The 57671-nt window shown below is 53.5% G+C and carries 51 protein-coding genes and 1 pseudogene (1 of these 52 running past the window's edge); 27 read left to right on the forward strand and 25 right to left on the reverse strand.

Annotation, left to right across the window (positions count from 1 at the left end; all coding sequences use genetic code 11):
• The 6 genes and pseudogenes from IE065_RS00005 to IE065_RS00030 all read left to right on the forward strand — a co-directional run.
• Positions 1 to 181 (forward strand): annotated as a pseudogene (locus tag IE065_RS00005) (3-dehydroquinate synthase); the annotation flags it as partial.
• 130 nt (positions 182 to 311) lie between these two features.
• Positions 312 to 920, forward strand: a complete 609-nt coding sequence (locus IE065_RS00010) for a hypothetical protein (protein WP_189510401.1) — start codon at positions 312 to 314, stop codon at positions 918 to 920.
• 77 nt (positions 921 to 997) lie between these two features.
• Entirely contained in the window at positions 998 to 1762 is a 765-nt protein-coding gene (gene lpxA / locus IE065_RS00015) for an acyl-ACP--UDP-N-acetylglucosamine O-acyltransferase (protein ID WP_189510404.1), read from the forward strand.
• A 67-nt stretch (positions 1763 to 1829) separates the two neighbouring features.
• A complete protein-coding gene (locus tag IE065_RS00020) occupies positions 1830 to 2738 on the forward strand; it encodes a PdxA family dehydrogenase (RefSeq protein ID WP_189510406.1) in 909 nt (302 codons plus the stop codon).
• A 110-nt stretch (positions 2739 to 2848) separates the two neighbouring features.
• Positions 2849 to 3937, forward strand: a complete 1089-nt coding sequence (gene mnmA, locus IE065_RS00025; protein WP_189510408.1) for a tRNA 2-thiouridine(34) synthase MnmA — start codon at positions 2849 to 2851, stop codon at positions 3935 to 3937.
• A gap of 99 nt (positions 3938 to 4036) precedes the next feature.
• Positions 4037 to 4678, forward strand: coding sequence for a hypothetical protein (locus tag IE065_RS00030; protein WP_189510411.1), 642 nt, complete (start codon positions 4037 to 4039; stop codon positions 4676 to 4678).
• Positions 4679 to 4683: 5 nt separating this feature from the next.
• On the opposite strand, the gene IE065_RS00035 is transcribed toward IE065_RS00030, so the two are convergent.
• From IE065_RS00035 to IE065_RS00045, 3 genes are all read right to left on the reverse strand, one after another.
• Positions 4684 to 5277 carry a GNAT family N-acetyltransferase gene (locus tag IE065_RS00035; RefSeq protein ID WP_189510414.1) on the reverse strand — a complete coding sequence of 198 codons (594 nt, stop codon included), beginning with the start codon at positions 5275 to 5277 and terminating at the stop codon, positions 4684 to 4686.
• On the reverse strand, positions 5277 to 6548 hold the full coding sequence (trpB, locus tag IE065_RS00040) for a tryptophan synthase subunit beta (protein WP_189511174.1): 1272 nt from the start codon (positions 6546 to 6548) through the stop codon (positions 5277 to 5279). The genes IE065_RS00035 and trpB overlap by 1 nt, the downstream gene beginning before the upstream one ends.
• 64 nt (positions 6549 to 6612) lie before the next feature.
• A complete protein-coding gene (locus IE065_RS00045; protein WP_189510416.1) occupies positions 6613 to 7902 on the reverse strand; it encodes a hypothetical protein in 1290 nt (429 codons plus the stop codon).
• 183 nt (positions 7903 to 8085) lie between these two features.
• Here IE065_RS00045 and IE065_RS00050 point away from each other — a divergent pair, with 183 nt between their 5' ends.
• The gene (locus IE065_RS00050; RefSeq protein ID WP_189510419.1) at positions 8086 to 10410 is read left to right on the forward strand and encodes a Tex family protein; all 2325 of its coding nucleotides are present in this window, start codon (positions 8086 to 8088) and stop codon (positions 10408 to 10410) included.
• Positions 10411 to 10508: 98 nt separating this feature from the next.
• On the opposite strand, the gene IE065_RS00055 is transcribed toward IE065_RS00050, so the two are convergent.
• The 4 genes from IE065_RS00055 to IE065_RS00070 all read right to left on the reverse strand — a co-directional run bounded on the left by IE065_RS00055 (position 10509) and on the right by IE065_RS00070 (position 14603).
• On the reverse strand, positions 10509 to 11945 hold the full coding sequence (locus IE065_RS00055) for a PP2C family protein-serine/threonine phosphatase (RefSeq protein ID WP_189510422.1): 1437 nt from the start codon (positions 11943 to 11945) through the stop codon (positions 10509 to 10511).
• A gap of 94 nt (positions 11946 to 12039) precedes the next feature.
• Positions 12040 to 13518: an Asp-tRNA(Asn)/Glu-tRNA(Gln) amidotransferase subunit GatB gene (gatB, locus tag IE065_RS00060; RefSeq protein WP_189510426.1), complete on the reverse strand. Its 1479-nt coding sequence runs from the start codon at positions 13516 to 13518 to the stop codon at positions 12040 to 12042.
• 73 nt (positions 13519 to 13591) lie between these two features.
• On the reverse strand, positions 13592 to 14035 hold the full coding sequence (locus tag IE065_RS00065; protein WP_189510429.1) for a 23S rRNA (pseudouridine(1915)-N(3))-methyltransferase RlmH: 444 nt from the start codon (positions 14033 to 14035) through the stop codon (positions 13592 to 13594).
• A 1-nt stretch (position 14036) separates the two neighbouring features.
• Positions 14037 to 14603, reverse strand: a complete 567-nt coding sequence (locus IE065_RS00070) for an iron-sulfur cluster assembly protein (protein ID WP_189510443.1) — start codon at positions 14601 to 14603, stop codon at positions 14037 to 14039.
• Positions 14604 to 14884: 281 nt separating this feature from the next.
• On the opposite strand from IE065_RS00070, the gene IE065_RS00075 reads away from it, so the two are divergent.
• Positions 14885 to 16183, forward strand: coding sequence for a hypothetical protein (locus tag IE065_RS00075; RefSeq protein ID WP_189510445.1), 1299 nt, complete (start codon positions 14885 to 14887; stop codon positions 16181 to 16183).
• A gap of 668 nt (positions 16184 to 16851) precedes the next feature.
• Here the strand turns inward: IE065_RS00075 and IE065_RS00080 are convergent.
• From IE065_RS00080 to IE065_RS00120, 9 genes are all read right to left on the reverse strand, one after another.
• Positions 16852 to 17061, reverse strand: coding sequence for a hypothetical protein (locus IE065_RS00080; RefSeq protein ID WP_189510448.1), 210 nt, complete (start codon positions 17059 to 17061; stop codon positions 16852 to 16854).
• 146 nt (positions 17062 to 17207) lie between these two features.
• On the reverse strand, positions 17208 to 20423 hold the full coding sequence (locus IE065_RS00085; RefSeq protein WP_189510458.1) for a cytochrome c biogenesis protein: 3216 nt from the start codon (positions 20421 to 20423) through the stop codon (positions 17208 to 17210).
• A complete protein-coding gene (locus tag IE065_RS00090) occupies positions 20423 to 21100 on the reverse strand; it encodes a hypothetical protein (protein ID WP_189510460.1) in 678 nt (225 codons plus the stop codon). Before IE065_RS00090 ends, IE065_RS00085 begins: the two co-directional genes overlap by 1 nt.
• A 127-nt stretch (positions 21101 to 21227) precedes the next feature.
• Positions 21228 to 21848 carry a DUF2846 domain-containing protein gene (locus IE065_RS00095; RefSeq protein WP_189510462.1) on the reverse strand — a complete coding sequence of 207 codons (621 nt, stop codon included), beginning with the start codon at positions 21846 to 21848 and terminating at the stop codon, positions 21228 to 21230.
• On the reverse strand, positions 21796 to 22479 hold the full coding sequence (locus tag IE065_RS00100; RefSeq protein ID WP_189510464.1) for an HAD family hydrolase: 684 nt from the start codon (positions 22477 to 22479) through the stop codon (positions 21796 to 21798). Before IE065_RS00100 ends, IE065_RS00095 begins: the two co-directional genes overlap by 53 nt.
• A gap of 2 nt (positions 22480 to 22481) precedes the next feature.
• The gene (locus IE065_RS00105; protein ID WP_189510467.1) at positions 22482 to 23285 is read right to left on the reverse strand and encodes a fumarylacetoacetate hydrolase family protein; all 804 of its coding nucleotides are present in this window, start codon (positions 23283 to 23285) and stop codon (positions 22482 to 22484) included.
• 50 nt (positions 23286 to 23335) lie between these two features.
• Positions 23336 to 23773, reverse strand: a complete 438-nt coding sequence (locus tag IE065_RS00110; RefSeq protein ID WP_189510469.1) for a TlpA family protein disulfide reductase — start codon at positions 23771 to 23773, stop codon at positions 23336 to 23338.
• A gap of 49 nt (positions 23774 to 23822) precedes the next feature.
• Positions 23823 to 24416, reverse strand: coding sequence for an HNH endonuclease (locus IE065_RS00115; protein WP_189510471.1), 594 nt, complete (start codon positions 24414 to 24416; stop codon positions 23823 to 23825).
• A gap of 108 nt (positions 24417 to 24524) precedes the next feature.
• A complete protein-coding gene (locus IE065_RS00120; protein ID WP_189510472.1) occupies positions 24525 to 24905 on the reverse strand; it encodes a hypothetical protein in 381 nt (126 codons plus the stop codon).
• Between the two features lie 140 nt (positions 24906 to 25045).
• On the opposite strand from IE065_RS00120, the gene IE065_RS00125 reads away from it, so the two are divergent.
• Positions 25046 to 25462, forward strand: a complete 417-nt coding sequence (locus IE065_RS00125; protein ID WP_189510474.1) for an ExbD/TolR family protein — start codon at positions 25046 to 25048, stop codon at positions 25460 to 25462.
• Positions 25463 to 25567: 105 nt separating this feature from the next.
• Here IE065_RS00125 and IE065_RS00130 read toward each other — a convergent pair whose 3' ends face one another.
• Both IE065_RS00130 and hisA read right to left on the reverse strand, forming a co-directional pair.
• The gene (locus IE065_RS00130; protein WP_189510476.1) at positions 25568 to 27484 is read right to left on the reverse strand and encodes an amidophosphoribosyltransferase; all 1917 of its coding nucleotides are present in this window, start codon (positions 27482 to 27484) and stop codon (positions 25568 to 25570) included.
• A 135-nt stretch (positions 27485 to 27619) separates the two neighbouring features.
• Positions 27620 to 28360: a 1-(5-phosphoribosyl)-5-[(5-phosphoribosylamino)methylideneamino]imidazole-4-carboxamide isomerase gene (hisA, locus tag IE065_RS00135; RefSeq protein ID WP_189510479.1), complete on the reverse strand. Its 741-nt coding sequence runs from the start codon at positions 28358 to 28360 to the stop codon at positions 27620 to 27622.
• A gap of 222 nt (positions 28361 to 28582) precedes the next feature.
• Here hisA and IE065_RS00140 point away from each other — a divergent pair, with 222 nt between their 5' ends.
• The 6 genes from IE065_RS00140 to IE065_RS00165 all read left to right on the forward strand — a co-directional run bounded on the left by IE065_RS00140 (position 28583) and on the right by IE065_RS00165 (position 33558).
• Positions 28583 to 29827 (forward strand): beta-ketoacyl-[acyl-carrier-protein] synthase family protein, encoded by a 1245-nt coding sequence (locus IE065_RS00140; protein WP_189510483.1) that lies wholly within the window; start codon positions 28583 to 28585, stop codon positions 29825 to 29827.
• Positions 29828 to 29855: 28 nt separating this feature from the next.
• Positions 29856 to 30116, forward strand: coding sequence for an acyl carrier protein (locus IE065_RS00145; protein WP_189510486.1), 261 nt, complete (start codon positions 29856 to 29858; stop codon positions 30114 to 30116).
• A 33-nt stretch (positions 30117 to 30149) separates the two neighbouring features.
• On the forward strand, positions 30150 to 31634 hold the full coding sequence (locus IE065_RS00150) for a phytoene desaturase family protein (protein ID WP_189510489.1): 1485 nt from the start codon (positions 30150 to 30152) through the stop codon (positions 31632 to 31634).
• Positions 31635 to 31794: 160 nt separating this feature from the next.
• Entirely contained in the window at positions 31795 to 32565 is a 771-nt protein-coding gene (locus IE065_RS00155) for a DUF2092 domain-containing protein (RefSeq protein ID WP_189510492.1), read from the forward strand.
• A gap of 49 nt (positions 32566 to 32614) precedes the next feature.
• Positions 32615 to 33274 carry a DUF6515 family protein gene (locus IE065_RS00160; protein ID WP_189510495.1) on the forward strand — a complete coding sequence of 220 codons (660 nt, stop codon included), beginning with the start codon at positions 32615 to 32617 and terminating at the stop codon, positions 33272 to 33274.
• Positions 33274 to 33558, forward strand: a complete 285-nt coding sequence (locus tag IE065_RS00165; RefSeq protein ID WP_189510497.1) for a hypothetical protein — start codon at positions 33274 to 33276, stop codon at positions 33556 to 33558. Before IE065_RS00160 ends, IE065_RS00165 begins: the two co-directional genes overlap by 1 nt.
• Here the strand turns inward: IE065_RS00165 and IE065_RS00170 are convergent, their stop codons facing one another.
• Together IE065_RS00170 and IE065_RS00175 are read right to left on the reverse strand one after the other, a co-directional pair.
• Positions 33559 to 33852 (reverse strand): hypothetical protein, encoded by a 294-nt coding sequence (locus tag IE065_RS00170; RefSeq protein ID WP_189510501.1) that lies wholly within the window; start codon positions 33850 to 33852, stop codon positions 33559 to 33561.
• Positions 33853 to 33858: 6 nt separating this feature from the next.
• Positions 33859 to 34389, reverse strand: a complete 531-nt coding sequence (locus IE065_RS00175) for a hypothetical protein (RefSeq protein ID WP_189510504.1) — start codon at positions 34387 to 34389, stop codon at positions 33859 to 33861.
• 115 nt (positions 34390 to 34504) lie between these two features.
• On the opposite strand from IE065_RS00175, the gene glgB reads away from it, so the two are divergent.
• Positions 34505 to 36718, forward strand: a complete 2214-nt coding sequence (gene glgB, locus IE065_RS00180; RefSeq protein WP_189510507.1) for a 1,4-alpha-glucan branching protein GlgB — start codon at positions 34505 to 34507, stop codon at positions 36716 to 36718.
• Positions 36719 to 36826: 108 nt separating this feature from the next.
• Positions 36827 to 37927: a zinc-binding metallopeptidase family protein gene (locus tag IE065_RS00185; RefSeq protein WP_189510510.1), complete on the forward strand. Its 1101-nt coding sequence runs from the start codon at positions 36827 to 36829 to the stop codon at positions 37925 to 37927.
• A 29-nt stretch (positions 37928 to 37956) separates the two neighbouring features.
• Here the strand turns inward: IE065_RS00185 and smc are convergent, their stop codons facing one another.
• Entirely contained in the window at positions 37957 to 41703 is a 3747-nt protein-coding gene (gene smc, locus IE065_RS00190; RefSeq protein ID WP_189510513.1) for a chromosome segregation protein SMC, read from the reverse strand.
• 391 nt (positions 41704 to 42094) lie between these two features.
• The gene (locus tag IE065_RS00195) at positions 42095 to 43408 is read right to left on the reverse strand and encodes a hypothetical protein (protein ID WP_189510516.1); all 1314 of its coding nucleotides are present in this window, start codon (positions 43406 to 43408) and stop codon (positions 42095 to 42097) included.
• A 235-nt stretch (positions 43409 to 43643) separates the two neighbouring features.
• On the opposite strand from IE065_RS00195, the gene dnaK reads away from it, so the two are divergent.
• The 3 genes from dnaK (at position 43644) to groL (ending at position 47705) form a co-directional block, all read left to right on the forward strand.
• A complete protein-coding gene (gene dnaK / locus IE065_RS00200) occupies positions 43644 to 45605 on the forward strand; it encodes a molecular chaperone DnaK (RefSeq protein WP_189510519.1) in 1962 nt (653 codons plus the stop codon).
• 74 nt (positions 45606 to 45679) lie between these two features.
• Positions 45680 to 45988 (forward strand): co-chaperone GroES, encoded by a 309-nt coding sequence (locus tag IE065_RS00205; protein WP_189510522.1) that lies wholly within the window; start codon positions 45680 to 45682, stop codon positions 45986 to 45988.
• Between the two features lie 55 nt (positions 45989 to 46043).
• Entirely contained in the window at positions 46044 to 47705 is a 1662-nt protein-coding gene (gene groL, locus IE065_RS00210; protein ID WP_189510525.1) for a chaperonin GroEL, read from the forward strand.
• 238 nt (positions 47706 to 47943) lie between these two features.
• Here groL and IE065_RS00215 read toward each other — a convergent pair whose 3' ends face one another.
• Both IE065_RS00215 and IE065_RS00220 read right to left on the reverse strand, forming a co-directional pair.
• Positions 47944 to 48633, reverse strand: coding sequence for a glycosyltransferase family 2 protein (locus tag IE065_RS00215; protein ID WP_189510528.1), 690 nt, complete (start codon positions 48631 to 48633; stop codon positions 47944 to 47946).
• A 44-nt stretch (positions 48634 to 48677) separates the two neighbouring features.
• Positions 48678 to 49412 (reverse strand): 16S rRNA (uracil(1498)-N(3))-methyltransferase, encoded by a 735-nt coding sequence (locus tag IE065_RS00220; RefSeq protein ID WP_189510531.1) that lies wholly within the window; start codon positions 49410 to 49412, stop codon positions 48678 to 48680.
• A gap of 143 nt (positions 49413 to 49555) precedes the next feature.
• Here IE065_RS00220 and IE065_RS00225 point away from each other — a divergent pair, with 143 nt between their 5' ends.
• The 7 genes from IE065_RS00225 (at position 49556) to msrB (ending at position 57122) form a co-directional block, all read left to right on the forward strand.
• Entirely contained in the window at positions 49556 to 50956 is a 1401-nt protein-coding gene (locus IE065_RS00225; protein WP_189510533.1) for a TolC family protein, read from the forward strand.
• Positions 50957 to 50971: 15 nt separating this feature from the next.
• Positions 50972 to 52102: an efflux RND transporter periplasmic adaptor subunit gene (locus tag IE065_RS00230; RefSeq protein WP_189510536.1), complete on the forward strand. Its 1131-nt coding sequence runs from the start codon at positions 50972 to 50974 to the stop codon at positions 52100 to 52102.
• A 9-nt stretch (positions 52103 to 52111) separates the two neighbouring features.
• Entirely contained in the window at positions 52112 to 53365 is a 1254-nt protein-coding gene (locus tag IE065_RS00235) for an ABC transporter permease (protein ID WP_200163144.1), read from the forward strand.
• A 7-nt stretch (positions 53366 to 53372) separates the two neighbouring features.
• Positions 53373 to 54083, forward strand: coding sequence for an ABC transporter ATP-binding protein (locus tag IE065_RS00240; RefSeq protein ID WP_189510539.1), 711 nt, complete (start codon positions 53373 to 53375; stop codon positions 54081 to 54083).
• Positions 54084 to 54235: 152 nt separating this feature from the next.
• Entirely contained in the window at positions 54236 to 55990 is a 1755-nt protein-coding gene (locus IE065_RS00245; protein WP_189510541.1) for a glutamine--tRNA ligase/YqeY domain fusion protein, read from the forward strand.
• Between the two features lie 229 nt (positions 55991 to 56219).
• Complete coding sequence (locus IE065_RS00250; RefSeq protein ID WP_189510544.1) at positions 56220 to 56423, forward strand: hypothetical protein; 204 nt, start codon at positions 56220 to 56222, stop codon at positions 56421 to 56423.
• Positions 56424 to 56522: 99 nt separating this feature from the next.
• The gene (gene msrB / locus IE065_RS00255; RefSeq protein ID WP_189510547.1) at positions 56523 to 57122 is read left to right on the forward strand and encodes a peptide-methionine (R)-S-oxide reductase MsrB; all 600 of its coding nucleotides are present in this window, start codon (positions 56523 to 56525) and stop codon (positions 57120 to 57122) included.
• Positions 57123 to 57288: 166 nt separating this feature from the next.
• Here msrB and IE065_RS00260 read toward each other — a convergent pair whose 3' ends face one another.
• Positions 57289 to 57671: the 3' end of a beta strand repeat-containing protein gene (locus tag IE065_RS00260; RefSeq protein ID WP_229792025.1), read on the reverse strand. It continues 1189 nt past the right edge of the window; the window shows 383 of its 1572 coding nt (coding positions 1190-1572); the start codon falls outside the window, past its right edge — the gene reads right to left on this strand; it ends in the stop codon at positions 57289 to 57291.

Below are 57671 nucleotides of genomic sequence, written 5' to 3' on the forward strand. Positions count from 1 at the left end.
CGCCCCCCCCCCCCCTCTTCCCCTCGACAAGCTATTAGCCGCGATGAAACGCGACAAAAAGGTCAAGGGCGGCAAACTGCGTTTCGTGGCAATGGAGAACATTGGCAAAGCCGTTACCGTCGACGACATTGACGAAGCACTCGTGCGTCATCTCTGGCTAGAAGCCGGTGCCGCCAAATAGCAGGAATAGGGTGCGCAAGACCCTCGTTTTTAACAACTTGCCAAAATTCATTTTAGCCCCTAATCGTAAGTTCTTAGTTCGGGCGGCGTTTATCGTCCGTACTTAGTAATCTGCATCCCGCAACCTCCAGATGGCCGGCATCGATGAAACCATAGTCCGCGAATACTTTGAGCTGAACGGCTTCCTCGTCCGGCAGATGAGGAAATATCAAGTGCAGAGCCGCGCCAAGCGTAGCGAGGAAGAGATCGACCTAATCGTCATCAATCCTGGCTATCGTGAGCAAACACGACGCCCCAATTTCATGCTATTTTCCAACGAGCTGCCGCTGATTCAGCGCGCCGTTGTTTTCGTTAAGGGTTGGCACAGCCAAAAATTCACCCCCGCCACCCTCCGGGGGAGCGCCGATATCTTCAAGTTCTTGGAGAAAGATGTCTACAAGCGGGCCGAGGAGCTTTTCGCCATCGAGAAAGACCAGATCGGCGAAATTGATAATTTCATTAAAATCTTGGTATTACCGGGCCTTCCCACTCACGAGCCGCACAAAAGCGAGTCAATCAAGCTACTCCAAGATGTCGGATTGGACGCCATCATTTCATTCCGGTCCATGCTACAGGACATCATGAGTAAGGTTGAGATCAACCACAACTACTCCAAGGACGACTTCCTCCAAACCCTGCGCATTCTGAAAAACTACGACATGGTCAAAAGCCCCCAAATGGATCTCTTCAATAAGAGCTAAGAAGATATGGCCTCGCACCTCACAAAGCACATATTGCTCGCTTGTCTAAGCGCTGAAAGGCTAGTAATAATATGTTAATGGATACGACGAACAATGGTCACTCTGGCATTGAAGACTATGTTCAGATGGGGGAAGGCGTAGTTATTTCTCCATTTGCAGTGGTCAAGTCTGGTAGCGTGCTCGGAGCCGAAGTGACGGTCGACCATTTCGCAGTTATTGGCGGCAACCCGCAGTATCTGAGATTTGATCCGCGAACCCAAAGCGGTGTAAGAGTCGGCACAAAGACGGTCATTCGGGAGGGTGTTACAATCAACCGCTCCATTCATACTGGGCATGATACCACTATCGGAGGCAATGGATTCCTAATGGCCAATTGCCATGTGGGTCACGACTGTGTAGTCGGCGACTACGTCGTGCTCGCTAATGGCGTGCTTCTCGGTGGACATGTGACAGTAGGCGACCATGTCTTTATCGGCGGCAACTCAGCCGTCCATCAGTTTTGCCGTATCGGTGAGAGCGCTATGATCGGCGGTGTTGCCCGTATCACTTACGACGTCCCTCCCTTTGTGATGGCTGCGAACGAAAACGAAGTCGCTGGCCTAAACCTGATCGGCCTGAAACGTCGTGGCTTCACCGAGGAAGAGATTTCCGACCTTAAGCGCTGTTACCGTGCAGTCTATCTGGGTAAACTAGCCGGTTCACCCGTCAAAAAGGCCGATGCCGCACTCGCCGAAAATCTTCCGACAACAGATCGCGGCAAACAGTTTCTCAATTTCTTCACCTATTCCGACAGCCGCGGTTTCATACGAAGTCGCGCTTCCACGCAGCGGATTAAAGTTTAAAGGTTAACGTCATTGCCTAAACTCACATCGAGTTATCGCTTTAACCTTCAAACTTGAAACTCTTTATATGCTTCCTCTCGCCATTACATGCGGAGATCCCTCGGGCGTCGGCCCGGAAATCATTGAATGCTGGCTGCAACGTAATCCAGATCGGTTGAATGACGTGTGCCTCATCGGCCCCAAGAATTGGCTGGAGACGCTGCAATGCCCGCACACTCATGCGGTTGGCGAACACCATTTCTCCGCAATTCCTGGACAACCGAGTGTAGAAGGCGCGCACGTGGCCTTGGAAGCGCTTGAAGAAGCGGCCTATGGCTGTCGCCAGCTACGCTACCGCGGCGTCGTCACCGCGCCCGTGAGCAAGCACTGGATGGAACAGGCGGGCTGGTCGTTCCCCGGGCAGACAGAGTTTTTCGCGGAACGATGGTTCGGCCAGCCGTCCATGGCCTTTGCGGGAGGTAAATTACGGGTGGTGCTTACAACTTGGCATGTGCCGCTGATCGACGTCCCAAATCACCTCACTGAGGAGTCAATCACTCGCGCCGTTAAGAACGCGCATTTCTTAGCCGAGCGATTGGGGGCAGCCTCCCCCGCACGCATTGGCGTCTGCGGGCTCAATCCGCATGCTGGTGAGGGGGGGCTACTGGGCTTTGAGGAACAAGGTATCATCGATCCGATCTTGGATAACCTGCGAGACCGCTACCCCAACCTATCGAGTTGTCAGCCCGGTGACACCCTCTTTTGGCGACAGATGCAGGGTGAGTTCGATGTCATCATCGCCATGTACCACGATCAAGGTCTCGCTCCGCTTAAAGCGGTCGATTTTGACCAAGCGGTGAACCTGACTCTCGGCCTAAGCTTCATACGAACCAGTCCCGACCACGGTACGGCATTCGGTATAGCAGGGCAAGGCAAGGCAGGCATCACCAGTTTCGCCAATGCAGTGGAACTAGCCGATAAAATGAGCTTCATTTAGCAAAATATCCTCTAGCGGATTCAATTCGCTGCCCTTAGCCTTTTCTTTGGCCAAGAAACGAGGCCTACGCTTGATTCTACCCCAAGAAAGCCTAACGTGCCGGTTCCTTGATGTCTCAAAGTTCCCGAATCCTAGTCGCCCTCTCTGGAGGTGTCGATAGCGCCGTCGCCGCGCTCCTGCTCAAACAGCAAGGATACGACGTGTCTGCGGCCTACATGCGCACATGGATGAATGAGGAAGGCAGCGATATCTTGGCCGATTGTCCGTGGGAAGAAGACATCCGACAAGCCAAGGCCGTGGCGGCCCATCTGGGAATTGACTTTGAAGTCGTTAATTTGATTCAGGATTACCGCGAACGCGTGGTACAATATTTGGTCGACGGCTACCGGCAGGGCATCACGCCGAACCCTGACATCATGTGCAATCGTGAAATGAAATTCGGCGTATTTCGGGATTATGCGCGTAGAAACGGTTTCTCTGCAGTCGCAACCGGTCATTATTGCCGCCGTGTTGAGAATCCTGACGGCTCATGCGACCTCCTTGCCGGGCTTGACCCCAACAAAGACCAATCCTACTTCCTTGCGTTAGTTCGGCAGGAACAACTACGCGATGCACTGTTTCCAATCGGCGAATTGCTCAAACCGCGTGTCCGCAAGATTGCCCTAGAAAACCAATTACCCAATGCGGCCCGCAAGGATAGCCAAGGCATCTGTTTCCTAGGCAAAGTGAACATCAATGACTTTCTCCGCTACTACATACCTGACCGTCCCGGAAAAATCGTCCGCGCAGGCACTGGCGAGATTCTTGGAGAACATCGAGGCCTCCATCATTTTACCCTTGGTCAACGCCAAGGCATCGGCGTTCCCAGTAATACAGATAACGAGCACTTCGTCGTGGTTAGCAAAGACTTCGACACGAATCACCTCGTGATTGCTTTTGATCATCATGACAGCCCCGGCTTATGGGGTCAAAGCTTTACTCTGGAACGTCTAAGCTGGGTAAACCAACCTGTGGACGAGCAGCGTACACTCCAAGCACGAGCCCGCTACCGTGACCCACCTGTCGAAATAAATTTCCAGCCTGTTGAGAATGGACGGGCAAAAATCAATTTCTGTGACCCTCAACGCGCATTGGCAGTGGGGCAAGTATGTGCTTTGTATGATGGCTCTACGCTTTTAGGCGGCGGGTTCTATTCTTAGACTTTACAAGCCATTTATTGTCGCTTTCACTATCTCAAAACTTTAATTTAAAGAAAAATCATCGCTCGCTGCGCGAATTGGCCTAACCCTCCCCCCCTCATGACACTTAAAGAACTTCAGCAATGGATGCTTAACCACGACGAGGAAGACTCATGGTGGGTTGCCATTGATGGCGAAGTTCAGGACAATCTGGCATCACTGCCAGATGTCAGCAAAGTGAAGGAACAAAACGCCGCGTCTCAAATATCTGTCCTACATATCAGTAACGCTGATGATGAAGACGCAGAGTGGATCATTTTCGAGCGTGACCCGGCAGAATTCAAACTTGCTAAGGATAAAAAGGGAGGAAGTCTTCGGGTTTCAGCTGCTCCTTTTAGCGTCCCCGAAGTCGTTGAGCACGAAGAAGAAATTGAGGAGGAAGAAATTGTCGTTCTTGAGCCTCCGACATCAGGAGGTATCGCAACGAGTGAGGAGTTTCTGGCCCTAAAAGAACAGGTCGACACACTGAATAAGGAAGTAGAGGGGCTCAAGGCCCTAGCCAATGAGCTGAAAATGCCAATCATGGAAGCCCATCAGGTCCTTGAAGAACGCGAAAAATTCCTCGAGATCAGCGAAAATTCCCTCTTCGACAAAGCCCAGAAGCAAGAAGTCTTGCAGACAGAGCTGGAGCAGCTTCGCGAAGAGCTGCATCAGCGCGAACGGGCGCTCAATCACCGCGAAAAGACGGCACAGCAGCGGTAGGGATTTTAGCCCAGCGAACGTGTCCAAAACACCATCGGGTGTGCCGTTTCGGCAGGTAGATCAATATCCTTCCAATCAAAGGTCGTCGCCAAATTCGGGCGTTTCACATAGCCGCGTTTGCTCCAAAAAACATTGTGTGGACGATAATCCTGCGGCCTCAAAGGGTGATCTGCCGGTCTTTCCACCGCACAAAATGCCGTCAGTTTGAAACGTCCTAACTGGTGTGCGAAGCTTTCACGTTCATCAAAGAAACGATGACCGATGCCCTGCCCTCGATATTTCGACAACAAGACTGATTCACCGAAATAAAATACTTCGCTAATGTCATAGCCTGCTTTGGCGAAAGGCGTTGTGAACTCCGTCAACTCAAAATTCATCGGCAATGCCGTCGAGGCTCCCACGACATTACTGCCGTCAAACACCAACACGAACACACATTCCGGACAATCCAGATAGCGCTGCAAATAGCTTCGCTCATAGTCCAACGTGCCCTCGTAGAGATAGGGAAAATCGCGGAACACCGAAATTCGCAGCTCAGCTAGCGAATCCCGATACTCCAAGGCCCGGGGCCCTACGACAGTCTTGATCTCCACTGCCACTATTCAACGCCAAGGAGCTTCATTGCTTGCTGAACATCCTTATCCCCACGTCCAGAAAGATTCACCACGAGGATCTGGTCCTTGTCCATTTGTGGTGCACGTTTGAGCGCATATGCAAGCGCATGAGTCGACTCCAGCGCCGGGATAATGCCCTCGATACGACTGAGCACCTGAAACGCCTTCATCACGTCGTCATCCGTGGCGTAAGCGTATTCAATACGCTTACGGTCATGATAAAAAGCGTGCTCCGGGCCAATCGCCGCGTAGTCCAAACCTGCGGACACCGAATGCGTCAGTTCTATCTGACCATCGGAGTTCTGTAAGATGAAGGTCTTCGAGCCTTGCAAGACGCCGACCTTACCTCCCTCAAACCGTGCAGCGTGCTGGCCCTGCTCAATGCCATGGCCTCCAGCTTCAACACCAACGAGGCGCACATCCACGTCTTCTAAAAACTCAAAAAACAACCCGATGCAATTCGAACCGCCACCAACACAGGCAATCATTTCATCCGGCAAGCGGCCTTCGGCTTCGAGTATCTGACGCTTAGCCTCCTCACCAATGACCTTGTGGAAGTCGCGCACCATCATGGGATATGGATGCGAGCCCAGCGCTGAACCAAGGATGTAATGCGTGTCACGGCAGTTCGTTACCCAGTCGCGCATGGCCTCATTAACAGCGTCCTTGAGCGTGCGTTGGCCAGCCTCAACCCCGCGAACCTCGGCTCCCATTAGACGCATCCGGAACACGTTCAAGGCCTGACGCTCCATGTCAACCGCCCCCATATAGACCACGCACTCAAAACCAAATTTTGCACAAACCGCCGCCGTGGCTACGCCGTGCTGGCCCGCGCCAGTCTCAGCTATGATACGCTTTTTGCCCATACGTTTGGCCAGAATCGCCTGACCAATGCAATTGTTGATCTTGTGCGCGCCAGTGTGCAGGCCATCCTCGCGCTTTAGGTAAATCTTGGCTCCCCCGCAATGCTCAGTGAGCCGCTCGGCGAAATACAACTCCGTCGGTCGGCCAGCATACTGCTTGAGCATGAAGGCGAGCTCCTCCCGAAACTTGGGGTCGGCCTGAGCCTTCTCGTAAGCCTTAGTCAGCTCAAAGAGCGGTGTCATCAGGGTTTCCGGCACATACATGCCGCCGTATTGCCCGAAGTGCCCCGCTGCATCGGGCAGCGAATAACGGTCAATTGGTGTCGCGGTCTGCTGGGGGGTCGTCAAAGCCATCTTTTCAGCGAAATCGCCTAAGGCCCGAATCGCAATCAGAAAACTCCGAACCACACTCACATCTGCTAATCTTCAGCCGTAATTTGGGGGAGATTACCGTTTCCTAGGGTGCCTCAATGAAAATATAGGCCGGTGACTCAGTTACGCGCAGTTCGGTGACGCCTGTTCGAGGCGTGGTCCACTTTACAGATTCTACAGTATCTTCACTCAACGGCATACGCTCAATCCGGGTAATTTTGCCACTTCCTGTTTGAAGCGTAACCGTAGCTTCACGGTCGGTGCCAGTGGGAGACCACGCTACCCAAATGTATTGTTTCAGATTTTTACTGGACTGAAATTCGTAAACATAAAGTTCGCCGGACTCTTCTTCGCGGATGCGTGTAAATCGGTAATCACCGAGCGTAGCGCGCAGGTGGGAGACGGCATAGAACGATGGCTTCGGCTTAAAATTACGAGTGAGGCCAGCTGCAGCATGGACGCTAGCTTTGTCCGAATCGTTGAAGAAGTAAATGTAGGCCCGCTGGATATCCATCGCCGAGAAAACCAGAAACGCGCGGACGAGGTATCGCGCTTGTTCGGTATCCGTTGAGCCGACCCAATCCTTGAAGGTGCCTGTCTTTTCTTGGGGGGCGGTGGTCGCGTCCCAGCCAAATTCAGTGACCCAGACCTCCTTACCGCTCGCGTTTTCGTTCCGCCAGTCAATGACCTCTTGAACCGTGCTCAGGAAGTCGATGTCGGGGTCTTCCGGGTAGGAACGACGCCAAGTGGGCCAACCCTCGACCTGGGCGTAAGTATGGACCTTCAGCACGTCGTAGAGGTCGCTCATGCCACGCAGAAGATCGATTTTTTTCGCGTATTTGTCACTATCGCCAACGCGGAGATTGCCTGTGAGGATTTTTAACTTCGGGTCGCCATGTCGCAAACCCGTGGCAAAGGCGCGGAAAAGCTGCTGGTAGTCTTCATCGGAATAATGCCCGGGCTCGTTTCCAATCTCAGCAGAGGTCACGAGATTACGACTGGATGGGCCGAAATAGCGTGCGAAGGCTTCAGCGTAGCGCTCTGCGTCCGCGGGCATGTTTTTCCACCCCTCAGCAGGTAGGTTGTTGAACATTAGGGCGGCGTCGATTTCGTAACCCTTTTTCACCCAACCACCATAGAGGTTTTCCCACTGCACGCGGTTCTTTGAGAATGGAAAATCAATGCTGGCCTGGGTGTCCTCTCCGAGGTCCCAATTGACCGAATGATAGTCGCGAACCAATCGCGTGACGGGTTCGTAAAGCTCAGGCTTGAACTGCACGGTGTGCACACACAGCCCCATGAAATCATTGAAGACAGGTTTATCCGCCGAGGCGCAAAGAGGCAAGGTCAGGAGGGCGATCAAAGTAAAACGCATGCGACTGTTTATTAGAAAAAGATGAACAAGGTCAATTTTGAACCGTACGGACGTCTTGTTCAAACAGTGTAAAGAAATTTCCGAATGACCAACGAAAGCCGACTCGACTAAGTGAAATTAGGGTAGGTTTTGCTTTGCCAAAATGGCACGCGATGGCTTTGGTTTTCGGCTTTTCGAATCCCCATGAACGAACTCCATATTCTTACCATTTCCAAGGAACTCAACGTCGGCGTAGCTCAGGTGATCGCGACCGCGACGCTGTTCAACGAAGGGGCGACAGTGCCCTTCATCGCACGCTATCGTAAGGAGGCCACCGGCCAGTTGGATGAAGTGCAGATAACCTCAATTCGCGATCGTCTCTCCGATCTAAAAATGCTCGATGACCGCCGCAGCTCGATCATTAAGTCTTTGGAGGAGCGTAAGTTACTCACCGATGAACTGCGAAAACTGGTCGAGGGCGCGGAGTCGGTCGCGCGGCTGGAGGACGTCTATCAGCCCTATCGCCCCAAACGCCGCACCCGCGCAATGATTGCACAGGAAAAAGGTCTCACCCCCCTGGCAGACTTCCTATTCGAAAACCAAAATGCCACGGTCGATGACGAGGCGGCAAAATTCGTCGTCGAGAGCGAAGAAGAGAACAAAGCCGTGCCTGATGCAGACGCCGCGCTCAAGGGCGCGCGGGACATCCTTGCTGAGCGTTTCAGCGACGACACCGAGATGCGCGTCGAGATGCGCAAAGCCTTCGAGAAAGACGCGATTTTGGAGAGCAAGGTGATGTTCGGCAAAGAAGCTGAGGGCATCAAATATCAAGACTACTACGACTTCAGCGAATCCGTGGCCACGATCCCATCACACCGCCTATTAGCAATTCGGCGCGGGTCCAACGACGGTTTTTTGTATTTCCGCATTCTCGTCGACGAAGACCGTGCGACCGACATGATGAAGCGCCGCTTCCTTACCGGTAACGGCCCTGCAGCCGAACAAATTTCCCTCGCAATCGAAGACTCATTCAAGCGCCTGCTGGGCCCGTCGATGGAGACGGATTCCCGCCTGACGACCAAGAAACGCGCCGATGAACAGGCGATCAAGGTCTTCATGGAGAATCTGCGCGAACTGTTGCTGGCCTCCCCTCTCGGACAAAAACGCGTCATGGCGATCGATCCGGGTTTCCGCACGGGCTGCAAAGTCGTCTGCCTCGATGCCCAGGGCGCACTGTTGCACAATACCGTCATCTACCCAGGTATGGGCGGCCACAAAAACGACGAGGCTGTCAATGTCGTGCTGGCTGTCTGCCATCAATTCCAGATCGAAGCCATCGCCATTGGCAACGGCACAGCAGGGCGCGAAACCGAGGCCTTTATCCGCCAGTGTGGCCTGCCAGCGTCGATCACAATCGTAATGGTCAACGAGAGCGGCGCGTCGATTTACTCGGCCTCCGAAGTTGCCCGCGAAGAATTCCCCGATCAGGATCTCACCGTGCGTGGCGCAGTCAGCATTGGGCGCCGCTTGATGGACCCCTTAGCCGAATTGGTGAAGCTAGACCCAAAGAGCATCGGTGTCGGGCAATATCAGCACGATGTGGATCAATTGAAGCTCAAGGATAGCTTGGACGACATCGTTGTCAGCTGCGTGAACGGCGTCGGCGTAGAGGTCAATACGGCGAGCAAGCAGTTGCTCAAATACGTCTCAGGCCTCAATACACGGTTAGCCGAAAACATCGTGGCCGCCCGCACTCAGAATGGTCCCTTCAAGTCCCGCAAGCAATTGCTGAAGGTGCCCGGCATGGGGCCCAAAAGCTTCGAGCAATGCGCTGGCTTTTTACGCATCCGCGGTGGCGAACACCCGCTGGACGGTTCGGCTGTGCACCCTGAACGCTATGCCTTGGTCGAGCAAATGGCCACCGATGCCCAATGCACCGTGGCTGACCTTCTCAGCAGCGACAGCCACCGCCAACGCATCAAACTAGAGAAATACGTGAGCGACGAAGTCGGCTTGCCAACTTTGAAGGATATTCAGGCTGAGTTATCCAAGCCTGGCCGCGACCCGCGCGAGCAGTTTGAATCGTTCAGCTTCGCCGAAGGCATTAACAAGGTCGAGGACCTCTCCCCCGGTCTACGCTTGCCCGGCATCGTGACCAACGTCGCGGCCTTCGGGGCCTTCGTCGATGTGGGCGTCCACCAGGACGGCCTCGTCCACATCAGCGAACTCTCGGATAACTTCGTTAATGACCCAGCGGAAGTCGTTAAGGTGCAGCAGCGCGTACAAGTGACGGTGCTCGAAGTAGACATCCCTCGCGGCCGCATTTCCCTTTCCATGAAGACCCAGCGCGAGGGCGCACAACCGCATCGCAGCGCGGGGCGTGGCAGTGACCGCGCGCCTGCGGGCACCGGCAATCAGCGACGCCCAACACACGGCAGCAATCAACGTGGTAACGACCGCAGTAACAACCGTGGCAATGATCGCGGCCGTTCACAGAACTTTGGCAACTCACTGGGCGACCTGTTCTAATCCATCGATTGGCCGCTTGCTGCGCTCAATCGTTGCAGCCACTGTCGTTACTGGGGCCTACGATTTTGTAGATTTTTGCAGAGAAACCGTCCGCCTTCTTACGCGTGCTTCACGGTGATCAACGTGAGATCGTCCATGAACACACTACCGCCAGTGAATCGCTCCACGGTGGAAACGATACCTTGGTTTAGAGCGCGCGCATCACGGTCGCGCAGGGAGAGGACCACTTCTTCCAGACGATTGCCCGAGAACTCCGCGCCATCGCGGTTGCTGGCCTCGGTGACGCCATCCGTGTAGAATACTGCTGTATCCCCTGACTTAAAGGGCACGGTGCGATCTTCTATAATGATGTCGAAAACTTCACTGGGCACCATACCAATGGCCATGCCCTCGGAACCAATCATTTCAGATTTCGCATCACCGCTATTGGGCTCAGCATGCACCAATAGCAATAGTTCATGGCCAGCACGAGCCATCGTCAGAGTCTGCTTATTGATATCCACCACGGCAAAAATAAGCGTGATAAACATATCCTGTCGCATCTCGGGCGTCATCTCTCGATTCATCTCGCGGAGAATTTCCGCCGGAGAATCCAATTGCTTGGCGAAATGGCGGAGATTGGTCTGGCAAATCGCCATTAGCAACGAGGCGGGAACGCCCTTGCCCGAAACGTCAGCGATGGCAAACGCCACACGGTGCTCGTCGATCTTGAAAACATCGTAAAGGTCGCCGCCAATCTTTTGCGCCGGGCGGTAAAAAGCGTCGATGTCCAGCCCTGGCAATTGCGGAAAAATGCTGGGCAGGATCATACCCTGAATACTGCTTGCCATGGAGATATCGAAATCCAGCTTTTGCTTTTCCATTTGGACCTGCATCAGGTCTGAATTGTGGATGGCCAAACCAGCCTGCTCAGCAAGGGATTCAATCAGCGAAAAATCGGTCTCGTTAAAAGCCAAGCCATCTGCCGGATTGGCAACGGCCAAGATGCCCAATACTTCGTTACGAAACGGGATTGGTGCGACGACCAATGAACGCACCTTGAGTGACGCGTCACCGTGCTGCACGACCCGTGGATCATGCGCGGCATCTTCGATCAGAATCGCTTTGCCGGACTTGGCGACGGAGCCAATAACGCCCTCCCCAATCTCGAAGACCTCCGAGCGTAAAATACCCTCAATGAATTTGGCACGGGTGGACAGTTTTTCCGCCGAACTTTCTGGTAATGGTCGTTGCGGCGGAAACAGCCCCTCAACCGCGACACCATGCAATTTATTGCCCTTGCGCTCAAAGACACATGCACTCAGTGCCCCCGTGCTCAGGATTGCGGCGTGGACAATGCGCTGAAAAAGTTCGTCGCGATTCACGCCATCACCGATCGCCTCGACCAGATTGTGCATAAACTCCACGACGATCTGTTTCTCCTGCTGCAAGAGCTGGATATCCTCCTCAAGCTTTGCCCGCTGGCGACGAATGGTCAGGCGGTAAAATAAAAAACCACCTAGGCCGCCCAACAACAAGCCGAGAAAAAAATACATAGTATTCTCAAGTTAGGATGATTTACGGGTCGAAGCAACCCCGGGCTGATGACAATTTAATGACGACTCTCTTTCGCCAATAAATGCCAATTGCTTATAGCTTTGCCACCGCTTCACGCATGAGTTGCTGAATCTGTTGCGGATTAGCCTTCCCTTGAGTTGCCTTCATCACAGGACCGATTAATGAATTGAGCGCCTTTTTGTTACCTTCCTTAAACTGAGTGATCGCTTTTTCGTGCTTCGGGTCAGCGACAACCTGTGCAACGATGGTGGCCAATTCGCCACTGTCATTGCTGGCCTTCAGCCCCTTTTCGTCGACAATTACGGCTGGCATCTTGCCGGACGTCGCCATTTCCACCCAGACATCTTTGCCAATTTGCTTGGTAATGACACCGCCTTCGATCAACAAGACCAGCTCGGCCACGTGCGCCGGGGTCACAAGGCATTCGCTCAGTGACTGGCGCCCCCCCCCCTCAGCAGCGGATAGATCGCGAATCAACTCGTTGACAACGAGATTTGCGACGGCCTTCGGCTCGCCCTTACCTTTGGTTAGCGCCAAAGCTTCTTCGAAAAATTCCGCCAGTTCGCGTTCGGGACACAGCACCGAAGTGATCGTGTAAGGCAAATCCATGTCGTTCATGTAACGCCGCTGACGGTCAAAAGGCATCTCCGGAATTTCGGAGCGGATTTTTTCGATCTGCTCGGCAGGAATGCTAACAGGCATCAAGTCCGGGTCCGGGAAATAGCGGTAGTCGTGGCTCTCTTCCTTCATCCGCATGGACTCCGTTTCGAGGGCGACAGGATCCCAGCGGCGCGTCTCTTGGACGATCTTCTCGTAGCCAGTGGTCAGGGCGCGGATTTGTCGCTTGATCTCGTAGGCGACAGCATTGCGGACGCCGGAAATGCTATTCATATTCTTCAGCTCAACCTTCGTGCCAAGCGTCTTACTACCCACTGGGCGGATGGAGATATTGGCGTCACACCGCATCTGGCCCTTCTCCATGTCGCAATCGGAAAGACCCGCAGTCACGATCATGTTGCGCAGCGCCGTCATGAAAGCGTAAACTTCGTCCTCCGAATACAGATTGGGCTCAGTAACGATTTCGCAGAGCGCAGCACCCGCACGATTGTAGTCCACTAGACTGTCAGTCGCGAAATGCGTTAGCTTGCCAACGTCCTCTTCCAAGTGAATGCGTGTCAACTCAACCGTGCGGTGGTCGCCCATGACGTTGCGTGAGGCACCGAGCATTTCAATTTCCACCTCGCCGCCTTCGCAAATAGGCTGATCGAATTGTGAAAGCTGATAATTTTTCGGGCTATCGGGATAGAAATAATTTTTGCGGTCCCACTTACACGTCTCGGCGATCTTGCAGCCAAGCATCAGGCCGAGTTGGACAGTCTTACGGACCGCCTCCTTGTTCATCACTGGCAATGTGCCCGGCATGCCCATCACGACGGGATTCGTGAGCGTATTGGGCTCATGCCCATAGGCGTAGGCCACGCGCGTAAACATCTTCGAGCGCGTTTTGAGTTGAACGTGGACTTCGAGGCCAATGACCGGTTCGTATTCCATGGGGTGGTAAATTCAGAATGATCGTTTGAAAAGGCAAAGACAAATTCCAGTGGAAATGATCATCAATAGGATCTCACTCGTGGTGGTATTTCGAGCCGGTGTTGATCGATGCGGCACGATAAAGCTGCTCAAGCAGAAGGTAGCGGGCCATTTCGTGGGTGAAAGTCATCGGGGAGAGCGAAACCAAGCGATCCGCGCGCTGCTTAACGCTTCGGCTAAGGCCAAAGGGGCCACCAATGACAAAGACCAGTTCCGCGCCCTGTCGCGCTTGGATTTGCTCCGCCAGATCAGTTGATCGCAGGCATTTTCCCTCTTCTGACAACACCCAAACACTAGCGCCCGAACGGGCAGCAAGTGCAGTCAGGAATCGTTCACCTTCGGCGGCAGGGTCAGCGTCCTTGAATTCGACCACCTCCAGCCGCCCCAATCGCTGTAAACGGCTCGAAAAGTCTTCGCACAAGGCGCGTAGGTGAGCGTTTTTTAGCTTACCGACGACCAGAAGCGTTAGGCGAAACATCCTACTTTAGCCCAAGCTTCACTTTACCTGCCTCGGAAATCATTTTTGGATTCCACGCTGGCTCCCAGACGATCTGGACATCAGCAAAGTCGACATCGGCTAGGCTTTCGATTTTCTCCTTGGCGTCTGCAGCAATCACTGGCCCCATCCCGCAACCTTGCGCAGTGAGCGTCATTTGCACAGACACCTTATGCTTTCCGTTGCCCACAGGAGCGGTTTGCAGATCATAAATAAGCCCTAAATCAACAATATTGACGGGGATTTCCGGGTCAAAACAGTTGCGCAAAACAGCCCAAATATGATCTTCGGAAAAAGGCCCATCGAGCTCCTCATCCGCACTATCATTACGACCTAGCTCGCCACTGAGCCATTGCTCGGCTTCGGTCCCAAGGGCGTTAAAGTTCTCACGCGCGATGCGAAACATGCCGTGGGGGGCAGTAACGGTCACTGAGCCGCCAAGGGCCTGGTTGATATTTACAGGGCTTCCCTTCGCCAACGTCACGGCGTCTCCGGCAGGAATCAAGGTGGCAGGGCAATCTCGAACCAAATATATAGTCTCGTTGATCATTGAACTAAGATCCCTTCCTAAAGACAAAATGTCAAACCTCAGACCGAGCGCATTTCACTAGGAGGTGATAGCGTCTAAAAGACTTGTCGCCATCGACACGATCCATATATTTGTACGTTTTAGAATTCAAACTGGTCACTCTCGTTATGCCCAAACAAAATTCCGCAATGCTTCTTCTCCCCAAGGTGTTGGTCTACTCTCTTTTAGTTTTCTCACTCAGCCTGCTACCCCTGCAGGCAGCCAAAGAAAAAAAGAGTGCTAATGAACCGCCCGCACCAACCATGCCATTAGAATTGGTGCCTCGATTCTTAGATCATAGTGAGATGCGCGAGTGGAAGCAGATAGAGCGCGATATACAGCTTGCCCATGCCGATATCGAAACGGGCCAATGGCTTGCTGATAAGCAATATAGCCCCTTCGTCGAGAAGTCCAAAACCGACGCAGATCGCAAAAAGGGCCAAGCGATGATAGACTCAGGCAAAGCCAAGCTTGCGGAATTGACTGTCCAGCAGAATGCCCTCCGTACCAAGGCCGCAGAATCCTATCAGCAGTATCAGTCTAAATTTGACGCTAAAAGCATCGGCATCGAAATAAAGCCCATGCCACTGCTCAAGGCAACTGAAGACCCGACGGAAGCCATGCTCTATTCCCTCTGGAATGAGCGTTACACCAAGATTCTCTTTGCAGGGGCCTACGTCTTGGAGAACGGCTACTATATGAAGGCAAATGGTCTCAGCGAACAGATGCTCAATGCGATTACGAAGTACGATGGCAACCGTTACACACTTGAGGAAGAAGTCTCGGATTTCACCATAGAGAATGAGAATGGGCAGCCAGTCATCGATTTCACTGACCGCGTAACGATGGTCAGCAAATTCAAGCCCGCGCTCCTAATCTCAGAAATCATCTATGACGATGAATCTGAATACGGGATTTATGCGCTGTATGCAATCGACTTAAAAACAGGCAAACTCATTGACCAGACCATCCATACGTTTCCAAACAACGAACTCAGCCAGAAACTATTGGCTATGTCGACTGCACCAGCTAACGTCACTGCACCCGCCGAAACAGCCGAAACAGCACCTGATACCGATCCTGCAGCGACCGCAAGTAAAGCTACTGAGGAAATAAATAAGCCTACCGACACGAAGCCAGCAAAAGAAGCACCCTCTTTGTCGATCACACTTGTCGATGATAGTAATTTCATGGGGCGCTTGGGAGCGGCTCGCGACAAATACACCTTTGGCGTCGCTTATATCGGCCAGATAGATGGTTTCGACCATCGCACCGCAGTTTTACTCAATAAAGCGCTTATGCGAAACGCAGGCCTGAAGGTTGACGACTACGAATTCCTCACATTGGCGCTCAATCCCTCCAGCGAAGAGATTGAGTTTGAAACGACTGCCAACGTAGTTTGGCGTGTCTCACCGACCTCACCTATTAAGTTTGGCCAGGGCCAATACAACGTGGAAGCAATATCCAACCAAAGCGGTGAAGAAGCTACCGTTGAAATCGGGACATTGTCAGTAGGTACAGCAAATGGTGGTAGTATTCCGCCACAGGCAGCCAACAAATAATTAGTCGAGTTACGCCAGTTTTAATCTGCAAAACTGCATTCCACCGTGTTGTTCCAGAGAAGACACAAATGATTGCAAGAGACTCGATCTGACGGCTGTGACACGCACTCTAGCATGCTATAAAGTATGATTTGGACTCGAGGATCCAGCCATACGCCGCCTATCTATTCTGAAAAGAGCCACGACCATTTTTAATGTTCTTTAGGATTCATTGAGCGATTACATTCAATCAACATATCCGTATTTCCTAATCGATTGCATTTAAGGCGTAGCAATTGAGATGGCTCGCAGCCCTCGTACCTAGTAAAAAGCCTCTGGAGACTCAGTTGGCCATTGAGACGTATAATACTGCTAATATGCGAATCTAGAAAACAGAGAGTCCCCGCCGATTGCTCGGACGGGGACTGGCTGCTACTACTACTACTACTACTACTACTACTACTACTACTACTGACTGAAATGTCGGGTTTAACCCCAACACTTATATCGTCAGTAATATATACGACATGTTCCTGAAAAGATTACCCTTTTGCAGGCTTTTTTTTTAATATTTTTAATTTTTACCCCAAAAAAGCTGTTTTAAACGGCCTTGCATTATGACCTAATTAACTTTTCGCACATGACTGGGGTGTTGGCTTCAAGCAAAAATCCCCTGCTATTTGAAAAGCTTATGGGTTCAATTGGCGTCCGTCTTGTATGCTATCACCATCCAGATATTGCATCTCATTGGCTTCTTGTTGATTTTGATAATTCAATATCGCCTGATCCTTTTGATAGGCTTCTTTTTGCTGTGGTGTTAGCGGTGTGCTTTCACATCCCCCCACAAGAAGGCTTAACCCAATTAGGCTAATGATAAATATAGAATGAATTGTTTTCATAGGTTAGTAATAATCTAATTACCAAGTTCTTCTGGTTGATATGGTTGCCGTTTCCCTTCCATTTTATGTATCTTCTACCTTTGGAATGCATTGGAACTTGATTCACGCCACGACACCAAAGGCAAAGACGGACAAAAATAAATAGCCTAGGACTCTTTTTTCCATAATCGCGCGCTAGACCAATATCTAGTAGGCGTCAGCCCAATGACAATAATGAACAGCTGGCTGAGCCAAAAGATCGTCAGCCAGGTGAAGGCCGCGCTAAAAAATCCATAGGAATGCAGACCAATGCCTAAGAGGTTCGTCCCAAACCAGCTCCACGCTGTCACGATGTTCCCAAATACGGCGAGCAGCATGAATCCACGTTCACGCACAATCCCCCCCCAACGGGCGTGTAGCATCAAGGCCCCCCAGAGGACAATGATCAAGGCACCGTTTTCCTTGGGGTCCCACCCCCAAAAACGGCCCCAGCTTTGGTCCGCCCAAATGCCGCCCAACATTGTACCTACAAAACTGAACAGCACACCGAAGCAAGTGATGCCATAAGCCATTCCATAGAGCGACTTAGCGGAGGATCTGTCCAAGCTAGGTGTTAAAAGCCCGCGGAGGATATAAATCAGCCCCAGTGCACCAGCCAAGAAAACAGCACCATAGCCCGCTGTGATAATCACCACATGCGTCGCCAACCAGAAATTCGAGTCCAGCACCGCCCGCATCATTTCGAGCGTATCACCCGTCAAAGCCAAGTTATGTGCAATGATTAGCGTCGCAAAACCAATTAATGAAGCCACAAAGCTCCCCACCCCGTTGCGGTAGAGCCGCTCCAGCACCACGCCCAGAATAATCGCCACCCAGCCGACGAAAATTGCCGAGGAGTAGAGGTTCGTAACTGGCGGTCGGCCTTGGATATACATTCGAGCAAACAGGCCAAAAGTATGCACGACCAACGCCAACAAAAGCAGCCAGTAAGCCGCCCGCTGTAGCGGTCCGGTAGACGTGAGCCAACTCACGCAGACCAGAAATAAAATCATCACATAAAGGATAGTCGTGGTGTAAAAGGGCTGCATTACGTTAAAGAATTCCTCGAATCCAACCCGGAAAGTGTTCACTTGAGCGGCCATCTGAGCCTTCAAATTATCAACCTCACTCGCGAAAAGCGTGTGATCGCCGCCTCGGTAGGCATCACCAATCGCACCGTAGCCAGCCGCCACTGGATTGAGAGAATTGGTCTTGATCGCTTCCAGCATGCCCTCGCCAATATTCATCCAATCGTTCGTATCCGCATTGGCAAGCGGTGGAATGAGGCCCAGATCGGCGGTATTCGCCAGTCGGAGGTAATAATCCGTCATCATGATGAAAGGCTCCAGCTCTGCAAATTCGAAGGATTCACCACGCTCACGGGCGGCAAATGCAGCTGTACCCGGGCCGACAATCTCTGGCCAAACCGCATAGTCTTGCCCTGGGTCCAGCGAATGACTCAGCGAGTTATAAAGAGTGAGGCCATTGGTCAACTTCAGTAGCGAACGATCAAAAGGCGAATGGCGGGATGATTCTTCTGGAATCTGGCGAGCCTGATCACCCAATAACTGGAAGTGAGGAGTTAACTCATTCCAAGAGAAATACTTACGATCCGCCTGTTCCCAGCCGAACAAGCCCAGCACCTCTGGGTTGTCGATTCGAAAGACCGGATAACCGTCGGCTTGATCGGGCTTGTATGCCAAGTCCAGCAGCCATTCGCTCGCGGAAAGCTTGGTTTTGTCCTCCAGACGCACGGATTGACGCCCACTAATGATTCTCAAGGCGTTGCGGGCCACTGAATCCAGCGGCAATATACGCCCGCCGTTCTGAACCGGTAATTCGGCAAAACGCTGCGTCGCAAAATCCGACTTACTTCGCTGAAAAAAGCCCATGAAAACCGTTATGAGGCCAATCGTCAAAATGATCGCTGGGAGAGCCCATCCCCCCCCCCCTGCGGGCACATTGACGGGCTTGGCCGAAGGGATTGCCGATTCAGCCACCCGTTTTCTCTTCCGCGCCAGAAATTTGGACAATCCTAAGACAAAATGCACCAGCATTCCAATCCCCACCAATGCGACGGCGAAATATGGCAGCAACCAACTAGGATTGCGAACCACTTGCAGGATCGAGGTCGTATCTTGATTATCAAAACTGGCTTGGAAAAACGTGTAACCGCCGTAGCGCAGCGGGTGGTTCATATAGATCAACGTGGGACGGTTTTCGCCCGTCTCAGAGTTGTCAATCAGGACGTCGCTGGAGTAGTTTTTCGGGATGTTCGTGCCTGGATACAAATCGTGTTTGAAATCCTTGAGCTGAAGCGTGAACGGGAAATAATACCGCGTAAAGCGTAGCCCGAGGTCGTAGCGTTTGCCCTCGTAATCGAAGCCCTGAGGCGGATACTCCGGCCCGAGTCCAGCGCTCAGCAGCCACGTCCCCAAGGACTCACCATTGGGGGCAATGACCTCCACCGCCGCCGCCGCCATATCGGCCTCATCATCCTTCGTCGTGAGCGGGTGCTCGGCCACCACACCACCCATACGTTGCGCAAAACCTTTCATATCCAAGCCTTCCGTCGTCAACAGTGGAGAGCCGTCCATCGCCAAGGCTACCACATTGGGATCACGTAAGCTATTGATGGAATTGTTGACTTGGCGGAACTGTGCTTCACTCATTTTCGGCGCATCGAGCTGATTTCTTTGCGCAGCAATGTTCTCATATTGGCTGAGCAAATTAGAACGTATCCCCATCCCTGAATTCGGCATGGCCGCATGAATTTTCAGCTTAAAATCATTGGGCAATGTCAAATCAGATTGCTCCAGAACCAGTGAAAATGGAATGGCCGTAACGACATCTTCGTCAGCCCCTGATTTGTCGATGAGGGTGATTTCATGACTGCGAAAATCAGTCGAGTAGTCAACGGGTGCCCCCCCCTCGTCCAGACGCATCTGGCTCTCCTCTTGGAGCATACTGGTCAGGAAGCCGCTTACGAGCAGCAGCAACACGCCTGCGTGTAAAATGACGATGCCGATTTTCTTCCAAGAGGCCTTAAAGAAGCGAAAATGCGAGCAGGTAAGATTGATCAGCAATAAGGTGCCCAAAGTGAAGCCACCTGGCAGCCAAACCTTAATGTGCGCGAGGTCCGGATCAAACATCTGCGACGAGAAGACTTTGACCAGCGAGAGAACCGGAGAAGGGACCGCCCAACTTTCGAAATAAAGCTTCTGCGTGTGGTGGATCCCCCATTGTACCTGATCGAGCGTACCGAAAAGCACCAGCACAACCGACATTGCTAAGAGCACTACGGTCAGTGCTAACGAACTGAAAAAGCGAAAAACGGGATTCATTATGGATTTGCTGGAGCGGAGAAATCGATCGTTTTTAGAAAGGCCAGAAAGGCCGTTTCCTGATTGTCAATGAGTGGCTTGGGGCCCTGCATTTTAAAGAACCAAGTCGCACCGTTCAGTGGCAAAATTGCGCCAAGGATCGCCTGCCCATTCGGGCTCGCAAGCGAAACGACATGTCCATGGCCACCCGCAAAATCGACGTGTTGCAGGAGAGAATCGAGCTGCTGGGCGTTGACCGGTGTCAAGCCGAGCTGCTGACGCCAGCGATTGACATTGGCCAAGTCGCCACCGACATCACCTGGAAAAACCGTTACCGACAGATCTGCTGTTTCCCCATTGGAGCCAGTGATTTCCCAAGAGCCCTTCCGCACAGACCCGAGTGGCTTAGCCTTCCAATCCGCCGGGGCCTGCCAATGTGGCGTCTGAAAACCGCTAACCTGAGCCGCTAATGCCGGTGTCGCATTCATGCCCGGAGTCCCCGAGGCAGAAGCACCAGCGAAGGGCGGCGTAACCGCGCCATCCGCAGATGCCATACCGGGCACTGCCCCCGGCATCGTTGGTCGTGGTGCCGACTGCTCCTTCGGCACGGTGTAGGTTTGGATTTCCGGCTTGGGCTTGCACGCTGCAAGCAACATGGACATGCCAAGGGCGAGGATGACTGGTGAAACGCGATGCATTTAAACCGCTCAAGGTTTGCCGGACCCGCCTAAAGGTCAAGGCGAACCGGACGATTACGCCGATGCCTCACCGCCCATCAGAATCTGTTATCTCACTGATTACAAATGTTTGTAGCCCCCCGCTCAATTAACGGGCGCGCGCCTTGTGCTCAAATTCAATTTGGCCACTCGCTTTGAGCTGCTCATATTGATCGAAGGTTGGCGAATTTGTGCGTCCCTCCAATTTTTCCTTCGCCTCTTCATCGGTCAGGAGCTTCCAGTCCATGCCATAAGCATCATCCATCGCCATCCCGTACGCCGGGTAATCCATACGCACTGTTCGGGTTTTCCAGGCCATTTCATAATAGTAAGTCTTCCCTGGAAGCGCATTGATGACCAATGGCTCATATTCAAAGGCCCCATCCAGCCATTCAATTCGAAGCGGGGATTCAATATCCATCTGATGCCGACCAGGCGAGATATTGACATACATATAACTGTCATGAGCAATTTGGCCAATTTCTTCTCCATCTAGATAAAGCGGCGTTCCCGAAAGCTGCCCTTGCATCATGTAAGGCCGCAAAATCACCAATTGCGCTTGCCCTGCTTCTGCAATCGGCATGTTCAGCCCTTTGACGGTTTTGGGGTTAGGACATCCGCTCAATAAAACTGCGAACAGCGCCACCCAAATATAATTCATATACTGACTCACACCGTCATTTCTCGACAGCTTCCGGTGTGCGAGGCAAGCCCAGAAATTCTTCAGCAAAATGATGCAGATCGCGGTAAACGCCATCCGCGGGCGGGTCGATAGCCTCCAACTCTTCAACCGAATGACTACCCGTGGCGACGACATAACTGCGGATGCCACCCACCTGTCCAGCCAAGATATCAAATGGTGAATCCCCCACCATGATCGTTGACTCGGCGTCCGCCTTCATTGTTTCCAGCGCATACTGGGTAAACTCTGGGTCCGGCTTACGCCAAGGGGTGTCGTAGGTGCCGATGACTTCATCCAGATACTTATCAAAGCCGAGATGGGCCATGATTTTTCGTGCGCCTATGCCATGCTTGTTGGTGAAAACAGCCGTTCTCACGCCTCGTGCCTGAAGCTGCTGCAGCAGCCATTTCGCACCGGGCAACGCGTGAAGATCCTCCAACATAATTTCATTAAAATGCTCGCGGAACAATGCTTCGCCGCGCTCGGCATTTTCCACGCCCATCAGGTGCCCCATCGTAATGCGAACCGAACCGCCGACGGTAGACCGCACTTTTTCGTAGCTAACCGGTGCAAGTCCCATCTTCTCTTGAGCGTAGCGATAGCACCGATAGATGCACATGAAGTGGTCGATCAAAGTGCCGTCGAGATCGAAGAGAACGGTTTTTATGTCTGCGCGCACCGTTAAACTTCCTCCGCGACAACAGGATTGGTCAGTTTGCCAATCTTTTCGATCTCAATGGTTACGGTGTCGCCGGGCTGCATCCAGATGTAGGGAGTGCGGCCCATGCCGACGCCCGCAGGCGTGCCAGTAATGATGACCGTGCCGGGTAGCAGTGTTGTGCTGCCGCTCAGAAATTCAATGATGGTCGGTATGTCGAAGATCATGTCACTTGTGTTAGAGCTTTGCAGAACTTCGCCATTGAGCGTCGTCGAAATCGCGAGCCCATTCGGGTCCGGAATTTCGTCCGGTGTCACAAGCACGGGCCCCAGCGGGCAAAACGTATCGAAAGTCTTGCCACGGCACCACTGGCCACCTCCACCATGTTTCTGCCAATCGCGGGCACTAACGTCGTTGGCACAAGTATAGCCGAGAACGTAGCGTAGCGCGTCGGCGCGGGATACGTTTTTGGCAGCCTTGCCAATGACCACCGCCAGTTCGCACTCATAGTCCACCATCGTGCTTTCCAAGCTACGAGGCAGGACGATCGGCGCACCGGGGTCAGTAACCGCGTTGATCCCCTTCATGAACAAAATCGGATGCTTTGGCAACTCCGCCCCGGTTTCTTCCGCGTGGGCGCGATAATTCAGGCCAACGCAAAATACGCCAGTCGCTTCGATTGGCGCTAGCAGTTCCCCACTAACCGCCTCACCGGAGACTTCGAAGTCGCCGAAGATATCGCCCTCCAGTTTGAGGATGGACCCGCCATCCTGTTGAGCGCCATAAACGACGCTACCTGAATCCGTGCGCACGCGAACAATTTTCATGCAACCAAGCTACGGTCGCATCATAGCCTTTCGCAATGCGAAAAGCCGTCTTACAATCTCACGCCACTGCCTTTTTCCTGAGTCAATAAAGCGGCCTCGACGGCTTCCTTCATTTCGGCAACGGATTCATTGCGCGTTAGCACAGCGATCAGCTCGCCATTACGAGCGTTGAGCAGAAGCACATTACCCGTCGCGGTGTTGGCGTCCACCGCAGAACGAATCTTCAGTGCATCAACATGAAGCGTCGTTTGCTTGATCGCATTATCGTCGGTGAAGTCTAGAGTTACAAACAGAACGGGCTGGTCGGCCAACTCAGTTTTCAACTCCGCCAACGGTTCCTTCAACGCCTTGCAGGCACCACACCAGGACGCGTCAATCTTGACGAGATACAGCTGAGGCTCGGCAGCAGAGCCAAGCTCTACTTTACCAGCGTAAACAAACGTTGCGCCAAAAAGCGCGATCAGGAAAACGGTCAGGATTTTTTTCATAGACCATTTCAGTCGTGCTTATACAATGAACCTGACAACGAAAACGCCGCTACTTCGCTATGAAGTGCATCCACTCTGGCTCAGGCTCTTGCTCGTCGACCAAGCTCACAAAAGGCCGCCATTTCGGGCGCGCAGGCTTCTTGAGCAGGCGCATACCTGCCTGATGCGGCATCTTATTGGCTTTCTGAGTATTGCAGCGGATACAAGAGGTCACGATATTTTCCCACGTTGTTCGGCCACCTTGGTCACGTGGAATGACGTGGTCGAGATTGAGGTCCCGCTCGTGGTAGTTGTGTCCACAATACTGACAAGTATGGTCGTCGCGATCAAAGACGTTGTGGCGATTAAACTTCACTTCCTTGCTCGGCACACGGTCGTATTCACGCAACAGCATCACGGATGGAATCCGCATGCGCATACGAATGGTATGAATCGTGTCATATTCCGTTTCGGGCGGATTCTCCAACGAGAATTCGATCCACTGAGCGGCGTCCATCATCTGGAAACCGCCATTGCTGGTGTCTAACGCTTGAGCGTGTTCCTGCATCAGCAATGAGAAAGCTCGCCGAACGCCAACGATGTTGACCGGCTGCCAGAGGCGGTTTAGCACCAACACTCGTTTTGATGGAAGGCTATCAGACATATGCTGATGCATGAGTTATTCACAGTATGTGAATAAGTCAAAGCGAAAGATTTCAAAAAACGTTGCACGACGAGATTTCACCTAGCCGTCACACGTGTAAGATCGGGATTATGCAACGAGCGTTATGCCGAGCAATCCGAAAATCAATATTGCCAGTAGCACCAGCGCGATTTGTGCAACCAACGCCAGCACGTAAACCTGCACGCCTTTGCCAAAGGGGACGCCATACACTCCGCCGATGATCACGCCGTTAATGATCAAGCTGATTAAAACGCCGATTACATTGCCCACGCCCGGTAAAATAGTGCCACCGCCGCCCAGTAGCCCAAGCACCAATGAACTGAGTATCAGCGCAATCAATGCCCGACCAATAGTATTCTTACTCTTGGAAATCCCCGCCCAGCTCGCACCAATGCGCAGGCAAAGCGTGATCGCCCACAGAGCGAACAAAAACAGAAGGACCGTAACGAGAATACCGAGGATGCCCATGGATCAACAGGAATAAGGAGACTCCATCCATCATCCAAGACTGAATTACATGCCAAAGAATTAAATATAAAATAACATTATTTACAGTGTCGTCCACCAACTGCTAAGCTCCGTTACCTCGTATAAATTCCACCATTACCATGAAAATCAAAAACGCAATCATCGCACTAAGCCTGCTCCTGGCCTCATTTACAGTTGGGCACGCCCAAGACTCAACCCCCGGCGAAACCGAACTCCTGCGGGCTGAAATCGCCCGCCAAGAGATGGTTCTCCAAATCTTGAAGGCAAAACTTGCCTCCTTGGAAACCTCCCCCTCCACCCCCACTATAGTCATTGATGCACAAGGAGAAATGACATTTGAAGATCGGCCTCTATCAAAAACACAGCTTGCCAAAAAGCTCAGCGAATTTCCCCAAGGCACGAAGGTAATTCTCGCCGTCGACAGCTCCACTGGATTCCGTGAAGTTCAATCAGTGGTACAACTGTGCAGCGAGGCAGGTATCACCGATGTAGTATTTTCCACCCACCAGAGTGCGCCACCGAAGCCTATTCAGTAAAAGCCCTCCCCCCTCTCCCAATCAAAAGCCATAGAATCAGCCCCCCCCTTACAGTGGGCCAATTTGCCCAATGGGCAAATCTCTCGATCCAACAGGACGTTGGGGCTAGTAGCTTCGGCCTTCGCGGTCTTCGTAGAAGTTGATGAATGCGCGATTAAGCACCGCATAACCACCGGGAGTCGGATAGTTGCCGGTAAAGTACCAGTCTCCCGTGTTCTCCGGACAGCTTTGGTGCAAATTTTCGATGCTCTGGAAGATCACCTTCACCTCGCCGTTCCAATCGCCATTCTTCGGGGTCACCAATTCTGCAACTTTGTTGGAAATACACTCTGTCTCAAAGTGCTCATAGAGCCGCTTCACGTGGTTAACCATCTCCGCGGCAGGTAATTCAGCCTGTGCTAGACAGTCGCGATAGACCTCACGGATTAAATCCGCGGCACCAGTTTCATTCAGTAGCTCAATCGTGGCCTGGAAAGCGATAAATTTGCCCAGCTCGGACATATCAATGCCGTAGCAGTCCGGATAACGAATCTGCGGAGCCGTCGAGGCGATGATGATCTGCTTCGGCTCAGTTCGCGCAAGAATACGCAGGATGGAGCGCTTCAGCGTGGTTCCGCGCACAATGGAGTCATCGATACAAACGAGATTATCCACGCCAGATTCAATCTGCCCGTAGGTAATGTCGTAAACGTGGGATGCCAGCGTGACGCGATTGCTCTCTTGGCTAATAAACGTGCGGATCTTAATGTCCTTGTGGGCAATTTTTTCCCCACGCGGCCAATTACCCATAATCAGCTCATCGATAAGCGCATCGCTCAGCGGGCCTTTGGCTTGGGCATCCAAAATCGCGTTTTTGACCTGCTGACGGCGCCTTACGCGGAGCTCGTCCATCAAGCCATAGTAGGCGGTTTCGGCGGTGTTCGGAATGAAGCTGAAAACGCTGTGCGCGAAATCGTCATCAATCGCATCGATGATCTGGTCAGACAATGCGCCGCCCAAGGCCTTACGCTCTTTGTAAATGACCGGGTCGTTGCCACGGGAAAAATAAATACGCTCAAACGAACACGAGGCTCGTTGCGGGGCTGGTTCACGGACCTGCCCAACAATCAGCTCGCCACTACCTTTGACCACAACCGCACTACCCGGCGCGATCTCCTTTACATCTCCCTCATGCTGGTCGAAAATCGTCATCAGCGCGACCCGCTCAGAAGCGAAAGCGACCACTTCGTCATTGGCGAAATAATAGGCCGGGCGGATGCCCAAGGCATCACGAGTCACAAAGCAATCTCCGTTCCCGATGAGACCTGCCAGCGTATAACCGCCATCCCAGTCCTCTGCTGCCTGTTTGAGGATGGACACTAGGTCCATGCGCTCAGAAATAATTGCGGCAATCTGATCACTCGGCGTGCCGCCGTCGCGCAACTCGTGGTAAAGGCGCTGATGCTCTTCGTCCAGATGATAGCCGATTTCTTCGAGAACGGTTTGCGTATCAGTGTTAAAGATTGGGTGCGCACCGCGGGCAATGAGCTTGGCGTTGAGGTCCTCAACATTGGTCATGTTGAAGTTACCCGCCAGCATTAGGTTACGCGTGGGCCAAGGGCTGCGACGGAAGTAAGGCTGGCAAACACTCTTGTCGTAGCCGCCTGAGGTACCGTAACGCAAATGCCCCATCAGTACTTCGCCGCCAAAGGGGAAGTGCTTTTTATAAGTCTCGGGAAACTCTGGGAAGATCTGCGTATTGAGCTTCTTCTGATAGTCCTTCATCACCTTCTTGACCACATTGGCAATCGGGTTGCGACCGTTATCACGCTCGCGCTCCATGAAGGACTCGCCCGGCGGCGTATTCAGCTTAACACATCCAATACCAGCACCATCCTGGCCGCGGTTGTGTTGCTTTTCCATCAGCAAAAATAGCTTCTGGAATCCGTAGAGAAGATCGTCGTATTTGTCACGGTAGTATCGCAACGGCTTTAACAGCCGAACAATCGCGATGCCGCACTCGTGCTTAATTTGGTCGCTCATGTGGGAAAGCCTGTGGAAGTAAAGGCGGCAACTAAGAGAAAGCCAGCCCCAATTCACTTCCGTTTAACAACGTAATGATATGGATATTGTCAACCCGCACTAGCGAGTTATCGGTTAATGCCGCTCGGCCAGCCATTACGCTTTGCCCACGCGGGAAGCAATGCTCAGGGCTTGTTTCAGATCGATGGCTTTTTCGTAAATTGCCTTACCAATGATGACGCCAGAAAAGTTCGGGAAACGCGGTGCGAGATCCGCGTAATGCACCACATCGTGGAGATCAGCAACGCCGCCCGAGGCAATCACGTCGCAATCAACTGCTGTCCACATTTCCTTCATCCCCTCAAAATTCGGGCCGCGCATCATGCCATCAGTCATGATGTCGGTGTAGATAATGGTCTGAATACCGGCGGCCGCGACCTGCTGTGCTAGATCAATCGCGGGCATATCAGTGGTATCCACCCAGCCATGAACCGCGACCTTGCCTGCGCGGGCGTCAATGCCAACTGCGACTTGCGGGCCAAATTCCTGCGCCATTGCTTTAACAAAATCCAAGCTCTCACAAGCACGAGTGCCCACAACAACGCGTGTCACTCCCGCCTTCAGCACGTTGCGAATATCGTCCATCTCTCGGATACCGCCACCAAACTCGACTTTCATACCCAGCTCAGCGATTTTGCGGGCAGCTTCGGTATTCGCCGGTTTTCCGGTAAACGCACCATCCAAGTCAACGACATGCACCCACTCTGCGCCAGCAGCTAGGAATTCCTTGGCCGGCTCGACGGGGTCCTCAAAGTATTCGGTTTCCATATCCGCCAACCCTTGGAGGAGGCGAACGCACCGGCCTTTCTTAATATCAATCGCAGGGAGAATTGTCATAAAAGAACTATGAGTCCATTTTCAGCAGGCTCAATCTTTTCTGTGCACAGATTTAAGGTAATTTACTGGGGCCCACCACCAAAGCCGATTAATACTATATTTGCAGCTAAATGCTCTTATAGAATAGGGCAGGAATATGCGCTGCTTGAGCGCTGGCACCATTTTTTTCTTTCCGCGGGCGCTTCAGGCGATAAGGCTTGAAGGCTTTTCCGGATAAAACCCATGGAACGCGACCCCGCAAAACGCATAGTCATCACAGGACTCGGTCTGACCTCACCGAACGGCAACACGCTGTCTGAGTATCGCGCAAACCTGCTCGCTGGCAAAGCGCGGGTGCAGCGCATCCCCATGCGCTACATGGGCGAAGTCAACGCAGGTGTCTGCGATTTCGACCCAATGAAATACCAGCGCCGCAAGGAGGTCCGTAATGGGACGCGCGCCGGCTCAATCGCCATTTATTGCTCCCGCGAGGCCGTGGCCGATGCAGGGCTGGACTGGGATAGCGTCGAAAAATCCCGCGTTGGTGTTTATATTGGCACCACCGAACACGGCAACGTGGAGACGGAAAACGAAGTCTATAACATATCGCAGTTCGACTACGACACCAAGTACTGGACGCACCATCACAACCCGCGCACCGTGGCCAACAACCCCGCGGGCGAGATAACCATGAACATGGGCGTTACCGGGCCGCATTACACGATCGGAGCCGCCTGTGCTGCGGGCAATGCCGGCCTCGTACAAGGCGCTCAGATGCTCATGCTGGGCGAATGCGACCTCGCGCTGGCGGGCGGCGTCAGCGAATCAATCCACACTTTTGGCATTTTTGCCGGCTTCAAAAGCCAAGGTGCCCTCGGCGAACACGAAGACCCTAACTTGGCCAGCAGACCATTTGACACCTCCCGCAACGGCATTGTCGTGAGCGAAGGCGGTGCAGTTTACGTACTGGAACGCTTGAGCGACGCTCAGGCCCGGGGAGCCACAATCATTGGCGAACTTGCCGGTTGGTGCATAAATTCCGACGCAACAGACGCTGTTTTGCCAAATCCCGAGCGTCAGGCTCAATGTATGCGCGAAGCAATTCGTCGCGCGGGAATGACCGCTCAAGACATTGATGTCGTGAGCACTCACGCTACCGCCACCCCACTGGGTGACATCCAGGAAGCCAAGGCAATTAAGGACGTTTTTGCCGACTGCCCAAATACGTATGTCAATAATACTAAGAGCTTTATAGGCCACGCCATGGGTGCCGCCGGAGCCTTGGAATTGGCGGGCAACATCCCTAGTTTTTCCGATAACCTCGTCCACCCGACGATTAATATTACCGAACTCGACCCGGAGTGTGCGATTCCCAACTTGGTAATCAACACACCAAAAACAGTCGAAAGGGTTGACAGCATCCTGAACAACTCTTTCGGTATGCTCGGAATTAATTCCGCCCTGATTGTTAAGCGGTTCATTGACTGAGCCGCTCTTCTTCTATTACTAGCATCCCATGACCAAAGACGACGTTAAGCAGATAGTGCTGGACATCATCGCTGAGATCGCTCCCGACGAGGACCTAAGCGATGTCAAGCCGGAGGTACGCCTCCGCGACCAGCTCGATCTGGATTCCATGGATTTTCTCGATATCGTGATGGAGCTGCGCAAGCAGCATGGCATTGAGGTGCCAGAAGACGATTATCCCCAGCTCGCTTCGCTGGATAGCTGCGGAGAATATCTCCTGCCCAAGTTTGAGGCCAAAGCCAGCGCTTAAACTGCCCTCGCCTGCTAACAGGCGATCTCCAAGATGACCGGTGAACTGAACGGCGCGCACTATGACTGCATAGTCATTGGAGCAGGCATGTCCGGTATGGCCGCCGCAATTCGGCTAGCCATGTTCGAACGACGCGTCTTGGTGGTCGAGCGCCACAACGCCGCAGGCGGCCTCAACAGCTTCTACAGCTTCGATGGCCGCAAATACGACGTCGGGCTCCATGCAATGACCAATTACGCCCCTCCTGGGGCCAAGGGTCTGCCGCTGATCAAGATACTTCGCCAGCTCCGGCTCAGCCGCGACGATCTCGATTTGGCCGAACAAATGGGCAGCCGGATCGCCATTCCCGGCTACTCACTGAGCTTCACCAACGATTTTGCCGTCCTTGAGAGCGAAATTGAACGGGCCTTCCCGAGCCAGATTGACGGTTTCCGCCGTCTGGTGGAGCACCTAAAGGCCTTTAACGAGACCGCACTCGATATCCAAGAGCAATCCGCCGTCGCTGTCCTGAGCGAGTATCTCAGCGACCCGATCCTCGTCAACATGCTCATGATCCCCGTCTGCTACTACGGCAGTGCACGGGAGAACGACCTCGATTTTTCACAATTCGTCATCCTCTTCAAAGCGTTGTTTTTGGAGGGTTTTGCTCGCCCCTACGAAGGCGTCCGTGTAATCATTCGTGCCCTGATGAACCGCTATCGCGAGCTCGGTGGCGAGCGGAAGATGAAATGCGGCGTCCGGGAAATTATCACGGAGAACGGTCACGCATCCCGCGTTATCCTCGACGACGGCTCCGAAGTCACCGCAGACAAGGTCATTTCCTCCATTGGCTACGCTGAGACCCTACGCCTATGCAGCGATCAACCGGGTGATGCCGGTCGTGACAACACCGGCGCACTATCCTTTGTCGAGACAATCACCGTGCTCAAGCAGCAGCCCAGCGATCTCGGATGGAAGGACACCATTGTCTTCTTTAACGACAGTGAGACCTTTGACTACCGCCGCCCCAAGAACTTGGTCGACGACCGTAGCGGCGTAATCTGCTTCCCCAACAACTACCGCTACAGCGATGGCCGACGCCTGGAGGAAGGCTTCCTCCGCATAACGGCATTGGCGAACTACGACCGCTGGGCCACACTTGAAGATACAGAATACCAATCCGCTAAACAAGAATGGTATGAGCGGTTGCAACGCCGCGCACTGGACTTCCTCCCCCCCCCCCGAGTCCGCCAAAAAGAGCATACCACCCCCCCCATGGTCGCCCACAAGGCACAAGCCCGGTTCGTCCTCACAGAGCAAACGGCGGCTCAGGACATGTTTACCCCACTCACCATCACCAAGTTCACCGGACACCTTGGCGGTGCCGTCTATGGTGCTCCAAACAAGGTAAAATCCGGCCGCACACACTTAGACAACCTCTATCTCTGTGGTACCGACCAAGGCTTCCTCGGCATCACTGGTGCCATGCTCAGCGGCATCAGCATGGCGAATTTGCACGTGCTCGGCGCAGGTAGTTAGGGTCAGTTGAGGGCTCCTAGACTGGGGTCGTAGCCAACGATGATAGCCTTGGGATGGCTCTGATAAATAGAGCACCGTGATATTTCTCGTTTGTGGCTTTCTTGATTGCGAATCACAACGCATTGGTTTTGTTTGGAGCAACACCTTACGTTACTATTTTATGAAGATCGCACACTCCACCATTACTGTCTTAGCATTGTCATTTGCGTTTGCCGCACCGGTGTTCGCGCAAGATGATACAGCGCCCGCGAAAAGCCCTTACGCAACGGAGCTGATCACGCGGGCCTCAACATTCCTCGGCAATCAAAAGCAATTCTGTGTGTCATCCGAGATCTGGGAAGACATCATCATTGACGGCAAGGAATTGGAATTTACACGCACTGCTGACGCCAAAGTCCGCCGCCCAGATCGCATTCAAATAGATCTGGCCATGTATAAGCCGACACGCAGCTTTTATTACAATGGCAAGACCGTGACCATGCTCGATCATCGGACGAATTTTTACGGATCCACAGAGGCCGAAGGAAACATCGACGATACGATTATCACGCTGGATAATAAATTCGACACTCAGTTCCCGCTCGAAGATCTGCTCTTCAGCAAGCCATTCGGCAATGCAGCGGAAAACGCGACCTCTTCGCAATATCTAGGGAAGGTTAATGTATTGGGCGTCGAGTGCGACCACGTCGCCTTCCAGTATCCAAATCTCGAATGGCAGGCTTGGATTGAAACCGGCCCGGTTCCCGTGCTGCGCAAGGTATTGGTGCTTCGTTTCGACGGCGACGGCGTCCCTCGGATGACGGCGCTCTTCAGTGACTGGGACTTCTCCACGCCACTACCTGACTTTGTTTTTGAGTTTTCGCCAGCCGCTGGTGCAATGGAAATCGACATCGTCCCCCCCCCCATGCCCCCCACCGAAACGTCGAAGTAACGGCGGGCATTTGGAATAAACCAATCACTTTAATCTTCTGGTATTCGCTATGAAAAACAAATCACTTCTCGCCAAACTCACGCTCATCGCAGCAGCGTTTTCCTTCCTCCCTTTCAATCAAGTTGTTGCACGCGGTAATCTGGGCATCACCCGTAGCGTTGGCGGCGGTGGTGGACTCGGCGGCGGCGGAGACCGCATGGGTGGGGGTGGGGGTATGCTCGGCGGCGGCAACAACAACATGAACGTCGATCGAAACTTTAATAACAACAACAGCAACGTTAACGTAAACCGGAATTACAACAGTTCGAATGTGAATGTAAATCGGAACGTCAATGTAAACAGCAATGTAAACGTCAACAGCCGCTACTATCACAACGGTTGGGACAATGACGGCTTTGGCGCGGGTGTTGCCGTAGGCGCGGTAGCTGGCTTGGCGATTGGCGCAATTGTCTCGAAGCCGCCCGTTAACTACGTACCGGTTTATGTGGGCACTGTGCCGTATTATTACAGTGCCGGCGTGTATTATCAGACAGCTCCCTCGGGCTATGTTGTCGTGGCACCGCCCGTTAACGCGATCGTACCCGAGCTTCCACCAGGTTCCACAGCAACCAACGTCAACGGCGTGACTTACTTCGTTTTCAATGGCACGTATTACCTACCGGTCATGGTCAACGGGACCACGCAATATAAAGTCGTGAACCCTCAATAATGGCCGTTCTAAAACGCGAAAAGAAGACCGATTACGCGGCGCTCTCGTCATCCTTTATGCGGATTCCGCAGATGAAGGTTGATGTGGCGCGCTGCCTGTTGGACATCGGCCTCACGCAAGTTTACCAATTGGAAGGACGCGCGCCGGATTCTTTGCTGGCCGAAATTAAGGCCCGCAAAGACAACGTTCGCGAAGACGTTATTGCTTACCTGCGCATGGCGGTCTACTTCGCTGAGAATCAGCCACCAGACGTGCGTAAGCTGTATCCAACTGAGTGGATGTAATCAGCGACGCTTACGGCGCTGCTTGAGGTAAAGCGGCAGCAGGGTCTCCTCAATATAGGCAAAGGCAGCAGCGAGCCCGTCACTCTCGTAGACATCGCCGATACCGGCTTCGACCCGCGTCGGCTCACCAGTGCAAGCGAGGAAATCATTCGCCGTCATATGGATGAATTCTTGGGCGCGTGCTTCAGGTTTAATGTCCTTCTGGCGCAATATCCATTCTCGTGCATAGAGAGCCAAAACGGCGTCTCCTACCCAAGCCCGTGTACGCAAATCCGCGAGTTCATCAACCGCCATAACAATTTATTTTGTAAAGGTGAGCGAGGGGAACACCTTGTTCTGCATTTTCAAGTCGGCACCAACCTTGTCCGTAACTGAGATCACATAAAGATAATCGCCGATTAGGTAAAATTGTGCTTCTCCATCATAGCCTGGCTCGCCTTTCATCGGAGGGGTGCTAAACATGAGTTTCTTGCCCTCGTTGCCTCCAGTGGTAATCGTTTCCCAAGAGTCAGCCTTGCCATAAACTTTGGAGAGAAATTTACCCTTGGCGTTGTCAAAAATAGTGTCTGATCCAGCAAAAAAAAGTGCGGTCCCGGGCAGATCAGAACAGTCGATCGATACGCTCCCATCGCTAGGGACTTTCACCGTGTAGAGCTTGCTCTTAACCGTTCCCACGATCGAATCCGTTGTGCTCGTGGTCAAAACGGGCTTACCCGGCATGGACAAAGAAACTTTGCCATCGTTGATACTGACGGTCTGCCAATCCAAGTCATCAGCAGAAGCCATGGAAACGATCAATGATAGGCCGATAACGCTGAGGAGTCGGTTCATAAGTAATCTCATACGTGAAGATTAGCGTGAGATCAATCGTAAACCCCCATTTGACATATGATTAGAACACGATGACGCTTTACATTATTCCAAACTGAACCAAGGATCAACATCAGTGATAATATCCCCGGCTGAACTTGAGTCTATCATCACCGCGCGTCACGCAGCCCCTCATGACATATTGGGCCTGCACTGCGTGGAGGTCATTGGAGGTGAAGTGCTCGTCGCTCGCTCCTTTCAGCCGAATGCCACGACATGTGACATCGTCGATGTGAAAACCGACGAGCGTTTCCGCCTGAAAAAACTTTGCCGCGAAGGCATGTTCGAAGGAGTAATTCCAGGGCGAACGGAAATTTTCAATTATCGTATCCGCACGGAAAATGCCAATGGCGAGGTCTTTCAGTTTTGGGACCCCTATTGTTTCCTCCCATCCCTGACCGAGGACGACACTTACCTTTTCAATCAAGGCAACCACCACCACGTTTACGAAAAACTCGGTGCCCATGTGAAGCATTATGAAGGCGTCATGGGCACAGCCTTCGCGGTCTGGGCTCCAAGCGCAAAACGCGTGTCCGTGGTCGGCGAGTTTAACGGTTGGGACGGACGGCGTTGCCCCATGCGTCGCCTCGGCAGCTCAGGCGTCTGGGAACTTTTCCTGCCAGGCATTGGCGTAGGAACCAAATACAAATACGAACTGATCGGGGCAGATAACTCCCTACGTCTAAAGAGCGATCCTTACGCGAGTTATTTCGAGTCCCCCCCCCATAATGCATCCATCGTCTGGGACACCAGCGACTACAAATGGTCAGATGGCGATTGGATTAAGCAACGCGCCAAGGCCAATTGGGAAACGCGCCCGATGTCAGTATATGAGCTCCATCTGGGCTCATGGAAACGCGTTCCCGAAGATGGCAACCGCCCGCTCAACTACCGCGAGATGGCCAGCGAGCTCACGCGCTATGTGCTGGAAATGGGCTTTACCCATGTCGAATTCATGCCACTCGCCGAGCACCCTTTTGACGGCTCCTGGGGCTATCAGGTTACCGGATTCTTTGCGCCGACGCATCGCTACGGCGCACCACAGGACTTCATGTACCTCGTCGATTACCTGCATCAGCACAATATCGGCGTGATTATTGACTGGGTACCCGCGCACTTTCCCAAGGATGCTTTTGCTCTAGCGGAATTCGACGGCACTTGCCTTTACGAACACGAAGATCCACGCCTCGGCGAGCACATGGATTGGGGCACGCTCATATTCAACTACAGCCGCCACGAAGTCCGCAATTTCCTGATCAGCAGCGCTCTGGCTTGGTGCGACAAATTTCATATCGACGGCCTGCGCGTAGACGCCGTCGCCTCAATGCTTTACCTCGATTATTCCCGCGAGGAGGGCGAATGGATCCCCAACGAATACGGCGGCCGGGAAAACATTGGCGCGATCGATTTTTTGCGGCAGGTCAACGACCTCGTGCATCAATATCATCCGGGAGCCATCATGCTAGCAGAAGAATCCACCTCTTTCGGCGGCGTCACCAAGCCAACCAAAGAATGGGGCCTCGGCTTCGACCTGAAGTGGAACATGGGCTGGATGCACGATACCCTCCAGTACCTCTCCCACGAACCAGTCCACCGAAAATTTCACCACAGCGAGCTGACCTTCGGTATGCTCTATCAGAACTCCGAGCGCTTCATCACCGTGTTTAGTCACGACGAAGTGGTCCACGGCAAAGGCTCCATGATCACCAAAATGGGTGCCGGTTATGAGATGAGTAAAAAGGCTGCCGACCTACGCTGCCTTTACACGTGGATGTGGCTCTGGCCGGGGAAGAAATGCCTCTTCATGGGCTGTGAGTTTGGCCAATCCTCAGAGTGGCGCTACGATGGCTCGCTCCAATGGGATCTGCTGCAATACATGGACCACCAAGGCGTCCAGCTGCTCGTGCGCGACCTCAACGGCATCTACCATCACTACGAGAGTCTGGCCCGCCATGACCACGACCCCAAAGGCTTTGAGTGGATCAATGCCGACGGCTACTGGGAAAACTCCATTTCGAGTTTCCTACGCTTAGGCGAAAAGCCGACAGATACGTTTGCAGTGGTCGCCAATTTCACGCCAGTGCATCGTGAAGAATTTCGCGTCGGCGTGCCTTTTTCGGGACATTGGAAGGAAGTCATTAACTCCAACGCCAACGTCTATGGAGGCGAAGGCTCAGGCAACGGTGGCGGCGCTAAAACCGACCCCGGTGAGTGGGATGGCCGCGAACAATCCATCCCCATTACTTTGCCCGGACACTCCGTAATGGTGTTTAAATACGAAGGAAAATAACCACCACTTTTGCGTTCAAATGTGAACGCCGACCAATGCCGACGACATGCGTAATGTCATTAAAAAACGGTTGGTCTTCGTGGAGCACTTCCTGTAATCATCTATTCCATGCCTAAGAAAAAAGCCAAATCCGTGAAGAAAGCCAACTCGTTCACACCTCCCGAATTCCTTGTCGATCTACTGACAGCACGCTCTCCCTCTGGTTACGAAACCGAAGCCCAGGCAGTGCTGGAAAAACATGTCGCGCCCGTCGCAGACTCCTTTGAAAAAGACGCACTCGGCAACCGCTACGCCACGATTAATGAAGGCGGCGATCCCGTGCTCATGCTCGCGGGCCACATGGACGAGCTAGGTCTCATGGTGAAGTATATCGACGACAACGGCTTTGTTTACTTCGACACCATCGGCGGCCACGACCCGATTATGATCTCTGGCCGGCGCGTCATCATCATGACGGCAAAAGGCGATGTTAAGGGCGTTACCGGCAAGCGTGCCATTCACTTGATGACGCCCGAGGATCGCAAAAAAGTCCCTGAGTTTCACGATTTGTGGATCGATATCGGTGCCAAGTCCCGCGACGAAGCACTGAAGCGCATCGCCATCGGCGATCCCGCCGTTTACGACATGGCCTTTGAGCTGCTTCACGGCACCGTCGGCACCGCACGCGCCTTTGACGACAAAGCAGGCTGCTACGTGATTAATGAGACCCTGCTACGCTTGGCCAAGTCCAAGAAGAAACTCGCCGCCAAGGTGGTCGCTGTTTCCACGACTCAGGAAGAAATCGGTACCCGTGGTGCCACGACCTCGACCTATCAGGTGAATCCGCACCTCGGCATCGCAGTCGACGTCGGCCATGCAACTGATCACCCAGACTGCGACCCGCGCAAGCATGGTCGCCAAGTCCAAGGCGGTGGCCCTATCATTGGCCGCGGCCCCAACATCAATCCTTTCATTTTCGAACGCCTGATCGAAGTCGCCGTCAAGAACAACATTCCGCATCAGGTGGAGTCCGAGCCGCGCCCCACGCCCACAGACGCCCGCGCCATCCAGATGGCACGCGGCGGTGTTGCAGCGTCGATCATTTCGATCCCCCTCCGCTACATGCACACGCCCAGCGAAGTCGTCGACCTAATGGACATTGAGCACACTGTGCAGCTTTTAGTCGCTTTTGCTGAATCCCTCAAGCCCGGCGAACACGGCATCTGGTAAAAGAGACCGCCTTTTTGGCGGTCCCCCCCCTACCCGCCGACTCCGGCGGGTTCCAACTGAACGGGCGTGTCGTCCTCGGTGACGAGATCGCCGCCCTTCTTGTTGAAGCGCATCGAGACAAGCTTCGTGACGCCGCGCTCTTGCATTGTGACGCCGTAGATTGCATTGGCGGTCGAGACAGTACGCTTGTTGTGCGTGACGATCAAGAACTGCGAGTAGCGCACGAATTCCTGCACCATCGCGGTGAAGCGGCCAATGTTCACATCGTCCAGCGGGGCGTCGAGTTCGTCGAGAACCGCGAAGGGGCTGGGCTTGACCATGTAGATCGCAAACAGCAGGCCGACGGCGGTCATCGTGCGCTGGCCACCAGAAAGCAGTGACAGCGTCTTGAGCTTGGTGCCGGGCGGACGCGCGGTGATCTCAATGCCGGAGTCCAGCACGTCCTCAGCTTCGATGAGTGCGAGGTCGGCCTTGCCGCCACCGAACAATTTTTCAAAGGTGAAGATGAAATTCTTGCGGATTTGCTCGAAGGTTTCTTGGAACTGCTTGAGCGACTTTTCGTTAATCTCGTCAATCGCCTTGAGCAACGCTTCCTTGGCCGCCCAAAGGTCGTCGCTCTGAGTCTTCAAGAAGTCGTAGCGCTCGCGCTCATCGGCGTATTCTTCAATCGCGACAAGGTTCACGGCACCCAGGCTGTTGATGCGACTGCGGAGGTATTTGACTTCCTTGTCGATCTCTGGCCAATCGGTCTCCTCCATCGCGGCGAAATCTTCTTCGGTCGGCTCGCCGCGGTCTTTCTTCACCTTGGGGCGCAGCTCACCGTCGTCGTCTTCGTTCAGCTCATCAAGCTTGATCTTGGTTTCAAATTCTTCGTCAGCGTGCCAGAGTTCCTGCCTCCAGTCGATGTCGGCAATTTCGCGTTCGTATTCGGAAAAAATCTTATCTGCCAGAAAGCTCGACTGCGAGCGTTCCTCGGCAAGCTTCACTTCGTACTGGTTGAGTTGAGTTTCCTGCTCACGCTGGGTCGAACGCGCCTCTCCTAGGTGGTTCTCGGCCTCGGCGATTTGCTTTTCCAGCGCGCTGGATTTCTCCCGCAGACTCGCCAGATTGACCGAAGTGGACTCCAGCGTTTTGTTGATCTCAGCCGCACGCTCCAGGTTAACAACAATGTCGTTCTTCAGTCCGGCCAGTTGCTCAGTGAGCGCATCGACTTCCTGACGGCGGCGCAGGATGCGCGTGTTCAGCTCGTTGCGCTGGCTTTCCGCGTCGCGGAGGCCTTGGTCGTAATGCTCGAGTCGCTGCTTTTTCTCGGCAAGGTCCAGACGAACTTCGGCGAGGCCATCCTTGTGGGCGTCGCGCTCGAGCTGCAGTCGCTTCAACGCTTCTTCAAACCCAATAATCGCAGCCTTGCCTTCTTCAATTGCCTGCTCGGCGCCGGCCATCTCGGCTCGCGCCTTGTTGAGCCGCTCTTCAGCGGACGCACGACTGCCTTCGAGCTCGCCGAGCTGGCGTTCCTGCCGGTCGACATTCTGCGAGGTTTCCTGCAAATTTTGCTGAACCGAGCGAGCATCCGTCTTGAGGCTGGCAAGCTCGCTGGCCAACTCCTGCTGGCGCGAACGCTTTTCCTCGACGGTCATTTCTGCCGTTTCCATATCGGCCTGAAGCTGGAGCGCCTTCTCGTTGAGCTGCGTCAGCTTCTCGTTGTCGATTTCGAGCTGGGCCTTGAGTTTGCGAATATTCTGATCCCGCTTCAGGAAACTATCGTCTTTGCCCTTCTTATTGTAGCCGCCGAAAACGAGGCCGCGGTGGTCGACTAGCTCATTGTTCGCAGTGGCAACGAAGAGAAAGTTAAAACCTGGGTTGGTCTTCCAGTATTCTAGAAATTCGTCGAGCGTATTGACGAAGAAACAGCCCTGAAAAAAATCGTGGACGAGTGTCGCGTAGTCCTTCTTTTTAGGACGGATAACTTTCTCTGCGGGAATGACCCAGTCGGGCAGATTTTCGTTTTCGTAAATATCTGTGCGGATGCCAACCTGGAGCACCGCACGCCCAATGCGCTCATCTTCCAACTGGCGGAGGATCGGCAGGGCGTCGTCGTAGTGATCAAGGTGGATCGACTCAGCGGAGCTGCCCAGCAGGGTTTCCAACGCACCGGTAAATTCCTCTTCGGCTTCGACCACCGCAGACAGCGGACGAAATTTGTCCTTGGGGGCCAGCTCACTCAGCTTGCCTTGAAGAATCGCCTTCGCACCTTCGGAAAAGCCTTCAAAACGCTGTTGCAGGGCTTCCAAGGTCGAGAGCTGGGCTTGGCCACGGGCGACTTCGCGGTCGCAGTCGGAGATTTCCTTTTGCAGGTCGCGGAACTCGGTGCGCAGGCGGACGGTCTCGGCTCGGGCCGCTTCCACGGCTTCCTCCGCCGCAGCAGATTCTTTTTCCGAACGGGTTTGAGCGCTGGTAATATCGGCGGCGCGCTGTTCCAGCACAGCCTGCTGATCTTTGAGTTCGTGCAACGTGTCGCCGAGGCCCGCGTGCTTGACCTGAAAGGTCTTCAGGTCGACTTCAAGCGAAGTCGTTTGCTGGCGCAGGCGGGTGATCGCACCTTCGCGGACAAGCAATTGCTGCTTGGCCTGACTCATCTCACGCTCGTTGTGGTTCACCTGAGAAAGAATGCGCTCAAACTCCTCATTACGACCCCGGAAAATTTCGTCAGACGAATCCACGAGTTCTTGAGCCTCAGCCTTACTCTCGGCAGCGGTCTTGGCCTTGGTCGCGAGGTCCTCGATCTGCTGCTCAAGCGTGGCAATCTCGATCTTGATATTCTCGATGCGCTCGGCGACATCCTTTTCGCGGATGGAGGCAAACTCGGCCTGCGACTCAGCATTTTCTTTTTCGCTGCGTAGCTCGAACACGGTTTGCTGCGCTTCCTGCAAGGTGGTGGTCAGTTCCTTGCGCTCAGCGCGGCGACGTTCCAAAGATGACTCTGCTTCCTTCAGTTTGGCCTCGGCCTGCTCAACGATGCCTCGCAGGCCCGTTGAACGCTCGATCAGTTCGCTCACTGCGTTGGCGCGCTTCGCGTAAAAGTGGCCATTGTATGCGAGGTCGAGGTGCGTCAGCCGATGCTTGAAGCGCTGGAAACGCAGTGCTTTAGCGGCCTGTCGCTTGAGGGAACCGATCTTACGGCTCACCTCATCAATCACGTCCGTGACACGGGCAAGGTTCTGGTCGACCAAGGCGAGCTTGTTGAGCGCTTCCTTGCGGTCGGCCTTGTATTTGGTGATGCCGGCGGCCTCTTCAAAAATCGTGCGGCGCTCCTGCGGGTTCGACGACAGAATCTGGTCAATCTGCCCCTGCATCATGAAGGAGTAAGACGCGCGGCCGACACCGGTATCCATAAACAGCGTATGAATATCCTTTAGGCGACAACGTTTGCCATTGAGGAAATAATCGCTCCCGCTCTCGCGGTCGACTCGACGGGTGATCTCGACTTCGTTGAAATTGGTGCCCAGCTCGGCCTCGCAGTCCGTGAAGGTCAGGGAGACTTCACAGGAATTCAGCGGCTTGCGCTTGTCGGTGCCTTGGAAAATGACGTCGTGCATCTTGCCGCCGCGAAGTGCCTTGGCGCTCTGCTCCCCGAGCACCCAGCGGATCGCGTCGACGATGTTGCTCTTGCCGCATCCATTGGGGCCCACAATACACGTCACCCCCGGATCCAACCGAACGACGGTGCGGTCAGCGAAGCTCTTGAATCCATTGATGACAATTTCTTTGAGAAACATGGGCGTAAAATAAGTCGGTCGGCGAAGGGCTTCGCGTAGGCGGAAGCAGTGGCTAAAGCCTGCCGAAATTAAACGCCCTGCCCCGTGCGGCAACGATATTTTATTAACAACGAACGGGGAATAAATCCCGATCAGGCGGGAATTGCTTTATTGGTCTCTACTTGGCCTCTGGATGTCTCACGCATCGCCTTTGGAGTTTTTAACTAAAACAGGTGCCCCGCGATGAAGGATAAGCCCTAGGCCGATAAGATACAATCCGTAGGCGATCTAAGATACCTAAAAGCCAAAGGGATCGGGAACCCCTATAACTCCCTTACCTCAGTAGCAGAGTCATATTGAAAATTCAAAGTGGTTAAACCATCGATCATTTTCGAGCCCGCAGGAAATTGGTCTACTCAGTGGCCGGAATATATGGATCCCCAACCTTGCGATGCCCAGAGCTGCTGAATGGGTTCTTTGGCGCGGCAATGCCACGTGAAAAGTCCTCGGCCCAGAGTAAGCGGAAGTAATCCCCGCCCTCGCACAACAGCGTCGCCTCATAGGCTAAAGACTGCCCCACGTCTTGATTCGGCAAGCGCTGGATGGACTCCGCCTGAGTGTAAAACCAATTAGTTAGGTCTGTGCTGCGCAGGAAATACACCTTCGCCTGCCAAGATTGGACGGCCAGATAGTAACGGCATTTCATTTTCATGACGCCGACCTCATTGACCAGTGTATAAACCGGCTTAAGATCGCCCATGGGGACCTCGAGATTTCCAGTGGTCAACCATGCAATGAGATTGTTGTATCCGTCTCCATTGGCGTCGCCCCGAAAATCGACATTGGGCACGGGCACGTCGGCATCGCTGATGTTGATGCCAAAATCGTTGTATTCGGGGTAACGCTTCTCAAACGCTGGCTTGATCGTGCGTTCCAGCGTGGGTCGGCTCACCCCGTCGTAAGATTGCACACCGACGATCTGGTCGCTGTCCGGCAGCAGCCCCTCGGGATGTGCCACGGCGTAGCGCAGCGTGTTCGGGTAACCGTCAAAGGGCCCCCAGCGCACGACAGTCCGGCCATTTTCTACTGAGAAAGCAGCCATTTCCAAATCGCGGTCTTCGCGCTCAACATCGGTTTGATATTCCTGACTTTTACTGATGCCCTCCCATGTCTCCCGATACTGCTCGGCTGTCCAGCCAGCAGGCAAAGTTTCCTCAATCGCTACCACCCAAAAGCCATCAGGTGGGTTCAACTCCACCGTCACGCTTGGCGGTTTGTATATGTAGTATTCCGACACCCAATCCCAGCCAACGCCACCGACCACCGAGTCGAGGCCATAAGAATAATAGTTGTAGATGTCATTGACGTCCTCGATGCCCTCAAAATGATCGCCGAAATAAAAATACAGGCCATCGAATTCCCACTGAATCTGCGCTGCCAAAGAAACGTAATCAATCGGGATTTGCTGGTTGCCGTGCCGCGCCCATTTCTCCCCGTTGCGCCAGGCGTCCGCATAGTTTTCCAGCTCGGTACTGGAGATAACGTGGTCCTGGCTGATGTCCGCCGGATGGTAGGTCGCGTAATCGCGCTTGTACTGATTAAACTCGGCAAGCGTGCCGCCGGTTTTCTGACGAAACTGGATCCAGTTCAGCTGCGGAAAATTCGCCCACAACCCATTGGCGATGAGACCCAGCAACAACCCGTAAACTATTCGCTTTCGAGACACGTATATAAATTACGCTGTATCAGAATTTGAACACAAGCCCTTTATCGGAGCGGTGGCGACTTTCTCAAATGTGTCACACCCCGGCGTCACACCAAGTGTGACAGGTGAGACATTTTGCGCCACCTGAACGGGGCCGACGTGGCACGACCGATAGATGAATTAATTATATTCAATTGTCAATCAACGACTTGCAGATTATTCGTATTAGTGGCGTGGCAAATGCAATAGAGTGGGCATGAGTAAAGTTTTAGGCATCGACTTAGGTACGACAAATTCCTGCATGGCCGTCATGGAAGGCGGGGAGCCTGTCGTCATCCCAAACAGCGAAGGCGCGCGCACAACGCCGTCCGTCGTCGCTTTCGCAAAAAATGGCGAACGTCTCGTCGGCCAGGCCGCGAAGCGCCAAGCTATCACCAATCCACATAACACGATTTTCTCCGCAAAGCGCCTTATTGGCCGCAAGTTCTCCGAGATTCAGGAAGAAGCCAAGCATCTTCCTTATAAGGTAGTCTCGGGCAAGAACGGCGACGCGCAGATCGAAATCACCATCGGCGGCGAAACCAAGCAATACGCTCCGGAAGAAATCTCCGCTATGATCCTCGGCAAGCTCAAGGCTGACGCTGAGGCATATTTGGGCGAGACAATCACGCAAGCCGTGGTCACCGTTCCCGCATATTTTAATAACCCTGAGCGTCAGGCTACCAAGGATGCTGGCAAGATCGCCGGTCTCGAAGTGCTCCGCGTGATCAACGAACCGACCGCAGCCGCCCTCGCCTATGGTCTGGACAAAAAGGCCGACGAAACCATCGCCGTGTATGACCTCGGCGGCGGCACGTTCGACATCTCCATTTTGGAAATCGCTGACAGTGTCTTCGAAGTGAAGGCCACCAACGGCGACACTCACCTCGGCGGTGACAACTGGGACAGCGCCCTGATCAACTGGCTCGCTGCTGAATTCAAGTCGCAGAACGACAGCAAGATTGACCTGCTCGCCGACCCAATGGCCAAACAACGCCTGAAGGAAGAAGCGGAAAAGGCCAAGATCGCCCTGTCCTCTTCCCAGTCGACCGACATTAACCTGCCGTTCATCACTGCAGACGACACCGGCCCAAAGCACCTCAACGTCACCCTGAGCCGTTCCAAGCTCGAGCAGCTGACTGATGATCTGGCCCAGCGCACGATCATTCCGTTTAAGAAGTGCCTCGAAGACGCCGACCTCTCCATGAGCGACGTCAACGACCTCGTGCTCGTTGGTGGAATGACCCGCATGCCCAAGATCATTGAGATCGCCAAGGGCCTCGCAGGCAAAGAGCCACACAAGGGTGTTAATCCGGACGAAGTGGTCGCCATCGGCGCATCCATTCAGGGCGGCGTATTGCAAGGTGACGTCAAGGACGTGCTCTTGCTCGACGTGACCCCCCTCACCTTGGCTATCGAAACCCAGGGCGCGGTTGCCACGCCGATGATCGAGCGCAACACCACGATCCCAACCAAGAAGTCGCAGACTTTCTCCACCGCCGCTGACAACCAAGACGCCGTGGACATCAAGGTTCTCCAAGGCGAGCGCCCGCTGTCCAAGGACAACAAGCTGCTCGGCAACTTCCGCCTCGATGGTATCCCCCCCTCCCCCCGTGGCATGCCGCAGATCGAAGTCACCTTTGACATCGACAGCAACGGCATCCTGCACGTGAGCGCCAAGGATAAGGCCACCAACAAGGAGCAGAAGATTTCCATCACCGGCGGCACTGGCCTGTCCGAAGAAGAAGTCGAACGCGCCAAGGCCGATGCGGAATCACACGCCGAAGAAGATAAGAAGCGTAAGGCTTCCATCGAAGCCCGCAACAAGCTTGACGGCATCGTATTCCAGAGCGAAAAGCAACTTACAGAATTGGGCGATAAAGTTCCTGCGGACAAGAAGGCCCCGGTCGAAGCAGCCATTGCCGAAGGCAAGAAGGTGCTCGAAGACCAGGACGCTTCCCCGGATGCACTCAACGCCGCCCACGACAAGCTGCAAGAAGCCCTCATGGCCATTGGTCAGGAGATGTATGGCAATATGTCCCCCGAGGAACAAGCAGCAGCAGCAGCGCAAGCAGCAGGTGAAACCGCAGCTCCAGAATCCGGCGCTGGCAATCCTACTGCAGCAGGTGATGACGATGTAGTCGACGCCGACTTCGAAGTCGTCGACGACAAAAAATAATCAAATAGATTTCGATTCGGAAGACGATTTTCTTCCCAAACAATCACGACAATAAACCCATAAAAAAATACTATATGGCAACCGCAACCAAAGTGAAGATCAAGCCACTCGGCGACCGCGTCCTTATTCAGGCCGTCGAATTGGATTCAGAACAAGTCAAGGGTGGCATCATCATCCCTGATTCCGCCAAGGAAAAACCACAGGAGGCAAAAGTCATTGCTCTCGGCACTGGTGCCAAGGACGAAAACGGCAAGGTCCAGCCCTTCAATGTGAAGGTCGGCGATCTCGTCATCGTCTCCAAATACGGCGGCACCGAAGTCAAGTTCGACGATCAGACCTATACTCTGGTCCGCGAAGACGACATCCTCGGCGTCGTTCAATAAGCTCTGCACTGCAAAGCATATTACTTAAAACAGAAAACGTAAAACTTACACCATTATGGCTAAGCAACTCAAATTCGACGAAGCCGCACGCAAGGCAATCCTTGCCGGCGTTCAAAAACTAGCTGACGCTGTCGCTGTAACGCTCGGACCTAAAGGCCGCAACGTTCTCATCGACAAAAAGTTCGGCTCCCCAACTGTCACTAAAGACGGCGTAACTGTTGCCAAGGAAATCGAACTCAAGGACCCCTATGAAAACATGGGTGCCCAAATGGTTCGTGAAGTGGCTTCCAAGACCAGCGACAACGCTGGTGACGGCACCACTACCGCAACGGTTCTTGCTCACGCCATCTACAAGGAAGGCCTCCGTAACGTCGCCGCTGGCGCAAACCCAATCTTCCTGAAGCGTGGTATTGATAAGGCTGTTGAAGCCGCTATCGCTAAGCTCGCTAAGGACAGCAAGAAGGTTTCCGACCGCGAAGAAGTTAAGCAAGTCGCTACCGTTTCCGCTAACTGGGACACCGAGATCGGCGAAATCATTGCAGACGCAATGGACAAGGTTGGCAAAGACGGCACCATCACCGTTGAAGAAGCCAAGGGCATCGAAACCACCCTCGACGTTGTCGAAGGTATGCAGTTCGACAAAGGCTACCTCTCCCCTTACTTCGTCACCAATGCCGAAGCTATGGAGACCGTCCTTGAAGACGCTTACATCCTGATCAACGAAAAGAAGATCAGCAGCCTCAATGACTTCCTGCCGATCCTTCAGAAGGTTGCCAAGACCGGCAAGCCCTTCATGATCATTGCAGAAGACGTCGAAGGCGAAGCCCTCGCAGCACTTGTTGTTAACAAGCTCCGCGGCACACTCAACGTCTGCGCTGTTAAGGCTCCTGGCTTCGGTGATCGCCGCAAGGCTATGCTCGAAGACATCGCAGTCCTCACCGGTGGCCGTTGCATCACCGACGACCTCGGCATCAAGCTCGACAGCCTCGAATTGGCTGACCTCGGCCAAGCCAAGCGCATCACCGTGGACAAGGAAAACACCACCATCGTCGAAGGCGCTGGCAAGGGTTCCGACATCCAGGGTCGCGTAAAGCAGATCCGTCGCCAAATCGAAGAAACTTCCTCCGACTACGATCGCGAAAAGCTCCAAGAGCGTCTCGCTAAGTTGGCTGGTGGCGTTGCCGTCATCAATGTTGGTGCAGCAACCGAGCCAGAAATGAAGGAAAAGAAGGCACGTGTCGAAGACGCATTGCACGCTACCCGCGCTGCAGTCGAAGAAGGCATCTCCGCTGGTGGTTCCAAGGCTCTCCTCAATACTGCTAAGGAAATTGAGAAGGCTGCTGAAGCCCTTACTGGCGACGAGCAAATCGGCGCATGGATCGTCCGCCGCGCAATCGAAGCTCCTCTCCGCAAGCTCTGCTCCAATGCAGGTGTCGAAGGTAGCCTCGTTGTGCAGGAAGTCCTCAAGTCCAATAAGACCACTGGTTACAACGTAGCTACTGGCGTTTATGAAGACTTGATCAAGGCTGGTGTTGTTGACCCAACCAAGGTAACCCGCTCTGCTCTGCAGAACGCTGCTTCGGTTTCCGGTCTGCTCCTCACCACCGAGTGCATGATCACCGACGAGCCTGAAGAAAAGAGCTCCGGCGGCGGTGCCCCTGACATGGGCGGCATGGGCGGCATGGGCGGTATGGGCGGCATGGGCGGCATGATGTAAGCCCTTGGCTTACTCGCCCTCCAATCCAACCAACGCAAAACGCAACTTTCAACGCCCTCGGCTTCACGCCGGGGGCGTTTTTTGTGCTACTTCCAAGGGGGTCTCCTTAGGTGACGAGACCGCAAGAAAGTCATTATTACAGGTATTTACTCAAGCCGAATACCAACCACGAAGAACAACGAAAACTCGCTGACTGCGCCTTCCCTGCTGTCGCTCAAAGTGTCAGGCTCGTGCAGCCTTAACGGAAGATATTGTATTTGAGGATGGCGTAAATTGCGCGAAAACCGTCTCTCCAGCCAATTTTTTTGCCCTCGTCGTAGGTGCGACCATAATAGGAGATACCGACCTCAAAAATACGGCACTGGAGCCGGGCAACCTTCGCCGTAATCTCCGGCTCAAAGCCAAACCGATTTTCCTCAATGGTGATCTGATCAATGATGTCCTTGCGGAACACCTTGTAACAGGTTTCCATGTCCGACAGGTTAATATTCGTGAAGGCGTTGGATAAAAAGGTCAGGAATTCGTTCCCCAACATATGCCAGAAATACACCACGCGGTGGGACTCGCCTCCGGCAAAACGGGAGCCGTAAACCACGTCTGCCTTGCCATCAAGAATCGGCTTGAGCAGCTTGCCGTATTCCTGCGGGTCGTATTCCAAGTCCGCGTCCTGAATAATCACGATATCGCCCGTGGCGGACTGGAACCCCGTGCGCAAGGCCGCACCCTTGCCCTGATTGACGTCATGAAAGACGATTTTGCTGACCAATGGCGCGATCTTTTCATTCAAAATCTCACGAGTGCCGTCCGTCGAACAATCATCAACGATGATAATTTCCTTGTCCTTTACTGGTGAGGCCAACACGGCGGCGATGACTTCCTCGATCGTGGCGGACTCGTTAAAGCAGGGGATAACGATGGATAGCTTCATTGGTAACAGCTTTAGCCAGAGGCGTTAAGAGAAGCGAGTCAAAATCACATTCGCCCCCACCCAGCCAACAATACTGATACACCGCACTGGCAGGCCGACTCGGTCCTCAAAACACGTTCTCCCAAGCTGGCGAGCTGGAACCCTGCCGCCCGGAGCTGATCCCGTTCCTTGGCCGACCAGCCCCGCTCCGCGCCAATGGCCAGCGTCGTCGGCGTGTCAGTGTTGGTATTAAGAGCCGAGAGCTGGTCAACGCCCTCATAGACATCCAACGCAAAGCATTCTTCAATGCCACCGGCTAGTGACTTTCGATCTTCCAGCGCCGCAGCCAAATCTTTAAAGTGCTGGACTGGAGGAAGCTGCGTTGCAAATCCCTGCTCCGCCCCTTGCCAAAGCCGTTCCCGCCATTCGTCTGTGGACCAGAGCTTGCTCTTGGCATAGGATGGCTCCCCCTTCTCGGCCTGAAAGAAATCCAGCCCCATCACCCCCAGGCAAGCGGCGTCAAAAAGCACCCGACGGGCAGTCTGAGGGCGCGGAACACCCACCAACAAACGGATTGGGTGCGTTATCGGCGGATTCTTTTCCCAGGCAACATCCAACCTTACCCCCCCCCCCGGCAGGCTCTCAACAATTTTCCCCAAACCACGAACACCATCGACCACCCCCACGTAAATCGGGTCGCCCACGCCTAGGCGCAGCACTTCCCGGATGTGCTTGGCGCGGGGATCATTGGCCGCAATCACTTCGGCCTCCGCAGCCGTATTAAAGAGGATCAGGTTCAAGGCAGGCAGCGTCCTTCGAGATTTTCCATGGCGCAAACTTTTTTGGCACTAGGAATTAAACAAAGGAGCAAATACCGAACTTACGAGTCATAGGAAAAGGGTTGCCATCGGCTCGGTCATGCCGATTCTTACTCGATTTTCGCATGTTCGGAGAATTTTTTAATCACCAGCTCAAACGCGTAATCGCGCTCACCTGTCTGCTAGGCGGGTCGCTCCTTCACGCTGACGCCCCCCTTCACCTCCCGGAAACACTCTTTCCCGAGTTGGAAGGCATCCTCCAGCAGATGGAGAATGAATCTCCGGAAATGCTCATCCAGCGAGCCAAGGTTCAAGCAGCCGAGGCTGACGAGCATTCTCGCCTCTCTAAAAAATACCCGCAAATCTATCTGAATCTTCAGATGATGAACCGGAGCGAATTCCGCAGCAGCAGCCCAACTTACCAAAACACGACCCAGCCCTTTGGCGTTGGCCGCCTCGAACAGGAACTCTACCATTGGGGTGCCCTCGACGCTTGGCGCGACATTGGTAAGTTCCGCAAATCCATCGAGGATAATAATTACAACGAAACCTACCGGCTTCTTACTCTGCGCGTCCGCTCTCTATATCTACGCTTGTTGTTTGCCCGCGAGCAGGTCAGCTACTACCGCGCCGAAGCCAACCGCCTGCAAAAGGCGCTAGGCACTAGCGAACAGCGCGCAGATTCAGGCCGCATCACCGTTGATCAACTTGAAAACGAACGCCTCGGGGCTGAAGAAGCCGACATCGCGTTATCCCGCGCCTTGGACGAAACTGACATGCTAGAAGAAGACCTCCGCCTAGCAACTGGCTGGACTGGGCCTATCAATGGTGTCGAGAGTGGGCTAATCACCCAATTATCTGCGCTGGAAATCGCAGAGTCTGCCATGGCTGACGATATCATCGCCAGTTCTGCGCCTCCTTCGGTCGACTACCTCAACAAACAGGCAGAACTAGGCATCGAAGAAGCCGACTACACACGCATCCGCTCAAAGAATTTACCGCTAATTGACTTCGTTATCGAAGCCTATCAGGACCAGATCGCGACTGAAGGACAGGACAACGTCGACCGCACCGTCGTCGCCGCATACATTCGCGTCAATTGGCATATCTTCGACGGCTTTGAGACGCAGTGGCAGAAAATCCAATCCAAGGCCAAACAACGTGCCCTCGAAAAGCAAGCTGAGCATATCGCCGCCAAGGACAAACTGGAAGTCGAGCGCCTACAACGTAATCGAACACTCCTTGAACGCGATATTCGCCTCTGGAGTCGCCGGGTTGCCCTTAGCGAAAACCAGCTACAACGAGTCGTGTCTGAGCGTGAAAAGAACACCGCAACCGACAACGATGTGATGAACACCCGCAACCAGCTGCTAGCCGACCAACTGACTCTGGTTAGCTACCGCCTCGACCTTTTCGGCAACTCCACAGAGTTGCTCTCCCTTTTCGGGCGCGATCCTTACGGAGCGCCGAAACAATCGCTCGATCAATCAGTCGAAGACGTATACGACGAAAACTTCTTCTGGTAAGTCCCTGACGACATCGTGAAAAATTGGTGGAAATTCCTTCTGGCGGTGATTGTCATCGCCGCCCTCGCCTACATTCCGTTCATCGGTCGTAGTACTGATGTCTACGTTATGCCGGTTAAACGCGCTACAGCGCTGGACGCTATTTCTGGCAACGTCAGCGTGGAAGCATCGCTTGATATTGACCTGAAGAACCGCGAACCTGGCCTGATCATTGAGTCCGTTTACGACCCCATGCTCGGCGGCGTGCCCGTCCGCGCAGGTCAAGTCGTCTTCAAGCAAGAAACGCGAGACATCGATTTCGTGATTGAAAATAAGAAGCTTGAGCTCGAAACCGTCCGGCAAAACATCGACAACGGCTCCCCTTTGGAACCCGACTTGGAAACTGCCAAGCAAGAGCTGGAAGACAATGCCGCCCTCACCAAGAAAGGGTTATTCCCTGAAGCAGAGCTGAACAAGCTCAAGCGCTCCGTGACCAAACTCGAACGCCAAATGCGCCAGCAATACATTGAGTGGGAGGCCGCTGAAAAGACCCTGCGACAGGAAATCAAGCAGCTCGAAGAACGACGCAAGGACATGGAGATCCGCTCGCCCATCGATGGCCTACTGATTGATGCGCAAGTATTCCCCGGCGATTACGTCGAAGAACCGACCACACTTGGCCGCATCCTGAGCAACGACAAACTCGTCCGCATCAGCATTAGTGAAGAAGACTACCCTGGCATCCGGCCCAGCAACAAAGTCTCCTTGAAACTACTTGGCGTGGGCCAAAAGCTATTTACCGGCGAAGTCACTCAGCTCCTCCCAACATCCAATTCCGAAACCAAACGACGCGACATTTTCGTGAAGCTCGATAATGCTGAAGATGGCGATTTGGTCGATGGTATGACCGGTGAATCTTCCGTTACCAAGGCAAGTCGCGACAACACACTGATCATCCCCCGCCGTGGACTACTGGGAGACATCGTCTTCGTCGTCAATGGCGATGTTGTGGAGGAACGCATCGTGGAAACCGGCTTTATTGGACTCCTGCAAGCTGAGATCGTTGGCGGCCTTCAAGAGGGCGAAATGATCGTTGTCGAAGATCCCAAGCAACTACGCAACGGAGAGAAAGTGAACGCGACCGAGCAAATACTCGACTTCGATTAAATAACTGTCGTGAGTCCTAACTTCGCCATCGCGTTCCGCTTCATCATTTCTCGCAAACGCTCTATGCTCATGAGCCTTGCGGGGATCGTCTTTGGCGTCGGCTTTTTTATCGTCACCCAAGCGCAGACCAGCGGCTTTGAAAAATTCTACATCGACACCATCATTGGTGCCGACAGCCCGATCCGCATTGAGGACCGTTTTCAGCTTCCTGGCGTAGCCATCAAAGGCGCGGGTGGCGAAGGCGAAGAAACCGATTTCTACACGAAAACGGACTCCAACCGCAAATACACCCGCGGGATCGAATACCCGAACAAGCTCCGGGCCGCTGTCGAAGATTTTTCCGATGTGACGGCGGTTTCCGAAGTGCTCCAGGGCGACGCGCGGGCGATCAGCTCCTTCAGCGAAGAGCTGGCCAACGTGCTGGGCATCCGGATCAAGGATCACCTGCAGGTGACTGATATCCAAAATCAAATCAAGTGGGGCAGCATCGATAACTTTCGCTTCAATCCAAGCTCAGTCCTTCTTTCCATCGGTTTGGCGGAGCGCTTACAGTTGCAGATTGGCGACTACATGCTCTTCGAATACGCGGGCGAAACCCGCCGCTATAAAGTGGTCGGCATTTTCGAAACTGGCATCTCACAGATCGACAAATCGCGCGTCTTTATGCAGCTCGGTGAAGCGCGCGCGCTCTTTAAGAAGCCTTTTGGTCAGGCATTCTTCCAGATTGGCGTGCGTAATGTCGAGCAAGCTGGACTGCTCGCCGAGCGCTTGGAAGAAGCCCTCAACCACAACGTCGTGCCATGGCAAGAACGCGAGCGATCCTGGCTCCAGGTATTCTCTGTGCTGCGCATTTCCTCAGCGATCACAGTCTCGACAATCATCCTAATTTCCGGGCTCGGCATGTTCAACACCTTGGCAATGCTGGTTATGGAAAAAACGCGAGAAATCGCGATCCTGCGCTCAATCGGCTACACGCGCCAAGACATCTCCCGCATTTTCCTGTGGCAGGGCGTCCTTGTGCTGATCGCAGGCACCGTCTGTGGCTGGGCCTTTGGCGCTGGGGTGACTTTGGCTATTTCCAAACTACCGATCAAGATTCGTGGGATTTTCACGGCAGATTCCTTCGTCGTCAATTGGGACATTAATCATTACATCTGGGCCGCCGTCGTCGCAGGCATCACAGTGATGATTGCCAGCTACATCCCCGCCCGCCGCGCCGCCGCTCTCGAGCCCGGCACGATTATCCGCGGCACATCAATTTAAGCATCTGATGTCCACTGAAACACCAGTTCCCACTCCAGCCTCGCAACCTGTTTTGCGGGCGGAAAATCTGCATCGCTCCCTTGGCGAGGGGGAGTCGCGGGTGCATGTACTGCGGGGAATCAATCTTCAGTTGAAACCCGCCATGACCTACTCCGTGGCTGGTCCATCAGGCTGCGGTAAGAGCACCATGCTCTACTTGCTGGGTCTACTCGACCGTCAGGACAAGGGACAAATTTGGATTCGCGGCGAACTGATGTCCGACGCTTCCGACGCCGAACGCACCGCCGCCCGCAGCAGGCACATTGGCTTCGTTTTCCAATTTCACTTCCTGCTGCCAGAATTCAGTGCAGCCGAGAATGTGATGTTGCCGATGAAAAAGCTCGGTGCCCGCTCACCCGAGGAAATGCGCTCACGCGCCGAATACCTGCTCGGGCTGGTCGGCCTTGGCGCAAAAGCAGACCGTCTAGCAACTCATCTCTCCGGCGGGGAACAACAGCGCGTCGCAATTGCACGCTCCCTCGCCAACGACCCTGCTCTTCTTCTTGCCGATGAGCCAACTGGCAACCTAGACGTTGCCAATTCCAATATGGTCTTTGACCTTTTGCAGCGTCTAACCCGCGAAACCGGCCAAGCAATCCTCATGGTCACTCACAATCCCGAGCTCGCCGAGCGCACCGACGCTCGCCTGCGCATGCAAGACGGCCAATTCGTCGTTTAAGGCAGAATTAATCGCCCCCTTAGAGGGATCAAACGTTAGCTTCCGTCCCAGCTGCCCCCCCCGCGAAGCCAGAGAAAATTAATTCCGCTAATTTCTCACCTTCACCATTGCGGCTTGCGCCTTTTTGGCCTGTTTTCTAAACCCTATTTTTTATGTCCGAAACTGACGTCCACCCATCCCATTTCATCCGCGACATCGTACTAGCCGACCAAGAGTCAGGCTTACACAGCGGACGCGTGCAGACGCGTTTCCCTCCAGAGCCCAACGGCTACCTGCACATTGGCCACAGCAAAAGCATCTGCTTGAACTTTGGGCTGGCCGAAGAATTTGGCGGCCAATGCAATCTGCGCTTTGACGACACAAATCCGGAAAAAGAGGAGACGGAATACGTCGAAGCAATCAAGGCTGATGTGCGCTGGCTCGGCTTCCAGTGGGCGAAAGAGTGCTATGCCTCGGACTACTTCCAGCAGCTCTATGATTGGGCGGAAAAGCTGATCAGCGATGGCAAAGCCTTCGTCTGCGATCTCAACGCCGAAGAAACCCGCGCCTATCGTGGCACGCTAACCGAACCCGGCCGCCCCAGCCCATTTCGGGAACGTTCCGTCAAGGAAAACCTAGACCTGTTCCGTCACATGCGGGCGGGGGAATTTCCCGATGGTACCCGGACACTACGCGCCAAAATCGACATGGCCAGCCCCAACCTCAACCTGCGTGATCCAGTGCTCTACCGCATCAAACGGGCGCATCACCACCGCACAGGCGACGCTTGGCCCATCTACCCTAGCTATGACTTCACCCATGGGCAAAGTGATTCCCTAGAGAAGGTTACGCATTCGATATGTACACTGGAATTTGAGACACACCGACCGCTTTATGAGTGGTTCATTGCACAGTTGGACATATTCCCGTCTCATCAATATGAGTTTGCCCGGTTGAACCTCAACTACACTGTCATGAGCAAGCGCAAGCTGCTCCAGTTGGTCAAGCAGGGTGTGGTTTCCAGTTGGGACGATCCACGGATGCCTACCATTTCTGGTGCACGCCGCCGAGGAACCCCCCCCCTGGCGTTCCGCCGTTTCTGCGAAACGATTGGCGTAACGAAGTTTAATGGCATGACCGATATCGCGCTTTTCGAGCATACGATCCGCAATACACTCAACCCCATTGCTCCACGACGCATGGCCGTCCTTGATCCTCTCAAGGTCACGCTGACCAATTACCCAGAGGGTAAAGTAGAGCATATTACAGCGATCAACAACCCCGAGGACGCCGCTGCGGGCGAACGGCAGATTCCCTTTGGACACACCCTTTACATCGACCGAGAGGACTTCCTGGAAGACGCACCGAAGAAGTTCTTCCGCCTCAAGCCAGGCGGTGAAGTTCGTCTGCGCAACGCATACGTAATGAAGTGCGATGAGGTCGTGAAAGATGCTGCTGGCAATGTGATCGAGCTAAAGTGCACGGTCGACTTCGCTACTCTGGGTGCCAACCCCGAAGGCCGTAAGGTGAAAGGCGTGATCCATTGGGTGAGCGCAGCGCACGCCGTGCAGGCCGAAGTTCGTCTCTACGATCGTTTATTCACCGTCGAGAAGCCTGATGGCGACAAGGAGCACGACTTCATGGAGTTCATCAACCCTGATTCACTTCGCACGGTAACTGCATGCCTTGAGCCGGAGCTTGCTTTGGATGCTCAGAAGGTGCGTGATCAGATTTCAGCCAATGCTCAATTACCACTGCGTGAGGAAGGCTCCGGCGTTGATTCCGCCATGCGGCCAATGTATTCGAGTGATCTCCGAGTGCAATTCGAGCGAGTCGGCTATTTCTGTTTGGATGAAGATAGCACCGCTGAAAAACTGGTTTTTAATCGTACGGTTGCGCTTAAAGATTCCTGGGCAAAGCATAAGTAGCTGATCAAATAGCAACAGAAAACAGGGCTAACGGCCCTAATTTGACTAGCAAACCGCCTGAGTTCCAACCGGGAACACCACCCGAATTTACAAGGTTTTAACCGCGGAAACGTTTGCCGTTTAGCAGTATGAAACCTAGATTGTAGAACTTAATTCCTTCGTGTGGAACGACCTTATTTCACGCGATTGAGTTATCTAGGCATAAACCATTGAATATCATACGCTAGTCATGACAACCAGTTCGCACACGCCCGTCGTTGTTCAGGCGCGCGTCCATCCAAGACGCCGACATCGTTCGATGTCCGATGTTGCGGAAGAGAACGAGAAGCCGGTCGATTGTTCATTCTCGGCACCCATGGAGAAATCCGAAGTCCGTCGCCGCTTTGTCGGCATTTATGAGCAAGCCTACCGTATCGCCTATCGTAGCGAATAGAACCATGTATATCATTACCGGGGGCTTGACGTGAGTTGCGTCAGGCCCCTTTTGCGTATACTGTGTAAGGTTTATGACTCTGTACAGACCAAAATCACTATGAATACCTATATTAAATATTTTACGCCAGTGGTGTTGGTGGGGGGCTTAATCTTTTGGACAATCTCCACCGCAGACACCAAATCGCCTGAGATCACTGCCAACAACAATGACCATACTTCCATGACCGAGCCCAATTCCGAATACAAACGTCCGAGCGAGGAAGAACTCCGCGATCGCCTTTCACCAATGCAATTCCAAGTTGCCTGCAACGAAGGTACAGAACCCGCTTTTCGCAATGAGTATTGGGACAACAAAAAGCCCGGCATTTACGTGGATGTCATTTCTGGAAAACCGCTCTTCTCCTCGATCCACAAGTATGATTCCGGGACCGGTTGGCCTAGTTTCTGGAAACCTATCGACGAGGGAGAAATCGTCGAAGAGGTAGATAACTCTAGCTTTATGACACGCACCGAAGTCAGTTCAAAGACAGGCGAAACTCACCTTGGGCATGTCTTCCCGGACGGCCCAAAACCGTCTGGCCTCCGATATTGCATCAACTCAGCTGCCTTGCGTTTCATACCAGTAGAGGATCTTGAAGCACGCGGCTACGGGAAGTATTTACCACTGTTCGATAAGCCAGAAAAGAAGGCTGAATAGTGCGAGCAGTCGGAAGTTCTATTCAATCGACTCGAGTTTACGTAGAGCAGAAGCTAAGTTTAGCCGTCATTAAACTCGTAAAAAAAGGGGGAGGCAATCAGTTGCCCTCCCCCCTCAAAATCTATGTCCTTTGTGTTAACAAGGTCTGTAAACAAAACGGCCCTTTTTAAGAGCGGCGCTTTCTGTTGGCCACCAATAGAACTACGCCTACGCCCAGAATGAGTGCGTATGTTGACGGTTCTGGGACTGCTGCTACTGTTAGATCAACGTACCCTCCGAGATCATTTGCATCAAATGTGTAGTCATATCCGCTTGGAGCTGTGCCGATAGAGAGTCCATTATCTGTCAACTCACCACTATTAAAGGTAGCAATGCGATAGGTCCCAGCGCCAAAGCCGTCGAGCTCCGTAATATTGAGGATGCCATCAAGGATGAAGGAACCAATAATAGCCAGAGCATCGTAGTCCGTGCCTGCAACATCATCAGCACCGAGTTGAAATTCTAACAGGGTGGTATCTTCTAAGGTCAGGTTTAGGTTCACATTGAGAA

Source organism: Cerasicoccus arenae (assembly GCF_014651635.1).
GTDB lineage: Bacteria > Verrucomicrobiota > Verrucomicrobiia > Opitutales > Cerasicoccaceae > Cerasicoccus > Cerasicoccus arenae.

Bases quoted from the DNA above. Each gene is read 5' to 3' on its own strand.
- IE065_RS00075 (WP_189510445.1), top strand. From the start codon at position 14,885: ATGCCATTAGAATTGGTGCCTCGATTCTTAGATCATAGTGAGATGCGC.
- IE065_RS00045 (WP_189510416.1), bottom strand. From the start codon at position 7,902: ATGCGTTTTACTTTGATCGCCCTCCTGACCTTGCCTCTTTGCGCCTCG.
- IE065_RS00055 (WP_189510422.1), bottom strand. From the start codon at position 11,945: ATGTATTTTTTTCTCGGCTTGTTGTTGGGCGGCCTAGGTGGTTTTTTA.
- msrB (WP_189510547.1), top strand. From the start codon at position 56,523: ATGAATACCTATATTAAATATTTTACGCCAGTGGTGTTGGTGGGGGGC.
- IE065_RS00205 (WP_189510522.1), top strand. From the start codon at position 45,680: ATGGCAACCGCAACCAAAGTGAAGATCAAGCCACTCGGCGACCGCGTC.
- IE065_RS00145 (WP_189510486.1), top strand. From the start codon at position 29,856: ATGACCAAAGACGACGTTAAGCAGATAGTGCTGGACATCATCGCTGAG.
- IE065_RS00245 (WP_189510541.1), top strand. From the start codon at position 54,236: ATGTCCGAAACTGACGTCCACCCATCCCATTTCATCCGCGACATCGTA.
- IE065_RS00150 (WP_189510489.1), top strand. From the start codon at position 30,150: ATGACCGGTGAACTGAACGGCGCGCACTATGACTGCATAGTCATTGGA.
- IE065_RS00175 (WP_189510504.1), bottom strand. From the start codon at position 34,389: ATGAACCGACTCCTCAGCGTTATCGGCCTATCATTGATCGTTTCCATG.
- mnmA (WP_189510408.1), top strand. From the start codon at position 2,849: ATGTCTCAAAGTTCCCGAATCCTAGTCGCCCTCTCTGGAGGTGTCGAT.
- IE065_RS00105 (WP_189510467.1), bottom strand. From the start codon at position 23,285: ATGAAAATTGTTCGCGTGCGCACGGATTCAGGTAGCGTCGTTTATGGC.
- IE065_RS00050 (WP_189510419.1), top strand. From the start codon at position 8,086: ATGAACGAACTCCATATTCTTACCATTTCCAAGGAACTCAACGTCGGC.
- IE065_RS00250 (WP_189510544.1), top strand. From the start codon at position 56,220: ATGACAACCAGTTCGCACACGCCCGTCGTTGTTCAGGCGCGCGTCCAT.
- gatB (WP_189510426.1), bottom strand. From the start codon at position 13,518: ATGGAATACGAACCGGTCATTGGCCTCGAAGTCCACGTTCAACTCAAA.
- IE065_RS00215 (WP_189510528.1), bottom strand. From the start codon at position 48,633: ATGAAGCTATCCATCGTTATCCCCTGCTTTAACGAGTCCGCCACGATC.
- IE065_RS00065 (WP_189510429.1), bottom strand. From the start codon at position 14,035: ATGTTTCGCCTAACGCTTCTGGTCGTCGGTAAGCTAAAAAACGCTCAC.
- hisA (WP_189510479.1), bottom strand. From the start codon at position 28,360: ATGACAATTCTCCCTGCGATTGATATTAAGAAAGGCCGGTGCGTTCGC.
- smc (WP_189510513.1), bottom strand. From the start codon at position 41,703: ATGTTTCTCAAAGAAATTGTCATCAATGGATTCAAGAGCTTCGCTGAC.
- IE065_RS00170 (WP_189510501.1), bottom strand. From the start codon at position 33,852: ATGGCGGTTGATGAACTCGCGGATTTGCGTACACGGGCTTGGGTAGGA.
- IE065_RS00020 (WP_189510406.1), top strand. From the start codon at position 1,830: ATGCTTCCTCTCGCCATTACATGCGGAGATCCCTCGGGCGTCGGCCCG.
- IE065_RS00225 (WP_189510533.1), top strand. From the start codon at position 49,556: ATGTTCGGAGAATTTTTTAATCACCAGCTCAAACGCGTAATCGCGCTC.
- IE065_RS00085 (WP_189510458.1), bottom strand. From the start codon at position 20,423: ATGAATCCCGTTTTTCGCTTTTTCAGTTCGTTAGCACTGACCGTAGTG.
- IE065_RS00130 (WP_189510476.1), bottom strand. From the start codon at position 27,484: ATGAGCGACCAAATTAAGCACGAGTGCGGCATCGCGATTGTTCGGCTG.
- IE065_RS00080 (WP_189510448.1), bottom strand. From the start codon at position 17,061: ATGAAAACAATTCATTCTATATTTATCATTAGCCTAATTGGGTTAAGC.
- IE065_RS00240 (WP_189510539.1), top strand. From the start codon at position 53,373: ATGTCCACTGAAACACCAGTTCCCACTCCAGCCTCGCAACCTGTTTTG.
- dnaK (WP_189510519.1), top strand. From the start codon at position 43,644: ATGAGTAAAGTTTTAGGCATCGACTTAGGTACGACAAATTCCTGCATG.
- IE065_RS00140 (WP_189510483.1), top strand. From the start codon at position 28,583: ATGGAACGCGACCCCGCAAAACGCATAGTCATCACAGGACTCGGTCTG.
- IE065_RS00090 (WP_189510460.1), bottom strand. From the start codon at position 21,100: ATGCATCGCGTTTCACCAGTCATCCTCGCCCTTGGCATGTCCATGTTG.
- IE065_RS00030 (WP_189510411.1), top strand. From the start codon at position 4,037: ATGACACTTAAAGAACTTCAGCAATGGATGCTTAACCACGACGAGGAA.
- IE065_RS00070 (WP_189510443.1), bottom strand. From the start codon at position 14,603: ATGATCAACGAGACTATATATTTGGTTCGAGATTGCCCTGCCACCTTG.
- IE065_RS00110 (WP_189510469.1), bottom strand. From the start codon at position 23,773: ATGAAAAAAATCCTGACCGTTTTCCTGATCGCGCTTTTTGGCGCAACG.
- IE065_RS00010 (WP_189510401.1), top strand. From the start codon at position 312: ATGGCCGGCATCGATGAAACCATAGTCCGCGAATACTTTGAGCTGAAC.
- IE065_RS00120 (WP_189510472.1), bottom strand. From the start codon at position 24,905: ATGGGCATCCTCGGTATTCTCGTTACGGTCCTTCTGTTTTTGTTCGCT.
- IE065_RS00125 (WP_189510474.1), top strand. From the start codon at position 25,046: ATGAAAATCAAAAACGCAATCATCGCACTAAGCCTGCTCCTGGCCTCA.
- groL (WP_189510525.1), top strand. From the start codon at position 46,044: ATGGCTAAGCAACTCAAATTCGACGAAGCCGCACGCAAGGCAATCCTT.
- lpxA (WP_189510404.1), top strand. From the start codon at position 998: ATGGATACGACGAACAATGGTCACTCTGGCATTGAAGACTATGTTCAG.
- IE065_RS00165 (WP_189510497.1), top strand. From the start codon at position 33,274: ATGGCCGTTCTAAAACGCGAAAAGAAGACCGATTACGCGGCGCTCTCG.
- IE065_RS00155 (WP_189510492.1), top strand. From the start codon at position 31,795: ATGAAGATCGCACACTCCACCATTACTGTCTTAGCATTGTCATTTGCG.
- IE065_RS00185 (WP_189510510.1), top strand. From the start codon at position 36,827: ATGCCTAAGAAAAAAGCCAAATCCGTGAAGAAAGCCAACTCGTTCACA.
- IE065_RS00115 (WP_189510471.1), bottom strand. From the start codon at position 24,416: ATGTCTGATAGCCTTCCATCAAAACGAGTGTTGGTGCTAAACCGCCTC.
- IE065_RS00160 (WP_189510495.1), top strand. From the start codon at position 32,615: ATGAAAAACAAATCACTTCTCGCCAAACTCACGCTCATCGCAGCAGCG.